Raw genomic sequence first — 57,671 nt, forward strand, 5'->3', positions numbered from 1 at the left:
ACGCCGCCCAGGTGGTGGCCGCCCCGTGACCACCGCACCGGCCCGTGGTCCCGCGGGGACCGCCGCACCGGCCCGTGGTCCCGCGGGGACCACCGCACCGGCCCGTCGTCCCGCCGGGACCACCCCACGTCGACAAGGAGAGCAGCCGTGCCCATGATCGAGGCCGACGGACTGGCCCGTACCTTCCAGGCCGCGCACGCCACCGTGGACGCCGTCCGCGGGCTCAGCTTCCAGGTCGCCACCGGCGAGATCGTCGGCTTCCTCGGGCCCAACGGCGCCGGCAAGACCACCACCCTGCGGATGCTCACCACCCTTCTGCGTCCCACCTCGGGTCGGGCCGTCGTCGCCGGCCACGACCTGGTACGCGGCGCGGCGCAGGTCCGCCGCAACACCGGCTACGTGGCCCAGTCCGGCGGCACCGACGGGACCAGCCTGGTCCTGGAGGAGCTGGTGCTGCAGGCCCGGCTCTACCGCTTCTCCCGGGCCGAGGCCACCCGGCGGGCCGGCCTGCTGGTCCGGCAACTCGACCTGACCGGCCTGGAACGGCGGCAGATCCGTACCCTCTCCGGTGGTCAACGCCGCCGGCTCGACCTGGCCCTCGGGCTGGTCCACGAGCCCCGGCTGCTCTTCCTCGACGAGCCGACCGTCGGCCTGGACCCGCAGAGCCGCGCCAACCTCTGGGACCACGTCCGGCGACTGCGCGACGACCTGGCCACCACCGTCTTCCTGACCACCCACTACCTCGACGAGGCCGACGCGCTCTGCGACCGGCTCCTGGTCATCGACGACGGCCGGATCGTCGCCGACGGCAGCCCCGAGGAGCTGAAGCGACGCGTCGGCGGCGACGTGGTGACGGTGAGCGTGGACGGCGACGCCGAGCGGGCCGCCAAGCTGCTCGCCGCCGAACCAGGCATCGGCGACCTCACGGTGACCGGGCGGACCCTGCGGCTCGCCCTGGACACCGCCGGGGAGCAGGCGCTGCTGCCGCTGCTGCGGGTGCTCGACGCCGCCGGCATCGCCGCACTGTCGGTGCAGATCTCCCGGCCCACCCTCGACGACGTCTTCCTCGGCCTGACCGGTCGGTCGCTGCGGGAGCCGACCCCCGACGCACCCCGGTGACCCGCCCCGCCCCGACCCTCTGAGGAGTGCCGCCCGTGAACTTCCTGCGTGACACGATGCTCATCTTCGTCCGGCAGACCCGACTGGCCATGCGCGATCCGGCCTGGTTGATCATCGGACTGACCCAGCCCGCGCTCTACCTCGCCTTCCTCGGCCCGCTGCTGGAGCGGATCACGATCAACGGGGGCGGCGGCTCACCTACCGGCAACTCCTGGCAGCTCTTCGTACCGGGACTGCTGATCCAGCTCGGCCTCTTCGGTGCCGGCTTCGTCGGGCTCGGCATCATCGCCGACGTCCGGGCCGGGGTGATCGAACGGATGCGGGTCACCCCGGTCAGCCGGTACGCGCTGCTCGTCGGCCGGGTCCTGCGGGACGTGGTGGTGCTGCTGGCCCAGGCCGTGGTGCTGCTCACCGCCAGCTTCGCCTTCGGGCTGCGCGCCTCGGCCACCGGACTGGCGATCGTACTGGGCATGGTGGCCCTGCTCGGGGTCAGCCTCTCCGCCGGCTCGTACACCCTGGGGCTGCTGCTGCGCCGGGAGGAGGCGCTGGCCCCGATGCTGAACGCGGTGATGGTGCCGTTGATGCTGCTCTCCGGCGTGGTTCTGCCGATGCGGCTGGCCCCCGGCTGGCTGGACGCGATCTCCCTGGTCACCCCCTTCCGGTACGTCGTCGACGCGATGCGTTCGGCCCTCTACGGCCAGTACGGCACGGTGCAGCTCTGGTCCGGGGTGGCGGTGGCCGGGCTCCTGGCGGTGGTCTGCCTGAGCGTGGGCGCGCGGGTCTTCGCCCGGGAGAGCGCCTGAGCAGCGCGGCCGTTCCCGCGGTTCTTGTCTGTCGGCCCACCCGGTCGACCTTCCGAAGTGGAGGACGCCTACACTCCGCCCGGTGATCAACAAGAGACGATCGGCGGTCGTCCTCATCGGACTGCTGGCGGCGACCGTGTTGACCGGTCCGGTGCCGGTGCTCGCCGCCCAGGAACCGGTGGCCGAACCGCCCAAGGTCGAGCTGGTGCTCGACGTCAGCGGGTCGATGCGGGCCAAGGACATCGACGGGCGCAGCCGCATCTCGGTGGCGCAGCAGGCGTTCAACGAGGTGGTCGACGCGCTGCCCGAGGAGACCCAGCTCGGCATCCGGGTCCTCGGCGCGACCTACCAGGGCAACGACAAGAAGCAGGGCTGCCGCGACACCCAGCAGATCGTGCCGGTCGGCCCGGTCGACCGGGCGCGGGCCAAGGCCGCCGTGGCGGACCTGAAACCGACCGGCTTCACCCCGGTCGGGCTGGCCCTGCGCTCGGCCGCCGAGGACCTCGGCACCGGCACCACCGCCCGGCGGATCGTGCTGATCACCGACGGGGAGGACACCTGCGCCCCGCCGGACCCGTGCGACGTCGCCCGGGAACTGGCCGCCCAGGGTACGAAACTGGTGGTCGACACCCTCGGCCTGGCCCCCGACGAGAAGGTACGCCGACAGCTGCTCTGCATCGCCACGGCCACCGGTGGCACGTACACCGCCGCGCAGAGCGCCGAGGAGCTGACCGGCCGGATCAAGCAACTGGTCGACCGGGCCAAGGACACGTACACGGCGGCACCCACCGTGGTCGGCGGCCGGTCCGTCTGCGACGGCGCACCGCTGCTGGGCCCCGGCGTCTACAGCGACCGGGAGAAGTTCTCCGAGCACCGCTGGTACCGGGTGCCGGTCCGGCCCGGCCAGGAGCTGCGCGCCTCGGTGAGCGTGGGGCTGGACCGCCCGGTCAACCCCGACTACGGGGTGCTGTTGCGGGCCACCGCCACCGACGGGCGGGAACTGGTCCGCGGGGTGGACGCCGGCAGTGGCCGTACCGATGTCGTCTCCGCCGGCCTGCGCTGGTCGGCGGGGGAGGAGCCGGCGGACGGGCCGTCCCCGACGCCGCAGGCCTCCACCGCCGTCGAGGCGACCACGGTCTGCCTGGTGGTGAGCAACGCCTTCGCCCCCCGACCGGGCACCGAGGCCGACCCCGGCCTGCCTGTCGAGTTGACCGTGGACGTGGTCGCCGCGTCGCCGGCCCCGACCGCCCCGGACCTCGGTCGCGGCTGGGTGCTGCTGGTGCTGCTGACCGTGGCCGGCCTGATCACCGGCCTGCTCGCCGGTCTGCTGACCCGCTGGTGGGTGGGCACGTGGAGGGAGACCCGATGAGTACCCCGACGATCCGCGCCGGCGCGGTGCTGGCCGCCGCCGGCCTGACCCTGCTCACCGCCACCCCGGCCCTGGCCGCCGGTCCGGTCCTGGCGTCCGGTCCGGTCCTGGCCGCCGCGCCGGTCCAGGCCGGAGTGCCGGTGCTGGCCGCCGCGCCGGTCCAGGCCGGAGTGCCGGTGCTGGCCGCCGCGCCGGTCCAGGCCGGAGTGCCGGTGCTGGCCGCCGCGCCCACGCCGTCGCCGGGGGCCACCCCGGTGACCCGGGCGGGCACCTCCTTCCTGACCGCCGTCGGGGTCGCCGCCGGGCAGCCGGCCCGGTTGGGGGCCGCCACCGGCGACTACCTGTACTGGTCGTTCCCGGCCGCCGCCGGGGACCGGCACCAGATCAGCGCGAGCGTGTCGTTCCCGAAGTCCCGCAGCGGCGCGTCGACCTGGACGGTGGAGGTCTTCGACGGGCTGCGCCGCCGGCAGTCCTGCACGGCCGGCGCGCAGACCCCCACCGTCGACGCCACCGCCGGTACGGTGTCACTCGGCTGCACCCTGCGTCAGGTGCGCTCCTGGGCGGAGCCCTGGTCGGCCGACCCGCTGCCGGGCACGTACTACGTCCGGTTGTCCGCCGCCGACCTGCCCGAGGTCGACCTGGGCCTGCCCGTCGAGGTGGAGTTGCTGGTAAGCGCGGACGGCTCGGAGTCCCGCGACGACGGTGAGTTGAAGGCGCCCCTGGTGCCGAACACCAACGCCGGCACGGTGCTCGACGCCGAGCCGACCGCGCAGGCGGTCGAGGAGGACGACGACGGGTACTTCGGCTGGCTGCCGACGCTGCCGAAGCTCGGCTCCCGGTGGATCTGGACCGCGGTCGGCGGTGTGCTGGCCGCCGTGGCCGGCGTCGTCGGTTTCGCGCTCACCCGCCGGCCCCGCCGACCCTGACCGGTGCCGGTGGTCGCCGCCCCACCCGGGCCGCGGCCACCGGCTTTGCGGCGGGTTCCGCGCCACCGACTGTCCGGCGGGTTCCGCGCCGACGGCTGTCCGGGTTCCGCGCCATCGACTGTGCGGTGGGTTCCGCGCCGACGGCTGTGCGGGTTCCGCGCCACCGACTGTCCGGCGGGTTCCGCGCCGGCGGTTGTCCGGCGGGTTCCGCGCTGGCGGTTGTGCGGTGGGCTTCGCGCCACCGGTTGTGCGGCGTTGCTGCGGCTCCCGGCGGGACCGTGACCGCGCGGGTGGCGGTCGTCGGCCGGCGTCTGCCATGCTTCCGACGGTGACGAGCCGCCCCAGCAGACCGCGCCCCCGCCGCCCCGGTGGCAACCGTATCGTCCGCGTCCTGCTCGCGCTCGCCGTGGTCGCGGCGCTGGCCGGGATCGCCGTGGTGGTGGTGCCGAGGCTGCTGGCGCCGGGCCCGCGTCCGCTCTTCCAACTCCCCGTCGCCTGCGGCGAAACCTGGCAGCTCGGCACCTACCCGGGACACGACGACTACGACGTCGACCTGTTCCCCACCGAGGGCGAGGCGTGGGGGCGGCCGGTGCTCGCCTCCGCCGAAGGACGGGTCACCGAGGCGGGCATCAACGGGTCGCTGGGTGGTCGTACCCCGGAGAACCCGGACGGCCCGCGCGGCCGGGGCGGTGGGTACTGGGTCAAGATCGACCACGGTGGCCGGTGGGAGACGCAGTACCTGCACCTGCTCGAACCGCCGCTGGTCGAGGTCGGCCAGCGGGTCGCCCAGGGCGAGCAGCTCGGCAAGGTCGGCAGCACCGGCAACTCCGGGGCTCCGCACCTGCACTACGAGCAGCGCCGGGGCTGGGAGAAGGTGGAAACCCACTTCGACGGTACGCCGTCGGGCATCACCCACGACGACCGTGAGTACACCGTCCGGCGGACCAGCAACAACTGCCCCGCCGGAGCGCCCTGACCGCTCGCGCAAGAGTCGCCACCCGATCTGGCGGCGTAATCAGTCGAGGACTTTGGGGAGATCTGTGGTCGCCCTGGCGACCACAGATCTCCCCAAAGCGGGGCCCGTTCAGAGCGGGAGCTGGCCTTGGTAGATCCGGAGTCCCGGGCCACGAACGACGATCACGCCGCCTCCGCCGGAGCCGGGGGCGGAGGTGACCCGGGGGGTCCCCGCGAGGGTGGTCCAGCCCGACCACTGGCCGGTCGACAGCGAGTACCGGGTGGTGCGCAGCGTGCCGGCGGAGCGGACCAGCAGGTGCAGGTAGCCGCCGTAGACCGTGGCGGTGGGCGCGGAGCCGGCCTTCGCCATGCCGGGCACGGTGCTCCAGGTCGACCAGGTGTCGCTGCTGAGCTGGTAGCGGGCGGTCCGTACGGCGCGGTCGGCGGTGCGGACGAAGACGTGCAGGTCGCCGCCGTAGACCGCGGTCGCCGGTGCGGAACGGGCGTTCGCGGTGCCCGGTACGGTGCTCCAGGTCGACCAGGTGTTGCTGCTGAGCTGGTATCGGGCGGTCCGCACGGCGTCGTCGGCGGTGCGGACGAAGACGTGCAATGCCCCGCCGTAGACCGCAGTCGCGGGTGCCGAGCGCGCCCCGGCCGCCCCGGGCACCGCCGTCCAGCCCGACCAGCTTCCGGTCGACAGGTCGTAGCCGGTGGTGAGCAGCTGGCCGGCACCGGCGCGGACGAAGAGCCGCAACTGGCCACCGTAGACCTCGGCCGTCGGCGTCGACCTGGCGCCCGGCCGGCCCGGCACGGTCGTCCAGCCCGCCCAGGTCTGCTCCGTCACGGACTGCCGGTTCATCCGTACCCTGCCGAGGCCGGTGGTGGTGAAGACGAACCTGTCGCCGCCGTAGGTCACCGTCTCCGGCGCGGACCCGGGCCGCATCGGACCCGGCACCGGCGTCCAGTCGGTCTGGACGGCGGCCAGCCGCCGCGTGACAGCGGACATCGCGCCGGCCGTGTCGGTCGCGCCGGCGGTGGTGGTCGGGCTGGCGGTGGTGGTCGCGCCGCCAGCGGTGCTCGCGCTGGCGGTGGTGGTTGCGCTGGCGGTGGTGGTTGCGCTGGCGGTGGTGGTCGGGCTGGCGGTGGTGGTCGCGCCGCCAGCGGTGCTCGCGCTGGCGGTGCTGGTCGCGCCGGCGGTCGGGGCGACCACCACGGTGGCACCGAGGGTGAGGGTGAGCACGAACAGGCGGTTCAGGGTCCGCACCGGACGGGACATCGTCGGCTCCCTTGTGGAGGGTCAGCGCGCAGACGGAAGGAGGAGCGCGTCGCCGTTAGGTTCTCACGTCCCGGCCCCGCCCGGGGGGGCGCCGACGGCTCGGCCCCACCTGGGGCGGCGGTGGCTCGGCCCCACCTGGGGCGTCGGCGGCTCGGCCCCGCTCGGGGGGCGGTGGTGGCTCGGCTCCACCTGGGGCGGCGCCGTCCCAGCCACACCGGCGGCTAGCGGCGGTTGAGTCGCCGGTAGACGGGGGCCAGCTGGCGGTGCAGCTGCCGGTAGACGGCGAAGAGCTCGGTGTAGGTGGCCCGGTGGGTGGGGTCGGGCTCGAAGACCCGGTCGTTGCGCATCAGCTCGGGCAGGTCGGCGAAGTCGACCCGGCCGGTGCCGACCGCGCCGATCCAGCCCGCGCCCCGGACGTTCACCGCGAGCGGCTGGGCGTCCCGGCGGATCTCGACGCCGAGCACGTCGGCGAAGATCTGGCACCACGAGTCGGACAGGGCCCCGCCACCGGTGACCGCCATCGAGGTGACCGGCGTGCCGAGGAACCGGTCCACCGCGCCGGCCACCCAGCGGGTGTTCAGCGCCACCCCCTCGAAGACCGCCCGCAGCAGGTCCGAGCGGTTGGTGTCCAGCGAGATGTTGAAGAAGCCGGCGCGCAGGTCCGGGTCGTCGACAGGGGCCCGCTCGCCGTAGAGCCAGGGGGTGTAGAAGACGCCGTTGGCCCCCGGTGGCACCCCCGGGATGATCGCGTCGAACGCGTCGAAGATCGAACCCTCGTCGCGGTCGACGTGTCCCGCGCCGAGCAGCGGGTCGTCGTACTCCACCACCTTGTCCCGCAGCCAGGTCAGGTTCGCCCCGGCGGTGGCCTGCAGGGCGGTCATCAGGTACCGGTCGGGCACGGCGCACGGCACCGCCGCGATCCCGGCCCGTACGTCGGTCTTCTTCGTCGGCACGTGGGCGGCGATCCACGACGAGGTGCCGAGGTACAGGTGCGGTTGGCGGTCGCCGGTGGTGCCCGCGCCGACCGCCGCCGCCGAGGTGTCGACGGCACCGGCCACCACCCGTACCGACCGGGGCAGCCCCAGGTGCGCGGCGGCGGCCGGGCAGAGGGTGCCGATCACCTCGGTGCAGGCCACGATCGGGGGCAGCTTGGCCGCGTCGATGCCGCAGTCGGCGACCAGCGCCGGGGCGTAACGGATGTCGCCGGGCCGCCGGTTGTCGGTCACCCAGGAGGTCAGGATCGAGTCGACGGTGGCCACCGTACGCCCGGTCAGCTTCAGGTTGATCCAGTCCAACACGTTGAGGAAGGACGCCGTCCGCTCGTAGACCGCCGGCAGCTCGTCGCGGACGAAGAGCATGTGCGCGGCCGGGTCCTTGCCGCTCGGCGAGGGCATCCCGCCGGTGAGCCGCAGCCAGCGGGCGATCCGCCGCACCGAGAATCCCTGGTACGCCGGGAAGCCGCCGAACTGCCGACGCAGGTGCGCCGCGCCGCGCATGTCCAACCAGCTGATGCAGGGCGTCAACGGCTCGCCGGCGGCGTCCACGGCGATGGTCCCCTCGCCCTGGGTCGAGGCGCAGACCGTGTCGACCGCCCGCAGCGCGTCGGGGTGCGCCCGACCCAGGTCGGCGACGACCTGCCCGAGCGCGGTCCACCAGTCCGCCGGGTCCTGCTCCGCCCCGCCACCGGGGAGCACCCGCAGGCGCAGCGCCCGTTCCGCCCAGCCGGTGACGGTGCCGTCGGCGGCGACCAGGGCGGCCTTCATCCCCGAGGTGCCCAGGTCGATCGCGAGGACCTGCGGTGCCGTACCGCCCACCGGATCAGACCCCTTCGACCAGCGCGAACACCCGGTCGAACCGGGCGAGGGCGTCGTCGATGACCTCGTCGGTGTCGGCCATCGAGGTGTACATCCGGGAACCGGCCAGGGTGATGATGCCGTGTGCGGCGTACGCCGCGCTCATCTGCTCCATCAACCGCTTGCGGGCCTTGTTCTCCCGAAGCAGCTTCACCGGGTTGCGCATGTCCAGCAGCATGACCCCGCTGCACTCCAGGTGGACGATGGACCCCTGGTTGTACGCCACGTACGGCAGGCCGTAGGAGTCGATCAGCCGTTGCAGGCCCCGGGTCAGCCGGTCACCGGCCCGCCCGGCGATCACCGGGGCGTTGGTCCGGGCCATCTCCTCGATGGCGAAGTAGCCGGCCGCGCAGGAGAGCGGATTGGCCGACAACGTCCCGCCTACCTGGATGTGCGCCCCGCTCTTGCCGTCCAGCCCGGAGCCGAAGACCGCCATCACGTCGGCCCGACCGCCCACCCCGCCGGCCATCGGGTAGCCGCCGGAGACCGCCTTGCCCAGCACGGTCAGGTCGGGGGTGACGCCGAAGTACCCGGCCGCCCCGCCGAGCCCGAGCCGGAAGCCGGTGACCACCTCGTCGAAGATCAGCAGTGCGCCGAACTCGTCGCAGAGCTGCCGGACCCGGGCGTTGAAGTCGCGCGGCACCGGCCGGGTGCCGGACTCCGGGCCGACCGGCTCGACGATGACCGCCGCCGTGCCGCCCCGGGCCCGGTTCTCGATCAGTTTGCGCCGCAGCTGACCCAGGTCGTGCGGGAAGGCCTCCCGGGTCCGGCTGGTCGCCCCGAACGGGATGCCCTTGGCGTTCATCCGGTACGTGCCGGGCACCCGCAGCCCGTACACCATCGTGTCCGACCAGCCGTGGTACGCCCCACCGACCTTGATCACCATCTTCTTGCCGGTGAAGGCGCGGGCCCCGCGTACGGCGGCCATCACCGCCTCGGTGCCCGAGCCCAGCGAGCGGTACATCTCCACGTGCGGCAGGTACCGGTGGATGATCTCGGCGAGCTTGAGTTCGTACTCGTGGAACATGCCGGTCACCGGCCCGGACTCGCGGACCACCTCGGCGACCCGCTCGTTCACCGGGGCGTAGTTGCTGCCCAGGATCGTCGGCCCACCGGCCTGCAGGAAGTCGATGTAGGTGTTGCCGTCCCGGTCGACCAGGTACGCCCCGTCGGCCCGCTCGATGGCCAGCGGAAACGGATAGTTGAAGGCCAGGTTGTGCTGGACGCCGCCGGGGATGCGGCGCTTGGCGCGATCGGTGATCGCCCGGCTGGCCCGGCAGCGGGTGGTGAAGTAGTCGAGCACGTCGAGCTGCGCGTCGTGGCGCAGCCCGCGTACCGGCTGGGCGACCAGCGCCTTGAGCCGCCGCATGACGTCCGGCACGTCGGGATACTCGCTGATGGCGTACCCGAGCCGGGCGGCCTCCGCACCCCCGGCCGCCGCGGTCCCGACGGCCTCGCCCGCGGCGGTCCCGGCTGCCTGCTGATCGCCTCCGGCGATCTCGGTGGCCTGGTGATCGCCGGTGGCGATCTCGGCGGCTTTGGCGTCGGCGCTGGGCAGGGGCTCGTCGGCGGGTACCCGTACCGGCTCGACCGCCTCGGTGAGCTGTGCGGCGATCCGCTTCTCGTCCGCCCGCAGCTTGCCGAAGGCGATCTCGCGGATCGCGGCCGGGATGGTGTGCACCCGGCCGGACTCGGTGGTCAGCGCGAGCAGGTAGGCGATGGAGACCTTCTCCAACAGTGCCATGTTGAACACCGCCCGGTCGCCGTCGGTGCCCAGGGCGACGATCCCGTGGTTGGCGATGATGAAGGCGTTGTCCCCGCCGGCGACCTTCTTCTGCACGTTGCGGGCCAGCAGCCCGGTGCCCGACGGCGCGTAGTCGATGATCGCGACCTGCCGGCCCAGGAACCGTACCTGCTCGTCGCTGAGCGCCGGGATCGGCTTGCGGAGCACCGCCAGCGCCGAGGCGTACGGCTGGTGGGTGTGCACGATCGCGTTGACGTCCGGCCGCTGCCGGTAGATGTTGGCGTGCATGCCGCACTCGATCGACGGCTTCAGCGCGACGTCGGAGCCGTCGGGCACGTGCCGGCCGGCGAAGTCGACGATGCAGACGTCCTCCACCCGCATCCGGTCGTAGTCGTAGTTGCTCGGGGTCACCGCGTACAGCCGGTGGCCGGGCACCCGGACCGAGACGTTGCCCTCGGTCGCCTTGAGGTAACCCCGGTCGAGCATCGTCCGGCACATGTCGACGACGTGCTGGCGGGATGTGCGGTGCTGCACGGGGGACGCTCCTCGCTCGGTCGGCCACGGGCCCGGGTGGGTCGCTGCCCGGTGGGTCCATGGTCGCGCGGACGCGGGTGCGGAGCACCGTCCCCGGGGCAGCGACATTCGCCGCCGAAATTGTCACCGCGTGACAAAATCGGCGGATGAGTCCGTCGGCGACCCCCTGGCGGGACCTACCCGTGGACCTGGCCGTCGCGATGCGTCCCCGGCTGGCCGCGACGGTGGGGGCGGTCGCGGTGGCCGCCGCCGGGGCGACGCCGGCCTTCGCCGCCATCTCCGACGCCAAGTTCGAGCGGGACGTGCGGACCGCCGTCCAGGTCGCCCTGGACCGCTTCCTCGATCTGGTCGGCACCGACGAGCCGGCGCTGCCGCCGGGCATCCGCGAGGTCTTCGTCGGGCTGGGCGCCGCCGAGGCCCGCGAGGACCGGGGGCCGGAGGCGCTGCTGGCCGCGCTGCGGATGGCGGCGCGCTCGATGCTCCGGATGACCTCCGAGGCGCTGGCCCGGTTGCGGCCCGTCGACAGCGGTGAGCTGATCGACCTCGCCGACGCGATCACCGCGTACGTCGACGAGCTGGCCGCCGCGAGCACCGACGGGTACGCCCTACAGGTGCGGGAACAGGCAGGTGAGGGCGACCGGCGTCGGCGGCACCTGGCCGAGCTGCTGCTCAGCGGCAACGCCCTGCCCGGCGCCGTGGAGACCGCGGCGGCCCGGATCGGCTGGCCCGACCTCGACGAGGTGGTACCGGTGCTGCTGCCGGCGGAGCAGGCCCGCGACGCCCGGTTCCGGCACGGCACCCACGGTCTGGTGGTCGAACGGGTCCACGACGCGGTGCTGCTGCTGCGGGCCGGCCCCTGGGCCACCCGGGCCGCGCTGACCGAGGCCCTGGCCGGGCGCGCGGCGGTGGTGGGACCCACCCTCGCCTGGTCCCGGGTGCCGGCGGCGGTACGCCTCGCGGAACTCACCACCGGCCTGAGTGGGTCTGGCCGCGAGCTGACCGCCGGCCTGGCTGATCCCGGCGCCGGGCCGGTCTTCGTCGACGATCATCTGGTCGACCTGGCGTTGCGGGGCGAGCCGGGAGCGTTGGCGCTGCTCACCGACCGCCGGCTGGCGCCGCTGGCCGCTCTCCGCCCGGTGCAGCGGGAGAGCCTGCTGGTCACCCTGGACGGTTGGCTGCGGCACTGGGGGTCGCGGACCGAGGTGGCCACCGAGCTCTTCGTCCACCCGCAGACGGTCAGCTACCGGCTCCGGCGCCTGCGTGACCTGTACGGCGACGACCTCGACGACCCGGCCATCCGCTTCGAACTGCTGCTGGTCCTGCGGGCCCGTACGGTCGGCCGCTGAGGGCCGCCGCCCCGCCCGACGAGCAGGGCCCCGCGAGCGACCCCGGCAACGGTGCGTATTCCGCCACCGACCGATAGATTGGCGTTGGTCGATTACCGGGAGGTGCGTGCGATGCGGATACGGTCGATGCTGGTGGCGGCGCTGGCGGCAGGCGTCGTGGTGAGCGGGTTCGGTGCCGGTGCGCTGGCCGGGGTGGCCGATCCCGATCCGCCCCCGGTGGCCGTGGCGGCGGTCGGTGACTTCGACCTGACCCGCCCGCAGGTGGTCGCCACCGGGCTGACGGTGCCCTGGGGCATGGACTTCCTGCCCGACGGCAGCGCCCTGGTGGCGTTGCGCAACTCCGGGCAGGTCCAGCGGGTCCGCCCCGGACAGGCCCCGGAGCAGGTGGCCCAGATCTCCGGGGTGGCCGCCGCTGGCGAGGGCGGCCTGCTCGGCCTCGCGGTCTCCCCGACGTACGCCCAGGACAGCTACGTCTACGTCTACCTGACCACCGCCACGGACAACCGGATCGTCCGGTTCCGGCTCGCCTCGCCGCAGACCCAGCAGCCGGTCCTCACCGGGCTGGCCCGGTCCACCATCCACAACGGCGGCCGGATCGCCTTCGGGCCCGACGGCATGCTCTACGCCGGGGTCGGCGACGCCGGACAGACCGCCACCGCCCAGGATCCGGCCAGCCGCAACGGCAAGATCCTGCGGCTGCGCCCGGACGGCTCGGTCCCGTCGGACAACCCCACCCCCGGCTCGCTCGTCTACAGCCTCGGCCACCGCAACGTGCAGGGGCTGACCTGGGACGCCCAGGGCCGGCTGTACGCCAGCGAGTTCGGGCAGAACACCTGGGACGAGGTGAACCTGATCGTCGCCGGCGGCAACTACGGCTGGCCGACGGTGGAGGGGCGGGGCAACGACCCCCGGTTCCGGGACCCGCTCGTCGTCTGGTCGACCGCGCAGTCCTCGCCCAGTGGCGCGGCGGTCGCCGGCAACCGGCTCTACGTGGCCGCCCTGCGTGGCACCCGGCTGTGGAACGTGCCGCTGACCGGCGACGGTGGCGTCGGCACCCCGGTCGCCGAACTGGTCGGCACGTACGGGCGGTTGCGCACCGTCGAGTACGGCCCGGACGGCTGGCTCTGGGTGGCCACCAGCAACCGGGACGGGCGCGGCTCACCGGCGGCGACCGACGACCGGATCCTGCGTTTCCCGCCCCGCGACACCACGCCGCCGCCCACCACCACGCCGCCCACCACCACGCCGCCGACGCCACCACCCACCACGCCACCACCGACCACCCAGCCGGGTGCCTGTGAGGTCTCCTGGGCGGCCAACCAGTGGACCGGCGGGTTCACCGCCGAGGTGCGGATCACCAACCGGGGCGCGGCCCGGAACGGCTGGACGTTGACCTGGTCCTTCGCCGCCGACCAGCGGGTCACCAACGCCTGGAACGCGCAGGTGACCCAGGCCGGCGCCACCGTCACCGCCCGCAACGTGTCCTGGAACGGCACCCTGCCGCAGGGTGGTACGGCCAGCTTCGGCCTGCAGGGCACCTTCGGCACGGGCAACCCGCCCCCGGACGGGTTCCGACTCGACGGGACACTCTGCCAGCGACTCGGCTAGCACCGGGGGGTACCCCACGGCGGTGCGATCATCGCGACGGTCAACGCCGCCGCGACTGCGGTGCGATCGATTCTCCCGCATGCAGGATCGCGCCGCAGCCGTTCGGCCCGCTCGGCGCCGACGATCGTGGTACCGGCTGTGAAGAGCCGACCGCTGTGGGTGATCTCACGGCTCAGGCGTCGAGCGCGTCCAGGTCGAGCTGGTGCAGCCGGTCCGGGTCGGAGAGGACGTCGATGGCGACGATCCGCCCGCCGGTGACGGTGAATCCCATGACCGACAGCGGTCCGCGCGGGGTGGTGGCGATGATCCCGGCGGCCCCGTTGATCAAGGCCGGCCGGGCGAACTGGGACAGCCGTCCGAAGAGGATCGCCTGGCCGGCCACGGTCGGGGCGCCGGCGATGACCACGGAACCGGAGCCCCGTGCCCCACCGTCGGCCCGTAGCACCACGTCGGGGTCGAGCACGGCCACGAGCGCGTCGAAGTCACCGTGGCGGGCCGCGGCGAAGAAGGCGTCGACGACCCGCCGCTGCCGGCCGAGATCGGGGTCGGGCACCGGCGCCTGCCCCTGCACCCGCCGTCGGGCCCGGCTGGCGAGCTGCCGGGTGGCCGCCGGTGACCGTTCGATCAGATCGGCGATCTCCTCGAAGGGTACGGCGAACATGTCGTGCAGCACGAAGGCCAGCCGCTCGGCCGGGGTCAGCGTCTCCAGCACCACCAGGATGGCCAGCCCGACCGAGTTGGCTAGCACCGCCTCGTGCTCGGGGTCCCCACCGGACTCCTGGCTGATGATCGGCTCGGGCATCCGGAGGTCCAGGGGTTCCTCGCGCCGCTGCTCGCGGGAGCGCAGCATGTTCAGGCACACCCGGGCCACCACCGTGGTGAGCCAACCACCGATGTTCTCCACGGTGCCGCCGTCGGTCCGCCGTAGTCGCAACCAGGCGTCCTGAACGGCGTCGTCGGCCTCGCTGACCGAGCCGAGCATCCGGTACGCCACCGCCCGCAGTCTGCCCCGGTGCTCCTCGAACTGCTCGGTCAACCACTCCTGTTCGTCCACCGGTCACATTCCTTCCGCGTGGCGTGTCATAGCAGTAGACCCCACAGACCCTGTACGTGTGACCGGACGCCCGTCCGGCCCGAGCGGATCCGGAGACGCAATGAGATCACCCGTCCGGCGGATCGGCGGTACGGATGTGTCGGGCCGTTCCACCGCGACGGTGCCGATCGGGCGGGGCGACCGGCTCGTGGGTGGACTGGACCGAACCGGGTGGCCGAGCTGGCCGGTCCGACCGGAGCGGTCGGCTCCGTCCCTGCGGTGGGAGGCGGTGTCCGATATGGCGTGACCCACCGTACGACGGTGTCCCACAGTCTCCCGCCGGTCGTCCGATCGGCGGGTGGGGTCGACCGGTTGCCGGTTCCGAATGGGCGGGTCGCCCCGGTGTCGTGACATTCGTCGACCGGCCCGGCGGGGCCCAACTCCTTATCACACCGCGTAGGCCATATCCGTCCGGGTGTCGGTTCCGGCCGTACCTCGATGTCGCCCGTGGCCGGATCCGGTGTGCCCGACTCCGGGTGGCCGCACAAAAACCGTCGGGTGTGGAATGTCGTTGCCCCGGGGTCCGATGCGTGGGCCCGAGCGCGCCATGCCCGGAGTGGGATCCGAGTCGACCGGGTGCGTACCGGGCCCGGTGAGCCGATCATGTGACGGGCGAGCGAAATACCCTCTCGACGTGCCTTTACCGAACGTCGCGGGTGCCGTCACGTAGTGAATCGAGGCGTTGCCCGATGTGATCGGCAGGTCGCTTCGGCTTGTCGGTCGAGCGGCGGCCCACCCGGGATGGAACGGTCTTTGGCGGGTTGCCTGGTTGGCTTCTTCCCGCCGGGGTGACATCCCACTCCGGACGACTCGCGTCGCGTCGCACTCGGCCTGTCGAGGTGCGTCCGGATTGATCCGACCGGTGCCCGATTGTTGCCCGGTTGATCCGACGGAAACCCGAACCCGGGCGTTGACCAGGCAGGACGCGGCTCTGTGCCGGAGCGTGTGCCCGGCGGGGAACCGTCGGTTCGTCCCACGCCGGAGGGCGCTTTCCGGCTTCTCCGCCCCCGGTCCACCCGATCGGCCGTCCAGCGGTGCGACCGTTCTTCCGGTTGGCCCGGAGCTCGGCCGACGGGTGTGGACCATCATGCGTGGATGAGCGGTCGGCGGCACTGTGGAAAGCGCCGCCGACGAAACCGGTCCGATCTTCCGGGATCGAATCGAGGTCGATTCGACCGGGTTCCGATCGCTGATCCCACCGTGCGGCGGACTACCTTTTCGAATGAGGCACAGTTGTTTCGTGGCGGCGTGGAAAAACCCCATGATGCCGATTGCTCGATCCGGTCACGGGTCGCCTGGGAAATGATTCGTCCGGAAACCGACGGCACATTCCAACTTCCTGTTCCGGTTTTGTCCCGGGTTTCCGGAGAGGGGTTTTCTGTGGTGGGAAGGCATCCGTTTCCGATGGTGAACAGATACGTTTAAGATGGCAGTTTGAAGGTGTGGGGAATGTCTCTGTGCCGCGCCGACGGTAATTGCTCGGGTGTCGTCATGGTCAGGCCGGCCGGCGCGGCCGCCGGACGGGCCGTGGTGGGGTTCCGCCGGCGGCGCACGTGCTGGTGAGGCGGCTCGGTCACGCGACCGGAGGCCGCGGCCGAGTGGTGCGGTCGGGCGAGCTGGCGGGCCGAATCGGCTACTCGCCGGAAACTTGTCGCCATTCTGCCGGGGGTTGCGGCCGTACGGTAAAGGGCTCCGGCTGTCGGGCAGTTGACGACCGTGGCCGAACAGGGCCAAATCGTGCAAAGTGGAGACTGTCGATCAAGATCAATTAAGTGCTGGACCGGGTTTAGGCAGGCCATCCGTTTTGTGGGGTGGTCGGGTCCGATCGTCATTTCGGATGAAGGGCTCAATGTGCCCGTGTCGGTCCGATCCCCGGTTACCCCTTGCTGCAGAAAGGTCGTTACGTCAAGATGAAGCGGTGCAGGAGATAGATCGCCTTATCTGGCCACCCGGGGGGTCGGCGGCCAGCGGGGCCTCTGCACGGTGTGTGCGGCTTCGGGTCGAGGACAGGGAATTGGGGGGATGCAAAGATGCCACCGTATCGATGATTGACCGAGATTTGACACGCCGTTGTCCGAATGGGGCGGCTGCGGCGATTGACGGTCCATCACGGGGCCGCCCGGCGGCGACGCAGCCGGTCCGGGCGGACAGATCAGGGCACCGCGGTCGTGGTGTCGACCGGCCGTGGGGCGGCCGGTCACGGTGACAGCGGCGTCGCCGGGGGACCGGTCGACGCCTGTGCACACCGACGTCGCCGGATGAGAGCGGTCGACGCTCGACGACCGTCCGGGCCGGGCCCGGGGCGGCGGGAGCGCGACGGGCACACCGAAACGGGGGTTTCGGCTCAGCCGGCGCGACGTCGATGCGATTGGGGGAGTGGTGTCGTCAGCATTCTTGGACAGCCGGGCAGGTCCCCGGTCGAACCTCCACCGGCCGGTGTGGACGGCAGATCGTCCGCACCGGCCCTGACCGGCGACGTCACACCGACGTCGCCGGATGATCGACGCGTGCCGACGGGACAGCGGCATGACGACCTCGGCTGCCGACCGGACGCGGTGACTCCACCGCGCCCGATCCGGTGACCGTTCGATCCGACCGGCCGGCGTGCCCTGATCCCTGGGCGACGCCGCGCCGACACGTGAGGTATCGACTTTTCACCAGCACGGTGCAGGGGGCTATCCGTGACCAAGGTTCTCATCGTGGAAGACGAAAGCTCAATTGCCGAAGCCCTGGTGTTCATCCTGCGTAACGAGGGCTTCACCCCGGCGGTGGCCTCGGGGGGGCCACAGGCCATCGAGGAGTTCGACCGCAACGGCGCCGACATCGTCCTGCTCGACCTCGGACTGCCGGGGATGAGCGGGACGGAGGTCTGCCGACAGTTGCGCCACCGGTCGTCGGTGCCGGTGGTGATCCTCAGCGCCCGCGACTCGGAGATCGACCGGGTGGTCGGCTTCGAGGTGGGCGCGGACGACTACGTGACCAAGCCCTACTCGGCGCGCGAGCTGATGCTGAGGATCAGGGCGATCCTGCGTCGGGGCGGGACACCGGCGGCCGAGCCGGAGCCGGTCTGTGAGGTGCTGACCGGCGGGCCGGTACGGATGGACGTGATCCGGCACGTGGTCACCGTCGACGGCACCGAGGTACACGTGCCGTTGAAGGAGTTCGAGCTGCTGGAGTACCTGTTGCGCAACCCCGGCCGGGTGCTCACCCGCAGCCAGCTGATCAACCGGATCTGGGGTCGGGACTACTTCGGCGACACCAAGACCCTCGACGTGCACGTACGACGGCTGCGTTCGAAGATCGAGAAGGATCCCAGCGCACCCCGACACGTCGTCAATGTCAGAGGTCTCGGGTTCAAGTTCAACGCCTGAGGGGGTACGGGCCGCGCGGGTCACCGCGCGGCCCGTACCACCGTGGTCAGCGCGCGGCCGTGCCGGCGGCGATGCTCGACCAGTGCCACTGGGAGTCGAAGGCGTTCACGGTGAGGTCGGTACCGTCGGCGACCAACCTCGCGGCCGCACTGGTCGCCGCGGCTACGAAGCCCGACAACCGGTGCGCGACCAGCAGGTCCTGCTCGGTGAAGGGCGGCCCCTCACAGCGCAGCAGCCGCACGTCGACGAAGCCGGCGAAGCGCCGACCCAGGATCTCGACCGGTTGCGGGCTGCGGATGCTGAACCGCACCCGGGCCGCCAGGTGCCCGTGGTGGTGCTGATCGGAGAAGTGGGCGATGTCCGGTATCGCGGGCGGCACGAAGTGGTCCCGGGCGGCCACCTCCGGCACCTTGGGCAGGTTGCCCGCGATGAAGTGCCACGAGTTGTACTGCATCCGGGCCGACATCGCCCAGGCGGCGTCGGCGAGCTGGGCCGGGGAGCCGTCGAAGTGCCGACGTGCCTCGGCGGCGGGCACCACACAGCAGAAGAACTCCGGCAGCTCCCAGTCGGTGATGCGCGCCCAGTCGTTCTCCCGCAACGCCCGGATCAGCTCGGGCAACGAGCGCATCCCCCGACTCATCGCGAAGTCGACCTCGAACACAGTGGTGGCCGCGGACGCGGTCTCGTACACCAGGGACTCCAGGCCGGTCGCGAACTCACCGTGCGGCTTGGCCAACCACGACGGGTCGGCCGCCACCGCCCGTCCCAGCGCGGCCAGGTCCGCACCGGCCACCGGCAGCCGCTCCCGCAGCCGGGCGGCGAGCGCCTCCTCGCGCTCGCGGACCGTCGGCGGCCGGGGGCCGGCGACGCGCTCGATCTTGTGCATCAACGCGCCGTGGATCTCCCGGTAGAGCTGGACGTCCGGCCCGAACCCGGTGCGCCGCCGCCGCAGCGCGTCGGCGAGCGTCAACAGCTCGTCGACCCGGGCCGCGCCGGCCGGTCCCACTGGTTCGCCACCCGGGACGGCGGCGTACCGGACGCGGGTGCGCTCCAGCAGCTCCGCGACGTGGTCGAGGGTGAGCTGGGTGCTGTTGGCCTCCTCGATACGGGCGAAACCCGCCGAGCGCACCAGCACCGTCAGACAGACCACCAGCACCGCGTCGTTGTCCGACCAGAGTGCCAGCGGTACGCCGGTGAGCGCGCTCAACGCGCAGTCCGGGTGGCCGGGCCAGAGGGTCTTGCCGGTGAGCGTGTTCTGCTCCCGGAAGTTCGTGTAGCGCCGGTTCTCCTGGTAGAGCACGAACGGCGCGGTCCGCTGCGCCGCCTCCTTGAGCAGTTCGAGCAGCTCGTCGCGGCCGGTGGGGCCGGCCGCCGCCAACCACGCCCGGCAGTCCCGCACGCTGTCGGCGTAGCGCGCCCGGGCCGGCGGCAGCCGGTCGTGGTAGTCGTCCAGCGCCCGTCGTGACCACGGCACCCGCAGCACGCCGCCGACCAGGTCCGCCTCGTCGGCCAGCGGTGGCCCGGACGGCACCCGGAGCAGGACCCGACCACCGGTGGTCAGACCGAGCTCACCGAGAAACGCCGGCGGCCCCTCGGCCGGCTCGTCGGCGGCGACCGTTCCGGCCCGCCAGGAACGGTCGAACAGCACCGCCAGGGCCACCTCGTCGGCTACCCGGAGCGCCCGCAGCTGCACGTCGGCCGGGATCCGGCCGCCGAGGGTCAACAGGGTCTGCACCGCCTCCGGCAGCGGTTGCGCGGTGGCCGCCTGCCAGACCCCGGCGAGCAGACCGGGAAAGCCCGCGGTCGGGTCGAAGGCCCGGTCCGGGGTGTCGGCCTTGCCACCGGGCGTGCCCAGCCGGCTGGGCCGGCGGCTGAGCCGGGCCCGGGCGTTCGCCGCCCGCCGGGAGCTGTCCCTCGGCTCCTGCGGCGGGCTCACGGGGTGCCCTCGGCGGTGAGGTCGGCCAACGCCCACAGGTCGCCGCCGGTCGGTGACCAGTCCTCGTCGACGTAGATGCAGTCCACCGGGCAGACCAGGACGCAGGCCGGGCAGCCGGAGCAGAGCTCCGGGACGATAATCACGTCCAGCCCCCGGTCGAAGATCGCACCGAACTCGGGTGGACAACTGCGCAGGCAGGAGTCGCAGGTGATGCACTCCGAGCGTTCTATCCGGCGCGGCGGTTTCTTCCAGTCGGCGTTCCTGGACCGGCTCGTGATCCGCTCCGACCGCGCCTTCACGGCCGCTGGCGGAGCATTCTTCTGCGGCATTCTCACTCCCAGCCTTCGGCTCCGTCGAGCCATGTCGTCGACAGTGGTGGTGGTGGACCGGTGCGGGCGCCGGATCAGTACACCGGGAAGTACTCGCGGTGCTCCCATTCGGTGACCTGGTCGCCGGTCGGCGCGGCGGTGGCGCACCAGGTCTCGTACCGGGTCGCCTCGCTCTCCTTGAGCTTGGCCAGGCAGAGCGCGAGCGGCTCGCCGAGCAACCGGGGCACGTGCGGGCTGGCCCGGAAGGCGGTCAGCGCCTCCCGCAGCGAGTGCGGCAGCTCCTCGGTGCCGCCGGCCGCCGGTTCGCCGAGTCGACCCTCGATCCCGTCCAGGCCGGCGGCGAGCTGCGCCGAGATGGCCAGGTACGGGTTGGCGCAGGGCTCACCCACCCGGTTCTCCACGTGGGTGGTGCCGCCGGCGCCGAGCACCCGCAGCATGGCGCTGCGGTGCTCGTACCGCCAGCCGATCCGGGTGGGCGAGAGGGTGTGGTCGGCGGCGAGCCGCCGGTACCCGTTGACCGTCGGCACCGACAGCAGGCAGTAGTCGCGGGCCCGGGCCAGCAGTCCCTCCACGTACGCCTTGCCCTCGGCCGACAGGCCCTCGGCGTGCTCGTCGGCGCCGAAGACGTTGCGACCGGTGGTCGTGTTGAGCACCGACTGGTGCAGGTGCCAGCCGCTGGGGTCGAAGCTGTCCAGGCCGGGCAGCGCCATGAACGAGGCGTGGTACCCCGACCGCGCGCACTCCCGTTTGGTCACCGTGCGGAACAGCAGCATGGCGTCGGCGGCGTCCAGCGCGGTGAGCGGGTCGAAGGTGGTCTCCACCTGGCCAGGACCGGACTCGTGCTCGATGGTCCGCAACGGCAGGCCCAGATCCCGCAGCACCCGGGACAACGGGTGGGTGACCGGGGCCACGGTGTCGGCGTAGGCGTCCAGGTTGAACTGGTAGCCGGCGTTGACCGCGGCCACCGTCGGTGCCGCCCCCTGGGTGCCGAACCCGTTGCCGGCGTTGCCCGCCGGCCCCGGCAGCAGCCGGGTCAGGTACCACTCGACCTCCAGGCCGATCACCGGGGCCAGGTCGCGGGCGGCGTACTGCGCGCAGACGCGGCGCAGCAGGTGCCGGCCCGACAGCGGATGCCGGGACCCGTCGCGCAGGTACTCGTCGCCGAGCACCCAGGCCACCCGCGGCCCCTCGCCGGGCAGCACCTGGAAGGTGACCGGATCCGGGACGACGACGAAGTCGCCGGCGCCGGTCAGCTCGCCGATGCCCACCCCCGGGTCGTCGGCGAGGAAGTCCACCGCGACGGCGTGCCCGGTGTCGAACAGGAACGGCCCCGGGCTGAAGTCCATCCCGTTGCGCAGCGCGCCACGGAAGACCGCCGGGGTGAGGGTCTTCGACCGGGCCAACCCGTGCGGGTCGCAGAAGACCAGCCGGACCAGGTCGACGTCGGCCAGGACGGCCTCGACCTGTTCCGCGGCGGCGTGCTGCCGGTCGTCCCACAACTGGAACTCCCGGACGAACGCCGGACGCCCCACCCCGTTGTCCGGGTAGGGCAGGGACCACTGCCGGGTGAACATCGACTCATCAACCCTTCGTCGCTGGTTCGGGGAGCGCGGGCAACGGCGACAGCAGCGCCTCGATCTGCGCGGCGGCGGCCAACAGGAGCCGGTCCCCGCCCACCGGCCCGACGAGTTGCACCCCCACCGGAAGCCCGGCGGAGGTCAGACCGACCGGCAGCGAGATCGCCGGCTGGCCGGTCATGTTGAACGGGTACGTGGCCGGCGACCAGGCCAGCCAGCGCAGCTCGGCCGGGTCGGCGGCCCAGGCCGGGGCGATGGCGTCGACGTCGAACGGCTCGATCGGCACGGTCGCCATGGCCAGCAGGTCGTAGCGGCCCCACACCGCACCGAGACCGGCCCGCAGCCGTAGCCGGGTCTCCTCGGCCCGGGACACCGCCGCGCCGGTCACCGTGCGGCCGTACCGCACGATCGCCAGCCGGCCCGGGTCGCAGAGCTCCTCGTCGGCGGCGCTGGTGCCGGCGGCGTCCGCGGCGGCCAGGGTGTCGACCAACGCCGGGTACGGGTCGTCGAAGGGCAGGTCCAGCCGTTCCAGCCGGTGTCCCAGCTCGCCGAGCACCGGGTGCAGGCGTTCGCTCACCGACCGCACCTCGTCGGCGGTGTCGGGGAACTCCAGCCAGCCCACCCGCAACCGGGACGGCTGCCGCTCCACCTCCGGCCAGGCCACGCCGGAGTCCGGATCACCGACATCGAAGCCGGCGATGACGTCGGCGACGGCCGCCACGTCGGCCACGGTGCGCCCGATCGGGCCCAGGTGGGACAGCCGGTCGGCGCAGGGCGGCACGTAGGGGACCCGGCCGAAGGAGGGCTTGTAGCCGACCACCCCGCAGAAGGCAGCCGGAATCCGGATCGAGCCCGCCCCGTCGGTGCCGAGCGCCACGGTGCAGAGTCCGGCCGCGACCGCCGCGGCCGAGCCGCCACTGGAGCCGCCGGCGGTACGGCTGCGGTCCCAGGGGTTGCGGGTGGGCGGGGCGACCCGGCTCACCGTGCTGGCGCTCCAGCCGTACTCGCTGGTGGTGGTCTTGCCGACCACGACCGCACCGGCGGCGCGCAGCCGGGCCACGACGGGCGCGTCGACGTCGGGCCGGTCGTTGACCAGCCGCGAACCCCGGGTGGTCGGCAGGTCCGCGGTCTGGATGAGGTCCTTCACCGCCACCGTGACGCCCAGCAGCGGCCGGTCCCGCCAGGCGTCCGCCCCGGCCACCCGGATCAGCAGGTCGTTGGCCTCGGCGGCGCGCAGCGCCTCGTCCGAGGCCACCCGGAGGTACGCCCCCAGGCCGGGATCGGTGTCCCCGATCGCGCGCAGGGTCGCGGCGACCTCGTCGCGGACGGTGGACTGGTGGTCGAGGAGGAGTCTTCTCGTCTCAGCAATGCTCAGGAACGTCAACCCGCATTCCTTTCATCACTGGTCGCCATCGGCGCGAAAATCGTACGAAGTGGCCCGTGCGCAGGTCAGTCAACGTCGATGAAACTCCGATTAAACGTCCGTCCGGCGGCTCGTTAACGGGCTCGGACAAGTTCCGGTCGGACAGAAATGCGACGATTGGCGCTGCTACCATCGCTCCAGTTCGCGACGGCGTGATTATCCGCCCGGCGGAAATCGAAAGAGGTGGCCCCGAAATGATTTCCCGGTACACGTTGCCCGAGATGGCCGACCTGTTGTCCGACGACGCCCGGTACCGGACCTGGGCCCGGGTCGAGGTGCTCGCGACCGAGGCCCAGGTGCAACTCGGCCGGGTCCCCGCCGCCGCGCTCGACGACATCCGGCGGGCCCCCGCCCCCTCGGCCCGCCGGGTCGCCGACCTGGAACGCGAGCGGGACCACGAGATCCTGGCCTTCCTGGCCGCCTACTGCGAGGGCATCCCCGAGGACTCCGCCCGCTGGGTGCACCTCGGAATGACCAGCTACGACCTGGTCGACACCGCGTGGGGGTACACCCTGTCCCGCGCCACCGACCTGCTGCTGGAGGCCGCCGACCGGCTGCGCGTGGTGCTGACCCGCCGGGCCGTCGAGCACTGGGGCACCGTCTGCATCGGGCGCACCCACGGGGTGCACGCCGAACCGACCACCTTCGGGCACAAGCTCGCCTCCTTCGCCTTCGCCGTCGACCGGGGCGCGCGGCGGCTGCGGGCGGCCCGCGCCGAGGTCGCGGTGGGCACGATCTCCGGCTCGGTCGGCACGTACGCGCTGATCGACCCGTTCGTCGAGCGGTACGTCTGCGGTGAACTCGGCCTCGGCGTCGAACCCGCGCCCAGTCAGGTGGTGGCCCGGGACCGGCACGCGCAGCTGGTGCAGGCGGTGGCGACGCTCGGCGCCTGCGTCGAGCAGATCGCGGTGGAGCTGCGGCTGTTGCAGCGCACCGAGGTCCGGGAGGTCGAGGAGCCCCGCTCGATCGCCTACCAGGGGTCGAGCGCGATGCCACACAAGCGCAACCCGACCACCTGTGAACGCCTCTCCGGGCTGGCCCGGATCCTGCGCGGGTACGTCGGGGCCACATTGGAGGACGTCGCCCTCTGGCACGAGCGGGACCTGGCCCACTCGCCGGTCGAGCGGGTGGCGTTGCCCGACGCGCTCGCCGTCGGGCACTATCAGCTCACCGCCGCGGCCGATCTGGTGGAACGGCTGACCGTCTTCCCCGAGCGGATGCGGGCGGCGGTGGGCCAGACCAACGGCCTGGTCTACAGCTCGGTGGTCCTGGCCGAGCTGCTGGAGCAGGGCGTCGAGCGGGAGAAGGCGTACCGCATGGTGCAGGCCGCGGCCAACCGCACCACCGAGACCGGTGAGGACTTCCGCTCGGCGCTCAGTGGCGAGGGGTTCGACCCCGGCCCGCTGGACCCGCAGCGGTTCTTCACCCACCACGACGTGATCCTGGACCGATTGGAGTCGCTGTGACGAAGTGGAAGACCGAGCGGGTGGCCGGCACCGACCTGGACGTACGGGAGGTGCTGGCCGTCTACGCCTCGTCCGGTCTGGGTGAGCGCCGGCCGGTGGAGCAGGCCGAACGCTTCGCCGACATGGTGCGCAACGCCAACCTGGTGGTGGTGTGCCGGGCGGAGGGGGAACTGGTCGGCATCGCCCGCAGCATCTCGGACTTCTCCTACGTCACGTACCTGTCGGACATCGCGGTACGTAAGGAGCACCAGCGCGCCGGGGTCGGTCGGGCGTTGATCGAGGCCACCCGCCAGGAGGCCCCGCTGGCCAAGATCGTGCTGCTCTCGGCCCCCGCCGCCACCGAGTACTACCCGCACCTCGGGTTCACCCCGCACCACTCCGCCTGGGTGCTCAACCCCTGACCGGGGCGGCCCGGCCGGCGGGGCTCAGGCGGTGCCGGGGCCGACCAGGTTCCGGGGGTAGGTCGTCCGGGCCGAGGTGGCCTGTGCCAGGTCGATCGCCCGGGTCAGCAGCGGTTCGTGCCGGCTGGTCCGGGCCAGGACGGTGCCCTCGGGGTCGATGATCCAACTGGACCCGCCGAACTGCGGCTGGCCCGGCGGAACCGGTGCCCCGTCGGCCACCACCCGGTTGGACGACAGGCAGAACGCCCCGCTGGACACCGCCGTCGCCCGCCCCGCCACGAGCCAGTTGTCGGTCCAACCGCCCGAGGTGGCGCGGGGGGTCAGGATCAGGTTCACCCCCGCCTGCGCGGCGGTCCGGGCCCGTTCGAAGTGCCACAGCTCCGAGCAGATCGAGGCGGCGAGGACGGCGGGGCCGTAGCCGACGCCGGTCGGTGCCGGCTCGGGACCGGCGGCGAACCAGGTCGCCTCCCAGTAGCCCTCCTCGGCCGGCAGCCGGCTCTTGACGTGCAGGGCGCGGTAGCCGTCTCGGGCGGTCCAGAGGAACGCCTCGTTGTACCGCCGGCCGCCGCGCTCGACGGGCCGGCTCGACACCACCGCCGGCACCCCGAGGTCGGACAGCCGCCAGACCCCGGCGTCGTGTGCGGCCACCGCCGCCCGCCAGCGGTCCAGGGCGAAGGCCGGCTCGCCGGCCAGCCACGGCGAGAACGGCATCTCCGGCAGCAGGAGCAGGTCGGTCTCCTCGTCCCGCAGCCGCTCACCCAACTCCGACCACTGCGGGGCGTCGGCGGGGGCGTCAGCCAACTCGCAGACCGTGACCCGCATCGTCGCCTGCCCGGTCATCGGCGGACCTCCAAGGGTCGTGGATCGTGCGGTCACCGGCGGAAGAAGTTCGGTCGAATCACCGTCGAGTCGTACGTCTCGCGGTACACCGGGGTCGCGGAGCCGGCGATCGGCGGCACGATCCAGCCCCACTCGGCGTACACGGTCTCGCCGGCGCGTCGGCGGGCCTGAGTGTAGCGGTGGAACTGGTCGGTCATGGTGTGGTGATCCACCATCCGCACCCCGGCCGCCTCGAAGGAGGTGAGCACCGCGACCGTCAGCTCGATCAACGCCCGGTCCTTCCACAAAGTACGGTCGCCACTGGTGTCCAACCCCATGCCCTTGGCGATGGTGGGGAGCAGGTTGTACCGCTCGACGTCACCGAAGTTGCGGGCGCCGATCTCGGCGGCGACGTACCAGCCGGTGAAGGGCGCGCCCGGGTAGACCACGCCGCCGATCTCCAGCTGCATGTCCGACACGGTGGGATAGGCGTACCAGCGCAGGCCGAGGTCGGCGAACCAGTCGTAGGAGGGGTGGGTGATCGGGATGTCCGGGCAGGTACGCGGGTCGAGCTCGCGCCAACCGCAGCCGTCGCGGCCGTGCACCAGGACGGGGAGCCGGTCGAACATGCCGGACCGGGGCTGCCAACCGGCGCCGACGAGCAGGTCGGTCAGCTCCGCGTTGGCCGGGTCACCCCGCACACTGCCGTCCGGCTGCCGGTAGCCGGCGTACCGGACGAGCTGCGCGTTGGCCACCGAGGGGCCCCGTGCCCCGGGGGCGTCGGGCGCGAAGACGGTGATCACCGGGCGGATGCCGCCGTCGTGGTACGCCCAGTCCAGGTGCTGCTCCAACTCCTGGACGACCCCGTCCACAGTCGCCACGTCCCGGCGGTCCCGCACGATCAGGGTGCGCCAGTAGAGCTGGCCGATGCAGCGGGTGTGGTTGCGCCAGGCCAGCTTCGCGCCGTACTCCAGCTCCTCGAAGGTGTGCGCGTAGGTCCCGGTCGCGGTGATCTCGGCGAGCACCGCGAGCCGGCGCTGCCGGTGGCGCCGGGCGTCCCAGCCCAGGTCCTGCGCGCAGGTACGCAGAAAGGCGACCGCCTCCTCGGCGAGGCTGGTCGGCCGGCGGTCGGCGCTCAACGGGCGCTCGCCGGGATCGGTGGGTGCGGTGGTGGCCGCGGTGACCGGGCAGCCCGATCCGGGCCGGCCCACCCGTGCTGTCTCCAGGTCTGCCGGTTGTTCGCGCACGCACGGTTCGCTCACCCGACTGTCCGCCTTCCGGTACCGATCGCGATCCGCCGCCCCGACGGGGCACAGCGGTGTCTGCCGGCGGTTCCCCTGACACGCCGATTCGCAAGGTAGAGAGAGTGGTTAACGAATGCGGCCAACGAACATGAAATAGCGATTGAACGCTCCGCTGTGGTGGCCGGACCGCTGGCTGCCGGCGGCCGCAAAGCATTCCGGGTAGCGACGATCGGGAATGTCAGATCCCGGTCAACTGCCGGTGGGGCGCAGGTCAGGATCGTGGCGCGGTCCGGTCAATCAGCCGCCGGCCGCATTGCCGGCCCCGATCACACCGGCCTAGAGTTCCACCGAAAGCGGTCGCCGGACTCCTGTGTGTACAGAAGGAGTGATAGCAGGTGGACAGTCATGGAGTAACCGGACCGGTGCCACCTCGTACGGCACGGGTGCCGATCGCGTCGGTGGTCGCCGGCGAGACCCCCCGCCTCGACGGGATCAGCGCCGAACACGTCCACCTCCTGGCCACCGCGGCCGGCCCGCTGCCGCCGGTGCTGGTGCAGCGGACGACCATGCGCGTCGTCGACGGCCTGCACCGGCTGCACGCCGCGATCGCCGCCGGTCACGACACCATCGAGGTCGAGTTCTTCGACGGGCCGGAACGGACCGCGTTCGTCGAGGCGGTGCGGGCCAACATCAGCCACGGTCTGCCGCTGACCCTGGCCGACCGGCGGGCCGCCGCCGAGCGGATCGTCCGGCTCTGTCCGCAGTGGTCGGATCGGATGGTGGCGGCCGTGGTGGGGCTGTCGGACAAGACCGTGGCCAAGGTCCGCCGGGGCGCGGCCACGGACGTGCCGCCGCCGGACACCCGGATCGGCCGGGACGGGCGGGCCCGGCCGGTGAACAGCACCGCCGGCCGCTGGATCGCCAGTGAGCTGATCGAGCAGCGTCCGCAGGCCTCCCTGCGGGAGATCGCCCGGGAGGCCGGCATCTCCGTGTCCACGGTGCGCGACGTCCGGCAGCGGATGCGCCGGGGCGACGCGCCGGTCCCGGCCCTGTCGACCGCGGTGGCCGACCCTCCGGTGGCCGTGGGGCCCCCGGTGGCCCCCGACGGCAGTTCCCTGCTGGAGGGGCTCAAACGCGACCCCTCGCTGCGCTACAACGAGGTGGGTCGGGAGCTGCTGCGCTGGCTGGAACTGCGCACCATCCGCACCACCGAGCTGGGCGGGATCGCCGAGCGGGTCCCGCCGCACGCGGCGGTGATCGTGGCCGGCGTGGCCCGCCGGTGCGCGGCGGTCTGGGAGAACCTGGCCCAGGAGCTCGAACTGCGTACCGACGCCCCGGCCGAGGCCATCCGGCCGCCGGTGCGCCCCGGCTGCCGGAGCTGACCCCGGTACGACCTTGACCAGTTTCTCCGTCTCCAGACCAGAGGACGACATGGGTGACACCGATCCGGACGTGATCATCGTAGGTGCCGGGCCGGTGGGCCTGATGCTGGCCGGGGAGCTCCGCCTCGGCGGAGTCGACTGCGTGGTGCTGGAACGGTCCAAGGAGCCCACCGACCAGTCCCGCGCCCTCGGCTTCACCGCGCGCACCATCGAGACCTTCGACCAACGGGGCCTGCTGCCGCGCTTCGGCACCGTCGACACCATCCCGGTGGGCCACTTCGGCGGCGTGCCGCTGGACTACCGCGAGATCGAGGGCGGCTCCTATGGCGCCAAGGGGGTGCCGCAGTCGCTTACCGTCGCGGTGCTCTCCGACTGGACCCGGGAACTCGGCGTCGACGTACGGCGAGGGTGGGAGGTGGTGGGGTTCACCGCCGGCGCCGACGGCGTCGAGGTCGAGGTGGACACCCCCGACGGGCCGCGCGTGCTGCGCGCCGCCTACCTGGTCGGCTGCGACGGCGGTCGGAGCACGGTCCGCAAGCGCGCCGGTATCGGCTTCCCCGGCTACGACGCCCGGATCGAGATGTCCTTCGCCGAGGTCAGCGGGGTGCGGGTGCGTCCCCGGCCGAACGGTGAACGGGTCCCCGGCGGCCTGGTTCTGGCCTTCCAGCAGGGCCCCGAGCTGTTCCGGGTCACCTACCACGAGCGCGGGGTGGTGCCGCGTCGCGGCGACGAGCCACCCACCTTCGCCGAGGTCGCCGCCGCCTGGGAACGGCTGACCGGGGAGGACATCCGCGGCGGTACCCCGCTGTGGGTCGGCCGGTTCACCGACGCGAGCCGGCAGGCGGGTGAGTACCGGCGGGGTCGGGTGTTGTTGGCCGGGGACGCGGCGCACATCCATCTGCCGATCGGTGGTCAGGGGATGAGCGCGGGGGTGCAGGACGCGGTCAACCTGGGGTGGAAGTTGGCCGCCGAGATCAAGGGGTACGCCCCGGCCGGGCTGCTGGACACGTACCACACCGAGCGGCACCCGGTAGGTGCCCGGGTCATCCTCAACACCGTCGCCCAGCGGCTGCTCTACCTCGGCGACGACCAGATGCTGCCGCTGCGGGAACTCTTCGCCGAGCTGATGACCCAGGAGTCCGTCCGGGCGCACCTGATCGGCATGGTGACCGGCCTGGACATCCGGTACGACGTCGGCTCCGGCGACCACCCGCTGCTCGGCCGGCGACTGCCCGACCGGGAACTCGTCGGCGTCGAGGCGGGGTCCACCTTCGGACTGCTGCACCCCGCCCGGGGCGTGCTGCTCGACCTGGCCGGCTCCGCCACGCTGCGCGACGCGGCCGGACCGTGGGCCGACCGGGTCGACACGGTCACCGCCCGGCTGGCACCGGACGGCGTGGCCGAACAGTTCGACGGCGTCGACGCGCTGCTGGTCCGCCCGGACGGGTACGTCGCCTGGGTCGGCGGCCCGGGGGCCGCCGGTGGTGTCCCGGTCGGTGGCCCGGGGGCCGCCGGCAATGCCCCGGTCGGTGGCCCGGGGGCGGTGGCGTCCGGGCTGGTCGACGCGCTCACCCGCTGGTTCGGCCGGCCCGCCGGCCCCCGAGGCAAGGAGTAGCCGTGTCAGCCGAACCGATCGCCCTGGTCACCGGGGCCAACAAGGGACTCGGTCTGGAGATCGCCCGGCAGTTGGGCCGGCGTGGGGCCACCGTCCTGCTCGGGGCGCGCGACACCGACCGGGGTCGGCGGGCGGCCGAGGCGCTGACCGGCGCGGGACTGTCCGCCGTGGCGCTGCGGCTCGACGTGACCGACGGCCGGTCGGTCGCCGACGCGGCCGACCGGATCGGGCAGCGGTACGGGCGGCTGGACATCCTGGTCAACAACGCCGGCATCGCCGGTGCCTTCACCGGTCCGCCCAGCGAGGTGACCCTGGCGCAGCTGCGCGAGGTCTACGAGACCAACGTCTTCGGCGTGGTGGCGGTGACCAACGCGATGCTGCCGTTGCTGCGGCGGTCGGCGGCCGGGCGCATCGTCAACATGTCCAGCGAGGTGGGATCGCTGACGGTCAACTCCGCACCGGACTCCCGGTTCCGCGACTACCACCAGCTCGCGTACCAGTCCTCGAAGACCGCGTTGAACGCGGTGACCGTCGCCTACGCCAAGGAGCTGCGGGACACCACGATCAAGGTCAACTCCGCCAACCCGGGCTTCACCGCCACCGATCTCAACCACCACCGCGGCCACCAGAGCGTCGAGCAGGGCGCGGTGGTGGCGGTCCGGCTGGCCACCCTCGGCCCCGACGGACCCACCGGCACCTCGCAGGACGACACCGGCATCATCCCCTGGTGACCGGGCACCGCCGGGAACGTGTCAGGGGCGGGCCCGTGGATCGGGCCCGCCCCTGACGCGTGTGTCGTTCAGGCCTCAGCCCGCTTGCCGGTGACGAACTCGACAACCGCCGGGCAGAGCACCTCCGCCGGTACCTTGTGCCACACCCCGGGCAGCGTGACCTGCCGGCCGTTGGGCAGCGCGGCGGCGGTGGCCTCGGCCGCCACCCGGAGCCACTCGCTGGTGCTGTCGCTGTTGATGACCAACGTCGGCACGTCGAGCCGGGCCAGCCGCTCGACCGGCAGCCGGCCGTCGCCGCAGACCGCGGTGTCGTACGGCAGGGTGTGCGCGACCGCCTCGTTCGCCGGCCACATCGGACCGGCCCGCCAGGTGGCGATCTCCTCCGGGGTGAAGCCGACCATCCCCTCCAGGAAGTACTCGGCGGCGGCGCCGCGCTTCTCCTGGTCCAGCAGCGACTGCAGGTGCTCGGCGAAACCGTCCGGCGGGCGTTGCTGGCCGGGCATCCGGTAGGGCGGTTCGAGCAGGACCAGCCGGGTGATCCCGATGTCGGCCATCGCCGCCTCCAACGCCAGGATGGCGCCGCTGGAGCCGCCGAAGACCGCCGCCTCGCCGCCGGCCTCGGCGATCACCGCCGCCAGGTCCTCGATCTCCCGCTCCACGGCGTACGCGGGGGAGTCGCCGCTCTCGCCACGTCCCCGCCGGTCGTAGACATAGGTACTCAGGTACGGCGCCAGCCCGGGAACGATCGGGTTGAAGATGGTGTGGTCCCGGAACCCGCCACCGAGGAGTACGAGGGGAGGGCCGTCACCGGCCTGTTGGTAAGCGATCGTGGTGCCGTCCCGCGAAACGACCTTGCGCATCACGCTCTCCTGTTCCGGTGTCGTCGTGCGTCCGGGACCCCACGCACCGTTGCCGGACCGACGCCCGCACGGAATCCACCGTGCACATGACGCCGCTCACTGCGGTGTACGTGGTGATCCGGATGGATAACGCGATAACAGCCGAGGCGCAGAATCCGCCCCGCCGCCAGTCCCCCGACCGCCGCGCCCAGGCCGGAAATTACCCACCCACCCCCACCACCGTCAACACCCACCCCGCCCCCCGCCCCCGCCCCCGGTGATCATGAAGTTATTGCCGTGACCCGCCGGTGTGGGTGACGACAACTTCATGATCACCGCGAAGGGGGTGGGGGTGGGAGTGCGGGTTTCCGCGGTTGTACGGGGGGTGTGGTCGTACGGTTGTTGGGCTTGTTGGGGCGGTCTATTCTCGGCGGGAAGTGAGCCACGCTGTCTGGTCGGTGCGTGAGAAACCGGCCCTTCGAGGTGGCAGGAAAAGGGGCCGGTCGCCATTTCTGGCGACCGTGCGACCAGGAATCCCAGAATGGCCGTGAATACCGTGGGAGGTATCCGCATGTCCTCCGTGCCCGCTCCATTCGCTCTCCTCGACCTGATTCAGGGTTCGATGGTCACCCAGGCGATCCACGCCGCCGCCACGCTCGGCATCGCCGACACCCTCGCCGAGGGGCCGTTGAGCGCCGAGGAGATCGCCACCCGGGTCGGGTCACACCCCGACGCCACGTACCGGTTGCTCCGGCTGCTCGCCAGCCGGTCGATCTTCGTCGAGCGCGACGGCACGTTCGCGCTGACCCCGATGGCCGACGCCCTGCGGGCCGACGCGCCGATGTCGATGCGCCGGATCGCCCTGCTGATGGGGCACCCCATCCACTGGGAGGACTGGAACCACTTCACCGAGACGATCCGGACCGGTGAGCCGAGTCTGCCCAAGGTCCGGGGCATGAGCGCCTGGGAGTTCTTCGGCACCAACCCCGGGTACGCGCAGGTCTTCTTCGAGGGCATGGGCAACCTGTCCGAGATGGAGACCGAGCCGCTGGTCGAGGCGTACGACTACACCCGGTTCAACAAGATCGTCGACGTCGGTGGTGGTCAGGGCACGCTGCTCGCGGCCATCCTGAACAAGGCGACCGACGCCAAGGGCGTGGTCTTCGCCCCCTCGGTTGCCGAGGTGGCGCAGCAGGTGGTGGAGCAGGCCGGGGTAGCCGACCGGTGCACCGTCGAGCCCGGCAACTTCCTGGAGAGCGTCCCGACCGGCGGCGACGCGTACCTGCTCAAGCACATCGTGCACGACTGGCCGGAGGCCCAGGCGGTCGAGATCCTGAAGAAGGTCCGGGAGGCGGCCGGACCGGGCAGCAAGCTGCTGTTGATGGAGTTCGTGCTCCCCGAGGACAACGAGCCGCACAGCGGCAAGCTGGTCGACCTGTGGCTGATGCTGCTGGTCGGGGGCAAGGAGCGGACCGCCGCGCAGTACTCGGACCTGCTCGCCAAGGCGGGTTTCCGGCTCACCGGGGTCACCACGACGACCTCGCCGATCGCTATCGTCGAGGCGGAGCCGGTGTGACCGGTACCCGCTCGGACCGCTCGCCGGTCCCGGACGGACGAGGGTGGAAACCATGACCTCCCAGACCCGAAGCGCGCTTGTCGTCGGCGGTGGCATCGCCGGCCCGGTGGTGGCGATGGCGCTGCAGAAGGCCGGCGTCGAGGCCACCGTGTACGAGGCGTACCCGAGTCCGGCCGACAGTGTGGGCGGCGGGCTGAGCATCGCCGCCAACGGACTGAACGCCCTCGACGTGATCGGCGTCGGGGACGTCGTACGTCGGGTCGGCACGCCGATGCGGGGCACCGTCATGCAGAACTGGGCGGGCAAGGTGCTCGCCGAGTTCAGCCCGCCGGCGCACCTGCCGCCGGCACAGTTCGCCTGGCGTGGCGACCTGTACCGGGCGTTGTCCGACGAGGCGACCCGGCGCGGCATCCGGACCGTCTACGGCAAGCGGCTGGTCGCCGCCACCGACACCGGTGACCAGGTGGACGTCTCCTTCGCCGACGACACCCGGGCCAGCGCCGACGTCCTGGTCGGCGCGGACGGCATCCGCTCCACGGTACGGTCGCTGATCGATCCGGGCGCGCCGCGCCCCGAGTACGCCGGCCTGCTCGGTTTCGCCGCCCCGGTGGCCGACACCGGGCTACCGCCGACCGGGGGCCGGCTGCACCTGAGCTACGGCAAGCACGCGTCCTGCGGCTACCTGGTCTACCCCGACGGTGCGGGCGGCTGGTTCGTGAACCTGCCCCACCGCGAGCCGATGACGGTGGCGCAGGCCCGGGCGGTGCCCGCGCAGGAGTGGCTGCGGGTGCTGCGGGAGGCGTTCCGGGACGACCGGTCCCCGGCGCCGGAGCTGTTGCGTCGCAGTGATCCGGCGGACCTGCTGATCACCGGCCCGCTGGAGACCATGCCGACGGTGCCGACCTGGAGCCGGGGCCGGATGGTGCTGGTGGGTGACGCGGTGCACGCCGCCTCACCCAGTTCCGGGCAGGGCGCCTCGATCGCCGTGGAGAGCGCGGTGCAACTGGGTAGGTGCCTGCGGGACCTGCCCTACGGCGAGGCGTTCGCGGCGTACGAGCGGCTACGCCGGGAGCGGGTGGAGCGGATCATCAACGCGGCGATCCGGACCAACCGCAACAAGGCCAGCCCGGTGGCCCGGATGGCGCGCGACCTGTTGATGCCCATCGCGATGAAGGTGGCGATGCGGATGGTCAAGCCGGAGAAGATGGCCTGGCAGTTCGAGTACCGCATCGACTGGGACGAGCCGGTCGTCACGCCCGCGGGTAGCGCCCACGCGTGAGCCGGTCGGTCGGCCCGACGCGATTCGGTCGAGTGCATATCGCCGGACGAGCCGGGCCGCCGACCGGCGACGGGGATCGTCGGCAAAATGACAATCGCCGCCCCGACGGCTGCTTTTGATCATGTCGGTAAGGGCCATACCGCACAAAGGAGGGAAACCGACCATCCACAGCGGCCTGCCGGCATCCGGGCGACGGCACTGTGGCAGTAGGAGAGTTGATATTCAGCACGTTGTATCCTAGCCTTGGCGCTGGCGTTCGACGTCCTGGCAGGCATTCTCGTGTCTGATCCCTACCCTGTATCACACGGCTGAAGCACATGGGGAGAGCCGAAAGTGAATGCTGGCGTAATCGTTGTCGGCGCCGGACCCGTCGGATTGATGCTCGCGGGTGAGCTCCGACTTGGTGGCGTGGACGTCGTCGTATATGACAAGTTGCCCGCTCCGTCGGGCGAATCACGGGCCCTCGGTTTCACCCGGCGGGTGGCCGAGGTGTTCGAGCAGCGCGGACTGCTGTCCCGCCTCGGTGAACTGACCCAGGGCCGGCAGGGCCACTTCGGTGGCGTCCGTATCGATCTCGGCCGGCTCGACGAGAGTCACCACGGGGTGTTGGGCCTGCCTCAGTCTCGGACCGAGGAGATGCTGGCCGGCTGGCTGGCCGAGCTCGGTGTGCCGGTCCGGCGCGGGTACGAGGCGGTCGAGGTCCGGCAGACCGGGCAGGACGTGACGGTCGTCTTCGACGGACCGCAGGGTCGGCACGAGGCGACCGCCGGTTACCTGGTGGGTTGCGACGGTCCGCAGAGCACCGTGCGTACGGCGACCGGCTTCGAGACCACCGGATGGCCGGCCACCCGGGGCATGTACATGGCCGACATCACCGGTGTCGAGCTTCGCCAACGTCCCATCGGCGAACGGGTGCCCGGCGGCAACATGGTCCTGGCGACCGACCTCGGTGACGGCTACTACCGGGTCCTCATCCACGACCGGAGCCTGCGGCCCCGGCCGGACTCCGAGCCGCTGACCTTCCCCGAGGTCGCCGACGCCTGGCAGCGGATGACCGGTGAGTCCATCCACGCGGCCCGGGCGCGCTGGACGTGCGCGTTCAGCAACGCCGCCCGGCTCGTCACCGAGTACCGGCGCGGCCGGGTGCTGCTCGCCGGGGACGCCGCGCACGACACCCCGCCGTTGGCCGGCTGGGGGCTGAGCGTGGGCATCCAGGACGCGGTCAACCTGGGTTGGAAGCTGGCCGCGGTGGTCGGTGGTCGGGCACCGGAGAGCCTGCTCGACACGTACCACACCGAACGGCATCCGCTGGGCCAGCAGTTGCTGCGCAACACCCACGCCGCCTCGACGCTCTACCTGACCGGCGACGAGCTGGAGCCGCTGCGTGGCGTCCTGCGCGAGCTGGTGGAGCACCGCGACGCCGCGGGCCACCTGGCCGGAATGGTCAGTGGGCTGGGCATCCGGTACGACCTGGGCGACGGCCGGCACCCGCTGCTGGGCCGGCGGATGCCGCCCGACCGGGAGCTGGTGCGGTCCGACGGCAGCCGGACCCGGGTCGCCGAGCTGCTGCACGCCGGCCGTGGGGTGTTCGTCGACACCGGCCACGCCGTCGAGCCGGACGGTTCCGGCACGACGGCCGGGGCGGTCGCCGGTTGGTCCGACCGGGTCGACGTGGTCACCGGTGACTGGGTCCAGGACGGGCCGGGTGACCCCGCGTACGCCGCGTTGGGCTCGGTGCTGATCCGGCCGGACGGCTACCTCGCCTGGGTGGCGCCCGACGGCGGCGACCTCACCGAGGCGCTGGACCGCTGGTTCGGCGCCGCCCGTTCCGCCCTACCCGCCGAGCCGGCCGCCGTGTCGTGACTGTCCCGTCGGTGACGCAGGAACGCCCGGTCGGGCTGACCGGGCGGTTCGTGGGTGGTGGGCGCGTTGATCTCGACCCATGGCCAGTGGGATCGACAACCATGGACGATTGAATAGGAGAACCATGGAGAATTCAGCGAGGACCGCACCCATTCTCGTCACCGGTGGCACGGGCACGTTGGGCAGCCACGTCCTGCCGCGGTTACGTGAGGCCGGCCGTCAGGTCCGGGTGCTCAGCCGGAGCAGCCGTCCCGCCGCCGACGGCGTCGAGTACGTGACCGGGGACCTGCTCAAGGGTGAGGGGGTCGAGTCGGCGGTGGCCGGCGTCGGGACGATCCTGCACCTGGCCGGTGGTCCCAAGGGCGACGACGTGGCGACGCGCAACCTGGTCCAGGCCGCTGCCAAGGCCGGCGTGCGGCACCTGGTGTACATCTCGGTCATCGGGGCCGACCGGGTTCCGCTCGGCTACTTCAAGGCCAAGCACGGTGCGGAGCAGGCCGTCAGCGGCTCCGGTATTCCCTGGACGACGCTGCGCGCCGCCCAGTTCCACGACCTGGTCCTGACGGTGTCGGAGAAGATAGCGAAGATGCCGATCGTCCCGATCCCGTCGGTGATCCGGTTCCAGCCGGTCGACTCGCGCGACGTGGCGGACCGCCTCGTCGAGCTGACCCTCGGTGAGCCGGCCGGTCTCGTGCCCGACCTCGCCGGCCCGAAGGTCGCCCCGCTGGCCGACCTGATCCGCGGTTACCTGCAGGCCCGGGGCAAGAGCAAGCCGTTCCTGTCCATGCCGTTGCCGGGCAAGCCCGGCAAGGCGTACCGCAACGGGGACAACCTCACCCTGGAGGGCGCCCAGATCGGCAAGCGCAGCTGGGAGGAGTTCCTGGCCGAGCGGGTGCGCTGACCGCACCACACGGATTCCGCCGGCCCCCCGGGCGCGCCGGACCTACGGTCGAGCAGACCGGGGCCCGCCGCGCCGTCGGGGGCGGCGGCGTTCACCCTGCAGCACGACGACACAGACCAGAACGACCAGCGCCGCCCCGAGCGAGGCCGGGGTGACGGTCTCGCCGAGCAGGACCGCCGACCAGAGCAGGGTGAGTACCGGCTGGGTCAACTGGAGCTGACCGACCTGGGCGACGCCCCCTCGGGCCAGTCCGGCGTACCAGGCGAAGAAGCCCAGGAACATCGAGACCACGGTGAGGTAACCGAAGGCCGCCTAGGCGGTGGCGTCGGCGCGCAGCGGCCGAGCGTCGCCCTGGCCGCCGCGGCGGCCACCGAGGGCGTCGTCGTCTTCCCCGGCCGACCCTGGTACGCGGCCGAACCGCCGGCTCCGCACCTGCGACTGACCTACGCCGCAGCCAGGCCCGAGGAGATGGACGAGGCCGTCCGCCGGCTGGCCCGTGCGCTCGACACCGGGCGGGTCCAGCGGACCTGACGGGCAGCCGCCCGCCGGATCTTCGTGCGGCCGGCCGGGCTCCGCCCCCAGCGTGACCCCCGGCGGCATGACACGGGGGCGCGTCCCCCGGCGAGGCCGGGGAACGCGCCCGTGGTCGTACCGGTGGATCAGGGCAGGGTCAGCCGGACGATCTCGCCGCCGCCCGGCGAGGCGACACCCTTGTTGGAGATGTAGGCCTTGTTACCGGAGACCGCGATCCCGGAGGGGGCGATCAGACCGGTCGGCGCCCAGCGGGTCTTGGTGCCGTTCTTCTCCACCCGGACGACCTCGCCCTGGCTGGGCGGGAAGAACGCCCCGTTCTGCGCCATCGACAGGGTCAGCAGCCGGCCCTGGGTGTCGAAGGCCAGGTCGATCAGGAGGGTGAAACCGTCGGCGTAGACGGTGGGGGCCTGGCCCGGCACCACCCGGTAGACCCGGGCCGTGCCGGTGCCCGAGGGGCTCAGCTCGGCGACGTACAGTGCGCCGTCCGGCCCGACCTCGACGGCGGTCGGCGCGCTCTGCACCACCTGGCCACCGATGGTCTTGGTGGGCAGGGCGGCCAGGGTCTGGACGGTCCCGTTGGTCCGGACCCAGAGCAGCGAGTTGGCACCCGTGTCGACCACCGCGAAGCCGTCGCCGTAGGCGGTCATGCCGTACGGGTTGGACTCCTTCTCCGCCCCGGTCGGCGCGCCCGCGCCACCGTCGGGGTTGTTCGTCACCTCGTACACGCCGAAGTCGGCACCGAGCTGCGGCGTCGTCGACGGCAAGGTGAAGGTGAGCAGCCGGCCCATCTCCGGGCCGTTGGCGCCGAACGGGTTCGCCCCGGTCACCGGGTTGACCCCGGAGGCCAGGTTGGACATGAGCACGGCCGGCGTCCCGTTGCTGGACAGCGCGATGTCGGCCGGGCCGACCCCGTACGCACCGTCGGCCGCGTTGCCCAGCGACGGCAGGTTCTGCACGATCCGCTGCACCTGGCCGCTGGTCACGTACGCGACCGAGCCGGTCCGGCCGAGGCACTTGGTGCCCACGCACTGCAGGTTGCCGCCGGTGCCCGCCTCGGCCACCACCACCTGGTTGCCGACGGCGATCAGGTGCCGGGGCTGGTTGAGGCCGGTGGCGAAGACGGTGAGCTGCGGTGTCGACGTGGTACCCCTGGGGCCTGCCTGGGCGGTGGCCGATCCGGAGACCAGCAGGGTGGCCACGGCGGCGGACACCAGCAGCGCCCGCGCCTTGAGGTTCATCATTCTCGTTCTCTCTCTGTCGTCAGTTCCGGCCACGCCTGGGGCGTGGCCGGGGCGGGGCAGCAGCGGTGCCCTGGCGCGGGCACCGCAGGCGTCATCGCCGGCCGGCCGGGGTGGCCGTCCGTACCGACGGTGGTGCCGTATGTGGGGGAGCCCGGGGTGGTGTACCCCGGGCTCCGCGACTCAGGAGGGTGCCGCTGTCCGGACCAGGCCGGCGGCCTCCGCCGCGGCCCGCTCGGCCTCGGCGTCGGCGCGCGCCGCCTCGACCAGCTCACCGGTCGGGGTCAGCCGGAACGGGGCGTCCCCGGCGAGCTTCCAGTCGAAGCCCTTCGCGATCTCGAAGAGGTCGGCCTGGGTCAGCGGGCCGCCGCGCTCCTTCTCCACGTTGAGCGCGGTCGGGTGGTAGTTCTCGTACCCGCCGGGCATGTGCAGGGTGAGGAAGTGCGCCTCCGTGGTGGCCGGGGTCGCCCAGGTGTGCTCCGAACCGCGGCTGATGTGGGCGAGACCGCCGGCGCCCAGCTCCACCACCTCGCCGTCGACGTACATCACCAGGGCACCCGAGACGACGAAGTAGGTCTCCTCGGAGTTGGGGTGGGTGTGCAGCGGCGGGCCGGCGGTGGCGGCGGCCACCCGGGCCTCGACGAGGGCGGCGGCCCCTCCGGTGGCGGCGCTGGAGAGCACGATCTCGAAACCGCGGCGGCCGTCAGGGCGCTGACCCGGCAGGACGATGGTCGTCATGGCTACCTTTCGCAGGACGATGAGCAGAGGTGGGAGGGGGTACGGGTGCTACCGCACCGGGTCCGGGGTGCGCTCGGCCGAGCGGGTGTGCACCACCCGGTAGGTGTTCGAGATGTAGCGCGTGGTCAGCGCGTCCACCCGGGCCTGCATCTTGCGGCGGGGCGCCGGCCACTGCTCCGCCGGGAAGTCCCGGTACTCCTCGTAACGCTCCTGGGACTCCCACTGGGCGTAGCGGACCACGAAGGCGCCCTCGTAGCCGCGGGCACCGATGCCGCGCAGCACCGTGTGCGACCGGTAGCCGGGCACGTTGCCCAGCCACTTCACGGTCGGGCCGAGCGCGTCGACCAGGTCGTCCTGCCCGTCGGCGTCGACCCCGAAGAACTCGATGACGGTGTAGTCGCCCCGGTCCGGGGAGACCTCGACCGCCTCGCCGCCGGCCCGGCCGACCTGGGTGTAGGCGACCTGGTTCTGCAGCAGCATCATCGACGTGGTGATCTCACTGAACGTCGGGATCGTACGGTGCTTGAACTTGTCGTCGGCGTAGCGCGCCTGCAGGTCCTCGACGCCGCGCCACTGGATGAAGTTGGCCGTGCCGGCCTTCTCCACCCCGCTGTGCACGGTGCTGGAGATCCAGCCCGGGAAAGCGGCGGTGTCCACGATGGCGCGCATCTCGTCCAGCAGCCGGTCCTGCTTCTCCGGGGCGTCGGTGGTGAAGACGTTGAGGACGGTCAGGTAACCGTCTTCGGCAGATACCTTCGGCATGTCGTTCCTCTTTCGGTGACGGCGGGACAGAGGGATCCGGTTCAGCGGGACGGGCCGAACCAGCGGGACAACGCGTCGTCGAGACCGCCCGCGCCGGCACCGGTCGGTGCCAGCCAGGCGACGTAGCCGTCCGGGCGGACCAGCAGCGCGTCCAGCCCGGCGAGGGGCCCCTGCCCGCCGTCGGCGTGTGGGGTGGCCTGGACCGTGTCGACCCGGTCGGCCCAGCCGGTGGCGGCGGTCGCGGCGGCCTGGTCGTCGCCGAGGACGAACAGCACACCGCGCCCGCGGTGCAGCTGCTCGAAGGTCGAGGACTTGCCGTCGGCGCCGACCAGCTCCTGGTTGGGCAGTCGCCGGCCGAGCAGCGGGTGCTCGTCGGAGCCCACGTCGTAGCGGGTGTCCAGGCCGGTCACCATGCCGACCAGGTGCCGCTGGACCTCCGGGTACGCCACCAGCTCACCGAAGAGCTCCCGCAGCGGCTGCATCTGGTCGCCGCCCAGGTAGAGCCAGCGTTGGGCGAGGGTGTTGGCCACCACCCGGGCGTCGACCGGGTGCCGTTCGCTGTGGTACGTGTCGAGCAGCCCGGCCGGGGCGTACCCCTTGATCTCGGCGGCCAACTTCCACCCCAGGTTGACCGCGTCCTGCACCCCCGCGCTCATCCCCTGACCACCGATCGGCAGATGGATGTGCGCCGCGTCCCCGGCCAACAACACTCGACCCCGCCGGTACTCACTCGCCTGCCGGCTGGAGTCGGTGAACCAGCTGACCCAGAGCGGCCGGCCGCCGGAGATGTCCTCCCCGGTCAGCCGCTGGAAGGTCTCGGCGACCTGGGCGAAGGTCGGCGGCTCCGAGCTGCCCCGCAGGCCGGCGGAGTGCTCGTAGACGACTACCCGCTGGGCCACCGGACCGAGCGGCAGCACCATCACCATGCCACCGGGCACCCGCTCGCCCGAGAAGCGCAGCCGCAGGTCGCAGCCGGCCACGTCGGCCAGCCACATCTCCATCGTCGGCTCGGTGCCCGGGAAGTCGATCCCGGCCAGTTTCCGCGTCGTGCTGCGCCCGCCGTCCGCCCCGACCAGGTACTTCGCCCGCAGCCGGGTCGAGCCGTCCGGGGTGTTCACCTCGACCTCGACGCCGTCGGCGCCGGGGGAGATCCCGGTCACCTCGTGGCCCCGGCGGACCTCGGCGCCGAGCTCCGCGGCGCGCTGGGCGAGCACCCCCTCGGTACGCGACTGGGGAATGCCCCGGGCCCCGTAGGAGCCCCCCTCGATCACCCGGTAGTCCAGCGGCACCCCACCGAAGTGGCCGAACGGGATCGTGCCCACCTCACCGAATCGCGCCAGCAGTCCACGCTGGTCGAACTCCTCGATGGTGCGGGCCGAGAATCCGAGCGCGCGGGATTGTTGCATTGGTTCGGTGAGCCGGTCCAGCACGATCGTCGAAACGCCGTTGAGGCGTAATTCCCCGGCGAGCATGAGGCCGGTAGGACCGGCGCCAACGATAATCACGTCCGCATCGAAACTGTCCATTTCGCCCTTCCGGCTGGTGTTTTCCCAAAGTATTGCGACGGGTTGTCAGCGCGGTAAAGGGGTGGGGCTACAGGACTGTGACAAGTACGTCAGATCTTCTACAGGAGAGCCGGTCGCAGTGGTTCACACGTTCAGGCTGCGTACCCTTTCGACCGCAATCTCCAGCACCACCCGGCCGGGCGGATCCGGCGGCAGGACCCGGTACCGTCGGGCGTAGCGACGGACCGCCTCGCGGACCCGGGCGTCGTCGGCCGAGACGGTGGCCGGACCCTCGAGGGTGGCCCAGCGGAATCCGACGGTCTGGCAGAGCACCGCCCAGCCGCCGGGTCCGGCCGCGACGTTGCGGGCCTTGCGGGTGCTGGCCACGGTGAGCACCCGGGCCAGGCCGGCCCGGGGATCCCAGGTGAACCGCACCGGCACCACGTGCGGGCGGCCGTCCGGCCGCAGGGTGGTCACCGTGGCCAGGTGGTCCTCGGCCAGGAACGCCGTCACGGCGGGCGTCGACGACCGGTTGATCGGCTGCATCCTCGTGCTCCCTTCCGCGCCGGTCGCGACCGCCCAGGGCCCGCCGGCGACGTACCACTCGATCGCACCATTGTGGTGCCTCGGGTGCGGTACCGGACACTACGAACGTTCGTACAACAGACGAACGCCGAACCTGAAACAACCATTGAATCAGGTCTTCGGGCAGCGTCACGTCGGTACACTCGGGACGGTCGAATCCCATATTCCGCTCAATAGGACATCCTGGGGAACGCGTGAATGACAGATCGCACACTGCACTGGATTCCGGCGTCACGCTGAGCCCGCCGAGGTCGGTCACCGCGTTGCGGATCCTGGTGGTCGAGAACAACCTCCGTGACCTGGAGGCGCTCACCCGGGGCCTGCAACGGCACGGGCACGAGGTGCTCCAGGCGGGGACCGGCGGGGCGGCGTTGACCGCGTACCAGGACGCCGACCTCGTGCTGATCGACCTGGAGTTGACCGACCTGGACGGGCTGGAGGTCTGCCGGGCGATCCGGGGCGCCTGTGACATCCCGATCATCGCGGTGACCGCGCGGGGCACCGAGCTCGACCGGGTGCTCGGCCTGCAGGCCGGGGCCGACGACTACATGGTCAAGCCGTACGGGTTCCGCGAGCTGATGGCGCGCATCGAGGCGGTCATGCGCCGGGTCCGGCCGCAACGGACCAACGGCAACGTGCTGCTGCACGGGCCGCTGCGCATCGACGCCAGCTCCCGGGAGGTGAGCGTGCACGGCCGGCGGGTCGAGGTCACCCGCAAGGAGTTCGACCTGCTGTGCCTGCTCGCCTCGCACCCGGACACCGTCATCCCGCGCAAGCAGATCATGCACCAGGTGTGGGGCGACACCTGGTCGCGGCGGACCGTCGACACCCACGTCAGCAGCCTGCGCAACAAGCTGGGGTGCAGCAACTGGATCATCACCGTGCGCGGCGTCGGGTTCCGGCTCGGCACCGGTGAGGGTGCGGTCCGGCCGGCCACCTCCGACATCTGACCCGGATCTGACCGTCGGCTGACCCTCTCCCGCATGTCGCGTAACGGCTCTGCACAAACCTGACCGAAGCCTGAAACCCCATGTATTGAACGCTGATGGTGGTTACCCGAACCTTGGTTACAGGATTCGTGGTCGCACTTCGGAAATTGATTCGAGGTGTCACCGCCGGGCCAGTCAGGAGATCGGGTAGTGCGTAAAGTGCTCATCGCCAACCGCGGAGAGGTCGCCGTCCGCATCGCCCGGGCGTGCCGGGACGCCGGCCTCGACAGCGTCGCCGTCTACGCCGAGCCGGACCGTACCGCCCCGCACGTCCGGGCCGCCGACGAGGCGTTCGCCCTCGGCGGCGACACCCCGGCCACGAGCTACCTCGACATCGCCCGGGTGCTGCGGGCCGCCGCCGAGTCCGGGGCGGACACCGTCCACCCCGGCTACGGCTTCCTCTCCGAGCAGGCCGACTTCGCCCAGGCCGTCCTGGACGCCGGGCTGATTTGGGTCGGCCCGTCCCCGGAGGCGATCCGCTGCCTGGGCAACAAGGCCACCGCCAGGTGCCTGGCCGCCCGCGCCGGACTGCCGCCGCCACCGGGCACCCTGGAGCCGGTGCGCGGCCCGGCGGACGTGCTGGACTTCGCCCGGCAACACGGCCTGCCGGTGGCCATCAAGGCCGTCCTCGGCGGCGGCGGCCGGGGCATCAAGGTCGCCCGGACCCTCGACGAGATCCCACACCGGTACGACTCGGCGGTGCGCGAGGCGGTGGCCGCCTTCGGCAGCGGCGAATGCGTGGTCGAACTCTTCCTCGACCAGGCCCGGCACGTCGAGACCCAGTGTCTGGCCGACAGCCACGGCAACGTGGTGGTGGTCTCCACCCGCGACTGTTCGTTGCAACGTCGGCACCAGAAGCTGGTCGAGGAGGCACCGGCGCCGTTCCTCACCGACGACCAGGACCGCCGGCTGCGGGAGGCGTCCCGGGCCATCCTGCGCGACGCCGGCTACGTCGGCGCCGGCACCTGCGAGTTCCTGGTCACCGCCGACGGCGGGCTGCACTTCCTGGAGGTGAACACCCGGCTGCAGGTCGAGCACCCGGTCAGCGAGGAGGTGACCGGGATCGACCTGGTCCGCGAGCAGCTGCGGATCGCCGAGGGGCAGCCGCTGGGCTACCCGGACCCGCCGGTACGGGGGCACAGCATCGAGTTCCGGATCAACGCCGAGGACCCCGGCCGCGACTTCCTGCCCGCACCCGGCGTCGTGCGCGAGTTCCGGCCCCCGGCCGGCCCCGGGGTACGGCTGGACACCGGGATCGAGCCGGGTTCGGTGATCGGTCCGGCCTGGGACTCGCTGCTGGCCAAGCTGGTCGTCACCGGAACCACCCGGACCGAGGCGCTGCGCCGGGCCCGCCGGGCGCTTGCCGAGTTCACGGTGACCGGGGTGCCCACCACGATCGCCTTCCACCGGGCCGTGGTCGACGATCCGGACTTCGCCGGCGTGCCGATGCGGGTGCACACCCGGTGGATCGAGTCCGCCTTCGACAACCAGATCCCGGCGTACCCGGTCGATGCCGCCAACGACGAGGACGCCACCGACCGCGGCTGGGAGACCGTCGTGGTGGAGGTCGGTCGGCGGCGCGTCGAGATCGCCCTGCCGGCGGACCTCACGCCGCGCCGACCGGCGGGCGTCGCCACGGTACGCCGCCGGTCCGCGCCGGCGACGCGGGCCGTCTCCGGTGACGTGCTGGCCGCGCCCATGCAGGGCACCATCGTCACCGTCGCGGTCGCCGAGGGCCAGTGGGTCCAGGCGGGCGAGCTGGTCTTCGTCCTGGAGGCCATGAAGATGGAGCAACCCGTCACCGCACACAAGGCCGGCACCGTGACCGGCCTGGACGTGGCCCCGGGCCGGCAGGTCACCGCCGGCGCCGCGCTGTGCGAGATCAGAAGTTGACCCCCCACCACGCCAGCACGCCACCGCGCGCCCGTCGGGCCAGTCGACAGTGGAGGAAACACCGATGCACAGCACCCTGATCGTGGCGCGGATGGACCTCGCGGCCCGCCGTGACGTCGCCGCGCTCTTCGCCGAGTTCGACGCCGGGGACATGCCGCACCTGATGGGCACCCGTCGCCGGCAGCTCTTCGCCTACCGAGGGCTCTACTTCCACCTGCAGGACTTCGACGCCGACAACGGCGGTGAGCTGATCGAACAGGCCAAGACCGACAGGCGCTTCGTGCGGATCAGCGAGGACCTGAAACCGCACATCACCGCGTACGACCCGCAGACCTGGCGGTCCCCGGCGGACGCGATGGCCACCCGCTTCTACTCCTGGGAGGCGACGGCGTGACCGGCCGGCGGGCCGTCATCACCGGCGTCGAGGTCCTGGCCCCCGGTGGTACGGGAACCAAGAACTTCTGGAGCCTGCTGAGCGAGGGGCGCACGGCGACCCGGACGATCACCTTCTTCGACCCGACGCCGTTCCGCTCCCGGGTCGGCGCGGAGATCGACTTCGTCGCCGAGGAGCACGGCCTGGGCCCGCAGGAGGCCCGGCGGATGGACCGGGCCGCCCAGTTCGCGGTGGTCGCCGCCCGGGGCGCGGTGGCCGACAGCGGCATCGAGCTGGACGGGCTGGACCCGTACCGGATCGGGGTGACCGTGGGCAGCGCGGTCGGCGCGACCATGGGCCTGGACCAGGAGTACCGGATCGTCAGCGACGGCGGCCGGCTGCACCTGGTCGACCACGGGTACGCGGTGCCGCACCTCTACAACTACCTGGTGCCCAGCTCGTTCGCCGCCGAGGTGGCCTGGGCGGTCGGCGCGCAGGGCGCGTCCACTGTGGTCTCCACCGGCTGCACCTCGGGCATCGACGCGGTCGGCCACGCGGTGGAGCTGATCCGTGAGGGCAGCGCGGACGTGATGGTCGCCGGCGCGTCGGACGCGCCGATCTCGCCGATCACCGTGGCCTGCTTCGACGCCATCAAGGCCACCACCCCCCGGATCGACCACCCCGAGCAGGCCTCCCGCCCCTTCGACGCCACCCGCAACGGGTTCGTCCTCGGTGAGGGCGCCGCGATGTTCGTGATCGAGGAGCTGGGTCACGCGCAACGGCGCGGCGCGCACGTCTACGCCGAGATCGCCGGGTACGCCACCCGCAGCAACGCGTACCACATGACCGGTCTGCGGCCGGACGGGGCGGAGATGGCCGAGGCGATCCGGGTGGCGCTCGACGAGGCCCGGATGAACGGCGAGCAGATCGACTACATAAACGCCCACGGCAGCGGCACCAAGCAGAACGACAGGCACGAGACCGCGGCGTTCAAGCGCAGCCTGGGCGAGCACGCGTACCGGACCCCGGTCAGCTCGATCAAGTCGATGGTGGGGCACTCGCTCGGGGCGATCGGCTCCATCGAGATCGCCGCCTCGGTGCTGGCCATGGAGCACCACGTCGTACCGCCGACGGCCAACCTGCGTCAGCGCGACCCCGAGTGCGACCTGGACTACGTGCCGCTGACCGCCCGCGACCACCGCACCGACGCGGTGCTCACCGTGGGCAGCGGCTTCGGCGGTTTCCAGAGCGCCATGGTGCTCGCCCGACCCGGACGGGAGCAGCGATGACGACCTCGGTGGTGGTGACCGGACTCGGCGTGGTCTCGCCGAACGGTCTGGGTACCCGGGACTTCTGGTCGGCCACCCGGCACGGCCGGGGCGGCATCGGGCCGGTCACCCGCTTCGACCCGAGCGGCTACCCGGCCCGGCTGGCGGGGGAGATCACCGACTTCGTCGCCGCCGACCACCTGCCCAGCCGGCTGCTGCCGCAGACCGACCGGATGACACAGCTGGCGCTGGTCGCCGCGGACTGGGCGCTTGCCGACGCCGGTGTGGACCCCGCCGCGCTGCCCGCGTACAGCATGGGGGTGACCACCGCCAGCGCGCAGGGCGGCTTCGAGTTCGGCCAGCGCGAGCTGCGCAACCTGTGGAGCAAGGGCGGCCAGTACGTCAGCGCGTACCAGTCGTTCGCCTGGTTCTACGCGGTCAACAGCGGGCAGATCGCGATCCGCAACGGGATGAAGGGGCCCAGCGGGGTGGTCGTCAGCGACCAGGCAGGTGGCCTCGACGCGGTGGCCCAGGCCCGCCGGCAGATCCGCCGGGGCACCGACCTGATCGTCACCGGCGCGGTCGACGCCTCGATCTGCCCGTGGGGCTGGGTGGCCCAGCTGACCAGTGGTCGGCTCAGCACCAGCGACGACCCGACCAGCGCGTACCTGCCCTTCGACGCCCGCGCCCGGGGACACGTGCCGGGCGAGGGCGGTGCCCTGCTGATCCTGGAGTCGGCCGAGGCCGCCCAGCGTCGCGGTGCCAAGGTCTACGGCCAGATCGCCGGCTACGGCGCCACCTTCGACCCCCGGCCGGGCAGCGGTCGGGAACCGGGGCTGCGCAAGGCCATCGAGCTGGCGCTGGCCGACGCGGAGCTGTCCCCGGCCAACGTGGACGTGGTCTTCGCCGACGCCGCCGCCGTGGCCGACCTCGACCGGATCGAGGCCGAGGCGATCCGGGACGTCTTCGGCCCGTACGGGGTCCCGGTCACCGCACCGAAGACCATGACCGGACGGCTCTACTCCGGCGCCGGCCCGCTGGACCTGGCCAGTGCCCTGCTGGCCATGGCCGAGGGGCTGATCCCGGCCACCCTGCACTCGGACCCGGCCAGCGACTACGAGGTGGACCTGGTCGTCGAGCAGCCGCGGGCCGCCCAGGTCTGCACCGCCCTGGTGCTCGCCCGCGGCCACGGCGGCTTCAACTCGGCGCTGCTGCTGCGCTCCGGCTACCCGCACCACGCCACCCGGTGACGGCCCGCGCGCCGTACCCCCCGACGGAAGGTAGATCACCATGACCGCACGCCAGTTCACCTTCGCCGACCTGCGCCGCATCCTGATCGAGGGCGCCGGTGAGGCCGAGGGCGTCCAGCTCGGCCAGGACAAGGTCGACGTGACCTTCGCCGACCTCGGTTACGAGTCCCTGGCCATGTTGGAGACCGGCAGCCGGATCGAACGGGAGTTCGGCGTCACCCTGGACGACTCCGAGGTGATCGACGCGGCCACCCCGGGTGACCTCATCGCGGTCGTCAACGCCCACCTGGCCGTACCGACGGCCGGCACCTCCGCCTGACCACCCGCCCACCGACAGGAGTCGCACCATGTCACAGCACGCCCAGCGGGTCGCGGTCGTCACCGGGGCCACCAGCGGCATCGGGCTCGCCGCCGCCCGCCAGCTCGGCCGGCAGCACCACGCGGTCTTCATCGGCGCGCGGTCGGCCGAGAACGTCGCCTCCACCGTCAAGCAGCTCACCGAGGAGGGCCTGACGGTCGGCGGTGCGGCCGTCGACGTCCGCTCCACCGAGAGCGTCACCGACTTCGTCGCCGCCGCGGTCGAGCGGTTCGGCAGCGTGGACGTCCTGGTCAACAACGCCGGCCGCAGCGGCGGCGGGGTCACCGCCGAGATCGCCGAGGAGCTCTGGCTCGACGTGGTCGAGACCAACCTGAACAGCGTCTTCCGGGTCACCAAGGCGGTGCTCGGCACCGGCGGGATGCGGAAGCGCGGTTGGGGCCGGATCATCAACATCGCCTCCACCGCCGGCAAGCAGGGCGTGGTGCTCGGCGCGCCGTACTCGGCCTCCAAGCACGGCGTGGTCGGCTTCACCAAGGCGCTCGGAAACGAGCTGGCCCCCACCGGCATCACCGTCAACGCGGTCTGCCCCGGCTACGTCGAGACGCCGATGGCCCAGCGGGTCCGGCAGGGCTACGCCGCGGCGTACCAGACCACCGAGGACGCCATCCTGGAGAAGTTCCAGGCCAAGATCCCGCTCGGCCGGTACAGCACCCCCGAGGAGGTCGCCGGCCTGGTCGGCTACCTGGCCTCCGAGCCGGCCGCCTCCATCACCTCGCAGGCGCTCAACGTCTGCGGTGGCCTCGGCAACTTCTGACCCCACCCGCCGCACCGAGGGAGCCACCAGCATGTCGCAGCCCGGTCCGCGTACCGTCGAACACGAGATCGCCGTCTCCGCACCCGCCGAGGCGGTCTACCGCCTGATCGCCGAGGTGGTCAACTGGCCGCGGATCTTCCCGCCGACCATCCACGTCGACCGGTTGGAGCACACCGACCGCGAGGAGCGGATCCGGATCTGGGCCACCGCCAACGGCGCGCCCAAGAGCTGGACGTCCCGCCGCGTCCTCGACCCCGACAACCTGCGAATCTCCTTCCGCCAGGAGGTCTCCACCCCGCCGGTGGCGGCGATGGGCGGCACCTGGCTCATCGAACCGGTCGACGCGACCGCCTGCCGGGTCCGGCTGTTGCACGACTACCGGGCCGTCGACGACGATCCGGCCGGGCTGGCCTGGATCGACGAGGCGGTGGACCGCAACTCCCGCAGCGAACTGGCCGCGCTGAAGACCAACGTGGAGTTCGCCACCGCCGCCGAGGAGGCGACCTTCTCCTTCGAGGACACCGTGTCGGTGGCCGGCTCGGCCAAGGACGTCTACGACTTCATCAACGAGGCGCACCTCTGGTCGGAGCGGCTGCCGCACGTGGCCGAGGTCCGCCTCGACGAGGAGACCCCGGGCCTGCAGACCCTGGAGATGCAGACCCGGGCCAAGGACGGCTCGACCCACCTGACCAAGTCGTACCGGGTGACCTTCCCGCACCACCGGATCGCGTACAAGCAGTTCACCCTGCCCCCGTTGATGAGCCTGCACACCGGGATCTGGACGTTCGCCGAGACCGACGAGGGCGTCGCGGCCACCTCGCAGCACACCGTGGTGATCAACGCGGCGAACATCGCCCGGATCCTCGGGCCGCAGGCCACTCTCGCCGACGCCCGTCGCTACGTCCAGGACGCGTTGAGCACCAACAGCCGGGCGACCCTCGGGTACGCCCGGGACCACGCCGAGCGCAACCGGCCGTGACCGGGCACCCGCTCGACGCCCGGGTCGTCGTCGTCGGCGCCGGTCCGGTCGGGCTGACCGTCGCCACCGAGCTGGGCCTCGGTGGGGTCGAGGTGACCGTGCTGGAGCAGCGCGAGCAGCCCAGCACGGAATCCCGCGCCTCCACCGTGCACAGCCGGACCATGGAGCTGCTGGACAGCCGGGGACTCCTGGCGGAGCTGGGCGACGTCCCGAACGATCGACGCGGGCACTTCGGCGGGATCGGTCTGGAGCTGACCCTGCCCGGCCGCTACCCGGGGCTGTGGAAGATCCCGCAGCAGCGGATCGAGGCGCTGCTGGCACGGCGGGCCGACGCGCTCGGCGTCCAGCTGCGGCGCGGCTGGCAGCTGGTGGACCTGGTCGAGGAGGCCGACCACCTGACGGTGCTGGCCCGCACCCCGCACGGCACCCGACGGCTGCGGTGCGGGTACCTGGTGGCCTGCGACGGCGAGCAGAGCACGGTGCGGACCCTGACCGCTGTCGACTTCCCGGGCCGGCCGGCCCGCCGGGAGTTGCTGCGCGCCGACGTGGCCGGGGTCCAGATCCGCAACCGGCGGTTCGAACGGCTGCCGCAGGGCCTGGCCATCGCGGCGCGCAACGCCGACGGCACCACCCGGGTGATGGTGCACGAGTTCGGCGCCCGGGTCACCCCGTCGGGCACCGGGCCGGCCTCGGACAGCGGGCCGGCCTCGGGCGGCGAACCGACCTTCGCCCGGGTGGTCGACGCCTGGAAGCGGGTCACCGGCGAGGATCTCAGCGGCGTTACCCCGCTCTGGGTGAACGCCTTCGGCGACGCCAACCGGCAGCTCACCCGGTACCGGCACGGTCGGGTGTTCTTCGCCGGCGACGCCGCCCACCAGCAGATGCCGGCCGGCGGGCAGGCGATGAACCTGGGCATCCAGGACGCGATGAACCTGGGCTGGAAGCTGGCCCGCCACCTCGGCCCGCTACCACCGGTGGGGCTGCTGGACACCTACCACACCGAACGGCACGCGGTGGGGGCCCGGGTGCTGGCCAACATCGGCGCGCAGGCGTCGCTGCTGCTCGGCGACGCCGACGTGGAGCCGATGCGGGAACTGCTGACCGGGCTGCTGGGCGTGGAGGAGAACCGGCTCCGGCTCGCCGGCACGATCAGCGGCCTGGACATCCGGTACGACGTCGACGGCGGCGACCATCCGCTGGCCGGGGCCCGGCTACCGGAGCTCGCGCTCACCGCCGCGTCCCCGGATCCGGCCGGTCCCGACGGTCCGGCCGGTCCGGGTGGTCCGGGTGGTCCGGTCGGCACCGCCGTGACCAGTACCGTCCTGCTCCGCTCCGGCCGGGGGCTCTTCGTCGACCTGACCGGCGGGCCCGGCGAGCGGGCCGGCCGGCTCTGCGCGCCGTGGGCCGACCGGGTCACCGTCGCGGTCGCGGACCCGGCACCGGGCGGGCCGCTGGATGCGGTGGCCGCGGCCCTGGTCCGCCCGGACGGCTACGTCGCCTGGGTCGGCTCCGACGACCTCGGCGCCCGGTTCGGCTCCGACGACCCCGGCACCCGGTTCGGCTCCGACGACCCCGGCGCCCGGGGCGCCCTCGAACGGTGGTTCGGCCCGCCGGGCCGGATCTGATTCCCCGCACCCGAAGAGCTTGACCAGCCAGTACCCCGAAGACAGGAGGAACGTCGTGGACACGGACGTGATCGTGGTGGGGGCCGGGCCGACCGGCCTGATGCTCGCCGGTGAACTGCGCCTGGGCGGCGCCCGGGTGACCGTGGTGGAGAGTCTGACCGAGCCCACCGGGCAGTCCCGCGGCCTCGGCTTCACCGCCCGCACCATGGAGACCCTGGACCAGCGGGGCCTGCTACCGCGCTTCGGCACGGTGGAGACCAGCCCGATGGGCCACTTCGGTGGCGTGCAGTTCGACTACTCGGTGCTGCCCGACGCCCACTTCGGGGCCCGGGGACTGCTCCAGTCGCAGATCGAGGACGTGCTGGAGAAGTGGGCCGTCGAGCAGGGCGCCGAGCTGCGCCGGGGCTGGGAGCTGCGCGGGCTCACCGACGGTCCGGAGGGCGTGGAGATCACCGTGCAGACCCCGGAGGGCCCCCGGAGTCTGCGGGCGCGGTACCTGGTCGGTTGCGACGGCGGGCACAGCACCGTACGCAAGCTGGGTGGCTTCGACTTCCCCGGCATCCCGGCGAGCCGGGGCATGTACCTGGCCGACGTGTACGGCTGCGAGCTGCGCCCCCGGTTCCTGGGGGAGAAGCTGCCCAACGGCATGGTGATGGCCGCGCCGCTCGGCGAGGGGGTGTTCCGGATCATCGTGTGTGAGCACGGCACCCCCGCCAGCGACGGGTCCCGGTCGGTCAGTTTCGCCGAGGTGGCCGACGCCTGGCAGCGGATCACCGGCGAGTCGATCCACGGCGGCGGCGCCCACTGGGTCAGCTCCTTCACCGACGCCGCCCGGCAGGTCGGCCAGTACCAGCGGGGTCGGGTGCTGCTCGCCGGCGACGCCGCCCACATCCACCTGCCGGCGGCCGGCCAGGGGCTCAGCGCCGGCATCCAGGACGCGGCCAACCTCGGCTGGAAGCTCGCCGCCGTGGTCCGGGGCTGGGCGCCGGAGGGCCTGCTGGAGACGTACCACGCCGAGCGGCACCCGGCCGGGGCCCGGCTGCTGATGAACTCCCGGGCCCAGGGCACGGTCTTCCTCGGCGGCGCCGAGGCCGACCCGCTGCGGCTGCTCTTCACCGAGCTGATCGGCGGGTACGACGTGGTCAAGCAGCACCTGGCCGGCATGGTCAGCGGGCTGGACATCCGCTACGACCTGCCTGACGCCGACCACCCGCTGGTGGGCCGCCGGCTGCCGCCCCGGGAGCTGACCGGGCCGGCCGGGTCGGTCCGTACCCCGGAACTGCTGCACTCGGGTGGCGGTGTCCTGCTCGATCTCACCGACGACGCCGGGCTGCGTTCGGCCGCCGCCGGCTGGACCGATCGGGTCGTGGTCACCGTCGCCGCCGGCCCGCGCCCGGACGACCTCTCGTCGGTGCCGGCCGTGCTGGTCCGCCCGGACGGGTACGTGGCCTGGGTGGGCGACGACGCCGACGGCCTGCGGACGGCGTTGCGCCGCTGGTTCGGCGCACCCGTGACCGCGCAGGAGTCCGAGCCGACCGAGACGGCTGGGGCGGCCGGTTCGCCGGTGGCTGTCGGGTCGTCCGCCGCTGGACGGCGGTGAACCGCGTTGCCGATCAGGAACCGGCTGGCCGAGCTGGCGGAGCTGCGCGAACACGTCCGCCAGGGGCCCGATCCGGAAGCGACCCGGCGCCAGCACGCCAAGGGGAAACTGACCGCCCGGGAGCGGATCGGGCTGCTGCTCGACCCGGACTCGTTCGTCGAGGTGGAGCCGCTGCGCCGGCACCGGGCGACCGGGTTCGGGCTGGAGCACCGCCGGCCGCACACCGACGGGGTGGTCACCGGCTGGGGCACCGTGCACGGCCGGATGGTCTTCGTCTACGCCCACGACTTCCGGATCTTCGGTGGGGCGCTCGGTGAGGCGCACGCCGAGAAGATCCACAAGATCATGGACATGGCGATCACCGCGGGGGCCCCGCTGGTCTCGCTCAACGACGGGGCGGGCGCCCGGATCCAGGAGGGGGTCAGCGCGCTCGCCGGCTACGGCGGGATCTTCCAACGCAACACCCGGGCCTCCGGGGTGATCCCCCAGATCAGCGTGATGCTCGGCCCGTGTGCCGGGGGCGCGGCGTACTCGCCCGCGTTGACCGACTTCGTGTTCATGGTCCGGCAGACCTCGCAGATGTTCATCACCGGCCCGGACGTCGTGCAGGCGGTGACCGGCGCCCAGGTCACCCAGGACAGTCTGGGCGGGGCCGACGTGCACGGCGAGCGTTCCGGTGTCGCCCACTTCGTCCACGACGACGAGGAGAGTTGCCTGGCCGACGTGCGGTACCTGCTCTCCCTGCTGCCGGCGAACAACCGGGAGCTGCCCCCGGTGGAGGCCACCCAGGACCCGGCCGACCGGTCCTGCGCGGCGCTGGACGAGATCGTGCCCACCGACGGCAGCCGCCCGTACGACATGCGGGCGGTGCTGGCGGAGATCGCCGACGACGGGCAGTTCATGGAGGTCCACGAGCGGTGGGCGACGAACGTCATCGTCGCCCTGACCCGGCTGGACGGGCAGGTGGTCGGGGTGGTGGCCAGCCAACCGATGTCGCTGGCCGGGGTGCTGGACATCGCCGCCAGCGAGAAGGCCGCCCGGTTCGTGCAGCTCTGCGACGCCTTCAACATCCCCCTGGTGACCCTGCTGGACGTGCCCGGCTTCCTGCCCGGGGTCGACCAGGAGCACGGCGGCATCATCCGGCACGGCGCGAAGCTGCTCTACGCCTACTGCACCGCCTCGGTGCCCCGGATCTCGGTGGTGCTACGCAAGGCGTACGGCGGGGCGTACATCGTGATGGACTCCCGCAGCGTCGGGGCGGACCTGGCGTTCGCCTGGCCGACCAACGAGATCGCCGTGATGGGGGCGCAGGGCGCGGCCAACGTGATCTTCCGGCGGGAGATCGCCGCGGCGGAGGACCCGGCGGCCGTCCGGGCGCAGCTGGTCAAGCAGTACGAGGAGGAGCTGATGCATCCGTACTACGCCGCGGAGCGGGGTCTGGTCGACGACGTGATCGCGCCGGCCGAGACCCGGCAGGTGCTGGTCCGGTCGCTGCGGATGCTGCGGGCCAAGCACGTAGACCTGCCGGTGCGCAAGCACGGCAACCCGCCGCAGTGACCGCGCCGACCACCGTGGCCGCCGTGGCGGCGCGGACCACCGTGGCCGCGCCGACCGGCCCGCGGGCGGCGTGCACCCGGCTGAGGGTCCTGCGCGGCGAGCCGACCGACGACGAGGTCACGGCGCTCACCGCCGTCCTGCTCGTGCGGGCCGCCGCCCGGGACCGGGCCGAGGTCGAGGGGCGGGTGGCCGGCGAGGACCGGGCCGGTGCCGGCGGTCGGCGGGCGGGGTGGGGTCGGCCGGCCGCCGGCTACCGGTCGCCGGCGAGCTGGCGGTGACCGCGACGGCGAGGTGGTCCACGTCGGCCCGCGACAGCCGCACGACGGGTCAGTCGGTCAGCTCCAGATGCCGCTCGATCATCGCCTCGACCTGCGCGGGCACCTCGAGCTGGACGAAGTGCCCGGAGCCGACGGTCTGCCCGATGTCGGCAGGCGGTGCCAGCTCGGCCAGCCGCGCGTAGTCGGCGAACGGGGCGTTGCTGCCGATATAGAGCAGTGGACGGTCCCACCGGCGCAGGTCCGCCGCGTCGGTGTCGTCGGCGAGGTACGCGGCGAGTCCGGCGATCGGCGCGTACCCGACCTCGGTGGAAGGTCGGGCCATCGCGGCCACCACCTGCTCCACCAGCCGCGGGTCGGAGCGGGGCCGGAAGTACGACCGGACGATCGACTCCCGTACCGTGCCGGCGGTGTCGTCCCGCAGTGACCGGGCCAACTCGGCGGCCGCGGCGGCGGCACCGGGTGCCCCGGCCACCGCCGAGTCCAGCAGGCCCAGGCCGGTGAAGCGGTCCCGGTCACCGGCCGCGGCGGCCAGCGACCAGACCCCGCCCAGGCTGTGCCCGATCACCACGACCTGCCGCAGGTCGAGCGCGCCGACGAAGGCGCGCAGCCGGGCGGCCAGCTGCTCGACGCCGTAGCCGTCGGTAGGTGGTGGACTCGCGCCGTGGCCCGGCATGTCGACGGCGACCACCCGGGTGTGCCGGTCGGCGAGCCGGCGGGCGATCGGCTCCATGAACTCGTGGTCGCAGCACCAGCCGTGGACCAGCAGGATGGTGTCGCGGCGGCCGTGCCCGTAGGTCCAGTAGCGCAGTCCGGCGGCGGTGTGCCCGGTCGACATGGGGGCCTCCTCGGCGGTGGGGTGTCGTTCCACTGGAAGCGCGGTCTCCACCGGTGGTCATAGCGTACGCTAATTTCATGGTTATTCGTCCCTTATGTCGCCTGTGGCGGGCGGGGCGGGTCAATGCCTGACCACGCCGGACCCGAGGTGAGCCGACCCCTCGACCGGTTCTTCGAGCAGCTGGCGGAGTCCGCCCCGGACCGGCTGCCCAGCACGCCCACCGGCCTGCTCCAGTTCGTCTTCGACGACGGCGCCCACCCCGCCTGGTTCGTCCGCCTCGACGGCCGGCGGGTCCAGGTCGAGCGCACCGGACACCGCCCCGACTGCGTGGTGGAGCTGTCGACGACGGCGTTCGAGGACCTCGTCGCCGGCCACGACCACGTGGTGGCGATGCTGTTCCGGGGGATCGTCTCGGTCGAGGGGGACCTGTCCCTGCTGCTGGTGTTCCGGCGGCTGCTGCCGACCGCAGCCGACAGCGGCAACCCGCATCCGGTCGGCGGCGTGGTGCGGCGTACCCCCCGCAACGGCATCGGACTGCACGAGCGGACCAGCATCTTCTTCGGCAACAGCTTCATGATCAGCGCTCGTAACGGGGACGTCGAGGCCGAGCCCACCGTCCCGCTCGGCCTCTTCTTCTTCGACACCCGGTTCCTGTCGACCTGGCGGCTGACCGTCGACGGCGAACAGCTCGCCGTACTCTCCATCGACGACATTCGCTCCTTCGAGTCGAAGTTCGCCCTGGTGCCCGGCCAACCCACGCACTACGTCAACACCACCACCTCGATCCTGCGGCACCGCTCGATCGGTGACGACTTCGAGGAGGTGCTGACCCTGTTCAACTTCGCGCCGGAACCGGTGCGCTACACCATCCGACTCGACGTCGGCGCGGACTTCGCCGAGGTGCAGGAGATCCGCGACGGGTTCCAGCGTCCCCGGACGGTCTCGGCCTCCGTCGACCAGGATTCACTGCGGCTGCACTACCGCCGGCAGACCCTGCACCGGGAGACGGTGATCTCGACAAGCGAACCGGCGCACATCGACGAGCACGGCCTGACCTTCACCGTCACCATCGAGTCGCACGCCACCTGGTCCACCCGGCTGCGGGTGCTGACCCTGATCCGGGACCTGCGCCGGCACGACCTGCGGGACCGG

Annotated in this window: 50 protein-coding genes and 1 pseudogene (2 of these 51 only partly in view); 33 read left to right on the forward strand and 18 right to left on the reverse strand. The window is 72.4% G+C overall.

Features of this window, described 5'->3' with window-relative positions; genetic code table 11:
* From ACN28G_RS05985 to ACN28G_RS06010, 6 genes are all read left to right on the forward strand, one after another.
* Positions 1-29, forward strand: the final stretch of a protein-coding gene (locus tag ACN28G_RS05985) for a beta-ketoacyl-ACP synthase III (protein ID WP_421478644.1). 940 nt of this gene lie to the left of the window's left edge; the window shows 29 of its 969 coding nt (coding positions 941-969); its start codon lies beyond the left edge, outside the window; it ends in the stop codon at positions 27-29.
* A 124-nt stretch (positions 30-153) separates the two neighbouring features.
* Positions 154-1,119 carry an ATP-binding cassette domain-containing protein gene (locus tag ACN28G_RS05990; protein ID WP_091435966.1) on the forward strand — a complete coding sequence of 322 codons (966 nt, stop codon included), beginning with the start codon at positions 154-156 and terminating at the stop codon, positions 1,117-1,119.
* A gap of 35 nt (positions 1,120-1,154) precedes the next feature.
* A complete protein-coding gene (locus ACN28G_RS05995) occupies positions 1,155-1,922 on the forward strand; it encodes an ABC transporter permease (RefSeq protein WP_091435969.1) in 768 nt (255 codons plus the stop codon).
* An 82-nt stretch (positions 1,923-2,004) separates the two neighbouring features.
* Positions 2,005-3,291 (forward strand): VWA domain-containing protein, encoded by a 1,287-nt coding sequence (locus ACN28G_RS06000; protein ID WP_091435971.1) that lies wholly within the window; start codon positions 2,005-2,007, stop codon positions 3,289-3,291.
* Positions 3,288-4,217, forward strand: coding sequence for a peptidase (locus ACN28G_RS06005; protein WP_421478645.1), 930 nt, complete (start codon positions 3,288-3,290; stop codon positions 4,215-4,217). Before ACN28G_RS06000 ends, ACN28G_RS06005 begins: the two co-directional genes overlap by 4 nt.
* 316 nt (positions 4,218-4,533) lie before the next feature.
* Positions 4,534-5,193, forward strand: a complete 660-nt coding sequence (locus ACN28G_RS06010; protein WP_421478646.1) for a M23 family metallopeptidase — start codon at positions 4,534-4,536, stop codon at positions 5,191-5,193.
* 108 nt (positions 5,194-5,301) lie between these two features.
* Here ACN28G_RS06010 and ACN28G_RS06015 read toward each other — a convergent pair whose 3' ends face one another.
* From ACN28G_RS06015 to ACN28G_RS06025, 3 genes are all read right to left on the reverse strand, one after another.
* Entirely contained in the window at positions 5,302-6,447 is a 1,146-nt protein-coding gene (locus tag ACN28G_RS06015; RefSeq protein WP_421478647.1) for a hypothetical protein, read from the reverse strand.
* A gap of 221 nt (positions 6,448-6,668) precedes the next feature.
* Entirely contained in the window at positions 6,669-8,261 is a 1,593-nt protein-coding gene (locus ACN28G_RS06020; RefSeq protein ID WP_091435977.1) for a xylulokinase, read from the reverse strand.
* Between the two features lie 4 nt (positions 8,262-8,265).
* Entirely contained in the window at positions 8,266-10,578 is a 2,313-nt protein-coding gene (locus ACN28G_RS06025; protein ID WP_091435980.1) for an aminotransferase class III-fold pyridoxal phosphate-dependent enzyme, read from the reverse strand.
* A gap of 146 nt (positions 10,579-10,724) precedes the next feature.
* Between ACN28G_RS06025 and ACN28G_RS06030 the strand changes: the two genes are divergently transcribed.
* From ACN28G_RS06030 to ACN28G_RS06040, 3 genes and pseudogenes are all read left to right on the forward strand, one after another.
* A complete protein-coding gene (locus ACN28G_RS06030) occupies positions 10,725-11,924 on the forward strand; it encodes a PucR family transcriptional regulator (protein ID WP_421478648.1) in 1,200 nt (399 codons plus the stop codon).
* A 111-nt stretch (positions 11,925-12,035) separates the two neighbouring features.
* Positions 12,036-13,115 (forward strand): annotated as a pseudogene (locus tag ACN28G_RS06035) (PQQ-dependent sugar dehydrogenase); the annotation flags it as partial.
* Positions 13,110-13,532 carry a cellulose-binding domain-containing protein gene (locus ACN28G_RS06040; RefSeq protein WP_280519282.1) on the forward strand — a complete coding sequence of 141 codons (423 nt, stop codon included), beginning with the start codon at positions 13,110-13,112 and terminating at the stop codon, positions 13,530-13,532. The pseudogene ACN28G_RS06035 and the gene ACN28G_RS06040, both read left to right, overlap by 6 nt.
* A 172-nt stretch (positions 13,533-13,704) precedes the next feature.
* Here ACN28G_RS06040 and sigJ read toward each other — a convergent pair whose 3' ends face one another.
* Entirely contained in the window at positions 13,705-14,586 is an 882-nt protein-coding gene (gene sigJ / locus ACN28G_RS06045; RefSeq protein WP_421478649.1) for an RNA polymerase sigma factor SigJ, read from the reverse strand.
* Positions 14,587-17,306: 2,720 nt separating this feature from the next.
* On the opposite strand from sigJ, the gene ACN28G_RS06050 reads away from it, so the two are divergent.
* On the forward strand, positions 17,307-17,996 hold the full coding sequence (locus tag ACN28G_RS06050) for a response regulator transcription factor (RefSeq protein ID WP_091435987.1): 690 nt from the start codon (positions 17,307-17,309) through the stop codon (positions 17,994-17,996).
* Positions 17,997-18,042: 46 nt separating this feature from the next.
* Here the strand turns inward: ACN28G_RS06050 and ACN28G_RS06055 are convergent, their stop codons facing one another.
* From ACN28G_RS06055 to ACN28G_RS06070, 4 genes are all read right to left on the reverse strand, one after another.
* Complete coding sequence (locus ACN28G_RS06055; protein ID WP_421478650.1) at positions 18,043-19,932, reverse strand: hypothetical protein; 1,890 nt, start codon at positions 19,930-19,932, stop codon at positions 18,043-18,045.
* A complete protein-coding gene (locus tag ACN28G_RS06060; RefSeq protein WP_091435992.1) occupies positions 19,929-20,261 on the reverse strand; it encodes a 4Fe-4S dicluster-binding protein in 333 nt (110 codons plus the stop codon). Before ACN28G_RS06060 ends, ACN28G_RS06055 begins: the two co-directional genes overlap by 4 nt.
* 74 nt (positions 20,262-20,335) lie before the next feature.
* Positions 20,336-21,835, reverse strand: coding sequence for a glutamine synthetase family protein (locus ACN28G_RS06065; protein WP_421478651.1), 1,500 nt, complete (start codon positions 21,833-21,835; stop codon positions 20,336-20,338).
* A gap of 7 nt (positions 21,836-21,842) precedes the next feature.
* Positions 21,843-23,141, reverse strand: coding sequence for an amidase (locus ACN28G_RS06070; protein ID WP_421480865.1), 1,299 nt, complete (start codon positions 23,139-23,141; stop codon positions 21,843-21,845).
* Between the two features lie 314 nt (positions 23,142-23,455).
* Between ACN28G_RS06070 and purB the strand changes: the two genes are divergently transcribed.
* Together purB and ACN28G_RS06080 are read left to right on the forward strand one after the other, a co-directional pair.
* Positions 23,456-24,727: an adenylosuccinate lyase gene (gene purB, locus ACN28G_RS06075; RefSeq protein WP_091436001.1), complete on the forward strand. Its 1,272-nt coding sequence runs from the start codon at positions 23,456-23,458 to the stop codon at positions 24,725-24,727.
* On the forward strand, positions 24,724-25,128 hold the full coding sequence (locus tag ACN28G_RS06080) for a GNAT family N-acetyltransferase (protein ID WP_217628784.1): 405 nt from the start codon (positions 24,724-24,726) through the stop codon (positions 25,126-25,128). The genes purB and ACN28G_RS06080 overlap by 4 nt, the downstream gene beginning before the upstream one ends.
* 24 nt (positions 25,129-25,152) lie before the next feature.
* Here ACN28G_RS06080 and ACN28G_RS06085 read toward each other — a convergent pair whose 3' ends face one another.
* Both ACN28G_RS06085 and ACN28G_RS06090 read right to left on the reverse strand, forming a co-directional pair.
* Positions 25,153-25,968: a carbon-nitrogen hydrolase family protein gene (locus ACN28G_RS06085; protein WP_091436004.1), complete on the reverse strand. Its 816-nt coding sequence runs from the start codon at positions 25,966-25,968 to the stop codon at positions 25,153-25,155.
* 32 nt (positions 25,969-26,000) lie between these two features.
* A complete protein-coding gene (locus ACN28G_RS06090; RefSeq protein ID WP_421478652.1) occupies positions 26,001-27,209 on the reverse strand; it encodes a nitric oxide synthase oxygenase in 1,209 nt (402 codons plus the stop codon).
* Positions 27,210-27,613: 404 nt separating this feature from the next.
* On the opposite strand from ACN28G_RS06090, the gene ACN28G_RS06095 reads away from it, so the two are divergent.
* The 3 genes from ACN28G_RS06095 to ACN28G_RS06105 are packed head-to-tail and all read left to right on the forward strand — an operon-like array spanning position 27,614 to position 30,919.
* Entirely contained in the window at positions 27,614-28,573 is a 960-nt protein-coding gene (locus ACN28G_RS06095) for a transcriptional regulator protein (protein ID WP_421478653.1), read from the forward strand.
* 49 nt (positions 28,574-28,622) lie between these two features.
* Positions 28,623-30,188 (forward strand): FAD-dependent monooxygenase, encoded by a 1,566-nt coding sequence (locus ACN28G_RS06100; RefSeq protein ID WP_421478654.1) that lies wholly within the window; start codon positions 28,623-28,625, stop codon positions 30,186-30,188.
* Positions 30,189-30,190: 2 nt separating this feature from the next.
* Complete coding sequence (locus ACN28G_RS06105; RefSeq protein WP_421478655.1) at positions 30,191-30,919, forward strand: SDR family oxidoreductase; 729 nt, start codon at positions 30,191-30,193, stop codon at positions 30,917-30,919.
* Between the two features lie 68 nt (positions 30,920-30,987).
* Here the strand turns inward: ACN28G_RS06105 and ACN28G_RS06110 are convergent, their stop codons facing one another.
* On the reverse strand, positions 30,988-31,779 hold the full coding sequence (locus ACN28G_RS06110) for an alpha/beta fold hydrolase (protein ID WP_091436016.1): 792 nt from the start codon (positions 31,777-31,779) through the stop codon (positions 30,988-30,990).
* An 86-nt stretch (positions 31,780-31,865) separates the two neighbouring features.
* Between ACN28G_RS06110 and ACN28G_RS06115 the strand changes: the two genes are divergently transcribed.
* The 5 genes from ACN28G_RS06115 (at position 31,866) to ACN28G_RS06135 (ending at position 37,377) form a co-directional block, all read left to right on the forward strand.
* The gene (locus ACN28G_RS06115; RefSeq protein WP_421478656.1) at positions 31,866-32,039 is read left to right on the forward strand and encodes a hypothetical protein; all 174 of its coding nucleotides are present in this window, start codon (positions 31,866-31,868) and stop codon (positions 32,037-32,039) included.
* Between the two features lie 290 nt (positions 32,040-32,329).
* Complete coding sequence (locus ACN28G_RS06120) at positions 32,330-33,334, forward strand: methyltransferase (protein WP_091436022.1); 1,005 nt, start codon at positions 32,330-32,332, stop codon at positions 33,332-33,334.
* Positions 33,335-33,386: 52 nt separating this feature from the next.
* Positions 33,387-34,613: an FAD-dependent monooxygenase gene (locus tag ACN28G_RS06125; protein WP_421478657.1), complete on the forward strand. Its 1,227-nt coding sequence runs from the start codon at positions 33,387-33,389 to the stop codon at positions 34,611-34,613.
* Positions 34,614-34,946: 333 nt separating this feature from the next.
* Positions 34,947-36,476 carry an FAD-dependent monooxygenase gene (locus ACN28G_RS06130; RefSeq protein WP_421478658.1) on the forward strand — a complete coding sequence of 510 codons (1,530 nt, stop codon included), beginning with the start codon at positions 34,947-34,949 and terminating at the stop codon, positions 36,474-36,476.
* Between the two features lie 124 nt (positions 36,477-36,600).
* A complete protein-coding gene (locus tag ACN28G_RS06135) occupies positions 36,601-37,377 on the forward strand; it encodes an SDR family oxidoreductase (protein WP_421478659.1) in 777 nt (258 codons plus the stop codon).
* Between the two features lie 42 nt (positions 37,378-37,419).
* Here the strand turns inward: ACN28G_RS06135 and ACN28G_RS06140 are convergent, their stop codons facing one another.
* From ACN28G_RS06140 to ACN28G_RS06165, 6 genes are all read right to left on the reverse strand, one after another.
* Positions 37,420-37,659, reverse strand: a complete 240-nt coding sequence (locus ACN28G_RS06140; RefSeq protein ID WP_421478660.1) for an EamA family transporter — start codon at positions 37,657-37,659, stop codon at positions 37,420-37,422.
* Between the two features lie 377 nt (positions 37,660-38,036).
* Positions 38,037-39,149, reverse strand: a complete 1,113-nt coding sequence (locus ACN28G_RS06145; RefSeq protein WP_421478661.1) for a ScyD/ScyE family protein — start codon at positions 39,147-39,149, stop codon at positions 38,037-38,039.
* 183 nt (positions 39,150-39,332) lie between these two features.
* Complete coding sequence (locus ACN28G_RS06150) at positions 39,333-39,887, reverse strand: cupin domain-containing protein (RefSeq protein WP_091436036.1); 555 nt, start codon at positions 39,885-39,887, stop codon at positions 39,333-39,335.
* 48 nt (positions 39,888-39,935) lie between these two features.
* On the reverse strand, positions 39,936-40,649 hold the full coding sequence (locus tag ACN28G_RS06155) for an antibiotic biosynthesis monooxygenase (RefSeq protein ID WP_091436039.1): 714 nt from the start codon (positions 40,647-40,649) through the stop codon (positions 39,936-39,938).
* 41 nt (positions 40,650-40,690) lie between these two features.
* Positions 40,691-42,175, reverse strand: a complete 1,485-nt coding sequence (locus ACN28G_RS06160) for an FAD-dependent monooxygenase (RefSeq protein ID WP_091436041.1) — start codon at positions 42,173-42,175, stop codon at positions 40,691-40,693.
* Positions 42,176-42,298: 123 nt separating this feature from the next.
* Positions 42,299-42,700: a pyridoxamine 5'-phosphate oxidase family protein gene (locus ACN28G_RS06165; protein ID WP_091436043.1), complete on the reverse strand. Its 402-nt coding sequence runs from the start codon at positions 42,698-42,700 to the stop codon at positions 42,299-42,301.
* Between the two features lie 302 nt (positions 42,701-43,002).
* On the opposite strand from ACN28G_RS06165, the gene ACN28G_RS06170 reads away from it, so the two are divergent.
* The 12 genes from ACN28G_RS06170 (at position 43,003) to ACN28G_RS06225 (ending at position 55,684) form a co-directional block, all read left to right on the forward strand.
* Positions 43,003-43,689, forward strand: coding sequence for a response regulator transcription factor (locus ACN28G_RS06170; protein WP_217628921.1), 687 nt, complete (start codon positions 43,003-43,005; stop codon positions 43,687-43,689).
* A 189-nt stretch (positions 43,690-43,878) separates the two neighbouring features.
* Complete coding sequence (locus ACN28G_RS06175) at positions 43,879-45,621, forward strand: acetyl/propionyl/methylcrotonyl-CoA carboxylase subunit alpha (RefSeq protein ID WP_421478662.1); 1,743 nt, start codon at positions 43,879-43,881, stop codon at positions 45,619-45,621.
* A 64-nt stretch (positions 45,622-45,685) separates the two neighbouring features.
* Positions 45,686-46,015, forward strand: coding sequence for a TcmI family type II polyketide cyclase (locus ACN28G_RS06180; RefSeq protein ID WP_091436050.1), 330 nt, complete (start codon positions 45,686-45,688; stop codon positions 46,013-46,015).
* Complete coding sequence (locus ACN28G_RS06185; RefSeq protein ID WP_091436053.1) at positions 46,012-47,283, forward strand: beta-ketoacyl-[acyl-carrier-protein] synthase family protein; 1,272 nt, start codon at positions 46,012-46,014, stop codon at positions 47,281-47,283. The genes ACN28G_RS06180 and ACN28G_RS06185 overlap by 4 nt, the downstream gene beginning before the upstream one ends.
* Positions 47,280-48,512 (forward strand): ketosynthase chain-length factor, encoded by a 1,233-nt coding sequence (locus tag ACN28G_RS06190; protein WP_091436055.1) that lies wholly within the window; start codon positions 47,280-47,282, stop codon positions 48,510-48,512. Before ACN28G_RS06185 ends, ACN28G_RS06190 begins: the two co-directional genes overlap by 4 nt.
* Positions 48,513-48,552: 40 nt before the next feature.
* A complete protein-coding gene (locus ACN28G_RS06195; protein ID WP_421478663.1) occupies positions 48,553-48,831 on the forward strand; it encodes an acyl carrier protein in 279 nt (92 codons plus the stop codon).
* A 28-nt stretch (positions 48,832-48,859) separates the two neighbouring features.
* Positions 48,860-49,645, forward strand: coding sequence for a 3-oxoacyl-ACP reductase FabG (gene fabG / locus ACN28G_RS06200; protein ID WP_421478664.1), 786 nt, complete (start codon positions 48,860-48,862; stop codon positions 49,643-49,645).
* Between the two features lie 31 nt (positions 49,646-49,676).
* A complete protein-coding gene (locus ACN28G_RS06205; RefSeq protein ID WP_091436061.1) occupies positions 49,677-50,624 on the forward strand; it encodes an aromatase/cyclase in 948 nt (315 codons plus the stop codon).
* Entirely contained in the window at positions 50,621-52,249 is a 1,629-nt protein-coding gene (locus tag ACN28G_RS06210) for an FAD-dependent monooxygenase (protein ID WP_421478665.1), read from the forward strand. Before ACN28G_RS06205 ends, ACN28G_RS06210 begins: the two co-directional genes overlap by 4 nt.
* A gap of 55 nt (positions 52,250-52,304) precedes the next feature.
* Positions 52,305-53,849: an FAD-dependent monooxygenase gene (locus tag ACN28G_RS06215; RefSeq protein ID WP_421478666.1), complete on the forward strand. Its 1,545-nt coding sequence runs from the start codon at positions 52,305-52,307 to the stop codon at positions 53,847-53,849.
* Positions 53,850-53,861: 12 nt separating this feature from the next.
* Complete coding sequence (locus ACN28G_RS06220; protein WP_091446220.1) at positions 53,862-55,406, forward strand: acyl-CoA carboxylase subunit beta; 1,545 nt, start codon at positions 53,862-53,864, stop codon at positions 55,404-55,406.
* The gene (locus ACN28G_RS06225) at positions 55,403-55,684 is read left to right on the forward strand and encodes an acyl-CoA carboxylase subunit epsilon (protein WP_091436068.1); all 282 of its coding nucleotides are present in this window, start codon (positions 55,403-55,405) and stop codon (positions 55,682-55,684) included. The genes ACN28G_RS06220 and ACN28G_RS06225 overlap by 4 nt, the downstream gene beginning before the upstream one ends.
* A gap of 49 nt (positions 55,685-55,733) precedes the next feature.
* On the opposite strand, the gene ACN28G_RS06230 is transcribed toward ACN28G_RS06225, so the two are convergent.
* Positions 55,734-56,519: an alpha/beta fold hydrolase gene (locus ACN28G_RS06230; protein WP_091436071.1), complete on the reverse strand. Its 786-nt coding sequence runs from the start codon at positions 56,517-56,519 to the stop codon at positions 55,734-55,736.
* A gap of 147 nt (positions 56,520-56,666) precedes the next feature.
* Between ACN28G_RS06230 and ACN28G_RS06235 the strand changes: the two genes are divergently transcribed.
* On the forward strand, positions 56,667-57,671 hold the start of the coding sequence (locus ACN28G_RS06235; RefSeq protein WP_421478667.1) for a glycogen debranching N-terminal domain-containing protein. Its footprint extends 1,437 nt past the window's final position; only the first 1,005 of its 2,442 coding nucleotides appear in the window; the start codon lies at positions 56,667-56,669; its stop codon lies beyond the right edge, outside the window.

Source organism: Micromonospora sp. WMMA1923 (assembly GCF_049179195.1).
In the GTDB taxonomy this organism is placed as follows: Bacteria; Actinomycetota; Actinomycetes; order Mycobacteriales; family Micromonosporaceae; genus Micromonospora; species Micromonospora yangpuensis.

Coding starts and splice junctions, on each gene's coding strand:
- ACN28G_RS06125 (WP_421478657.1), top strand. CDS start 33,387: ATGACCTCCCAGACCCGAAGCGCGCTTGTCGTCGGCGGTGGCATCGCC.
- ACN28G_RS06120 (WP_091436022.1), top strand. CDS start 32,330: ATGTCCTCCGTGCCCGCTCCATTCGCTCTCCTCGACCTGATTCAGGGT.
- ACN28G_RS06085 (WP_091436004.1), bottom strand. CDS start 25,968: ATGACCGGGCAGGCGACGATGCGGGTCACGGTCTGCGAGTTGGCTGAC.
- ACN28G_RS06030 (WP_421478648.1), top strand. CDS start 10,725: ATGAGTCCGTCGGCGACCCCCTGGCGGGACCTACCCGTGGACCTGGCC.
- ACN28G_RS06015 (WP_421478647.1), bottom strand. CDS start 6,447: ATGTCCCGTCCGGTGCGGACCCTGAACCGCCTGTTCGTGCTCACCCTC.
- ACN28G_RS06150 (WP_091436036.1), bottom strand. CDS start 39,887: ATGACGACCATCGTCCTGCCGGGTCAGCGCCCTGACGGCCGCCGCGGT.
- ACN28G_RS06010 (WP_421478646.1), top strand. CDS start 4,534: ATGCTTCCGACGGTGACGAGCCGCCCCAGCAGACCGCGCCCCCGCCGC.
- fabG (WP_421478664.1), top strand. CDS start 48,860: ATGTCACAGCACGCCCAGCGGGTCGCGGTCGTCACCGGGGCCACCAGC.
- ACN28G_RS06135 (WP_421478659.1), top strand. CDS start 36,601: ATGGAGAATTCAGCGAGGACCGCACCCATTCTCGTCACCGGTGGCACG.
- ACN28G_RS06190 (WP_091436055.1), top strand. CDS start 47,280: ATGACGACCTCGGTGGTGGTGACCGGACTCGGCGTGGTCTCGCCGAAC.
- ACN28G_RS06005 (WP_421478645.1), top strand. CDS start 3,288: ATGAGTACCCCGACGATCCGCGCCGGCGCGGTGCTGGCCGCCGCCGGC.
- ACN28G_RS06145 (WP_421478661.1), bottom strand. CDS start 39,149: ATGAACCTCAAGGCGCGGGCGCTGCTGGTGTCCGCCGCCGTGGCCACC.
- ACN28G_RS05990 (WP_091435966.1), top strand. CDS start 154: ATGATCGAGGCCGACGGACTGGCCCGTACCTTCCAGGCCGCGCACGCC.
- ACN28G_RS06195 (WP_421478663.1), top strand. CDS start 48,553: ATGACCGCACGCCAGTTCACCTTCGCCGACCTGCGCCGCATCCTGATC.
- ACN28G_RS06165 (WP_091436043.1), bottom strand. CDS start 42,700: ATGCAGCCGATCAACCGGTCGTCGACGCCCGCCGTGACGGCGTTCCTG.
- ACN28G_RS06100 (WP_421478654.1), top strand. CDS start 28,623: ATGGGTGACACCGATCCGGACGTGATCATCGTAGGTGCCGGGCCGGTG.
- ACN28G_RS06205 (WP_091436061.1), top strand. CDS start 49,677: ATGTCGCAGCCCGGTCCGCGTACCGTCGAACACGAGATCGCCGTCTCC.
- ACN28G_RS06155 (WP_091436039.1), bottom strand. CDS start 40,649: ATGCCGAAGGTATCTGCCGAAGACGGTTACCTGACCGTCCTCAACGTC.
- ACN28G_RS06180 (WP_091436050.1), top strand. CDS start 45,686: ATGCACAGCACCCTGATCGTGGCGCGGATGGACCTCGCGGCCCGCCGT.
- ACN28G_RS06065 (WP_421478651.1), bottom strand. CDS start 21,835: ATGTTCACCCGGCAGTGGTCCCTGCCCTACCCGGACAACGGGGTGGGG.
- ACN28G_RS06230 (WP_091436071.1), bottom strand. CDS start 56,519: ATGTCGACCGGGCACACCGCCGCCGGACTGCGCTACTGGACCTACGGG.
- ACN28G_RS06160 (WP_091436041.1), bottom strand. CDS start 42,175: ATGGACAGTTTCGATGCGGACGTGATTATCGTTGGCGCCGGTCCTACC.
- purB (WP_091436001.1), top strand. CDS start 23,456: ATGATTTCCCGGTACACGTTGCCCGAGATGGCCGACCTGTTGTCCGAC.
- ACN28G_RS06115 (WP_421478656.1), top strand. CDS start 31,866: ATGACGCCGCTCACTGCGGTGTACGTGGTGATCCGGATGGATAACGCG.
- ACN28G_RS06110 (WP_091436016.1), bottom strand. CDS start 31,779: ATGCGCAAGGTCGTTTCGCGGGACGGCACCACGATCGCTTACCAACAG.
- ACN28G_RS06060 (WP_091435992.1), bottom strand. CDS start 20,261: ATGCCGCAGAAGAATGCTCCGCCAGCGGCCGTGAAGGCGCGGTCGGAG.
- ACN28G_RS06140 (WP_421478660.1), bottom strand. CDS start 37,659: ATGTTCCTGGGCTTCTTCGCCTGGTACGCCGGACTGGCCCGAGGGGGC.